Annotated in this window: 44 protein-coding genes (2 of these 44 running past the window's edge); 26 read left to right on the top strand and 18 right to left on the bottom strand. The window is 44.8% G+C overall.

Features of this window, described 5'->3' with window-relative positions; all coding sequences use genetic code 11:
* The 9 genes from T426_RS0103885 to T426_RS0103835 all read left to right on the top strand — a co-directional run.
* A protein-coding gene (locus T426_RS0103885; protein ID WP_025864193.1) for a CocE/NonD family hydrolase crosses the window boundary here: on the top strand, positions 1 to 1,389 show its 3' portion. The gene continues 858 nt to the left of window position 1, outside the view; only the last 1,389 of its 2,247 coding nucleotides appear in the window; its start codon lies off the left edge, out of view; its stop codon occupies positions 1,387 to 1,389.
* Positions 1,390 to 1,407: 18 nt separating this feature from the next.
* Positions 1,408 to 2,034 (top strand): hypothetical protein, encoded by a 627-nt coding sequence (locus tag T426_RS0103880; RefSeq protein WP_051568931.1) that lies wholly within the window; start codon positions 1,408 to 1,410, stop codon positions 2,032 to 2,034.
* A gap of 242 nt (positions 2,035 to 2,276) precedes the next feature.
* Positions 2,277 to 4,166: a serine hydrolase gene (locus T426_RS24910; protein ID WP_051568930.1), complete on the top strand. Its 1,890-nt coding sequence runs from the start codon at positions 2,277 to 2,279 to the stop codon at positions 4,164 to 4,166.
* Positions 4,167 to 4,514: 348 nt separating this feature from the next.
* A complete protein-coding gene (locus T426_RS0103865; protein ID WP_025864189.1) occupies positions 4,515 to 4,970 on the top strand; it encodes a hypothetical protein in 456 nt (151 codons plus the stop codon).
* A 415-nt stretch (positions 4,971 to 5,385) separates the two neighbouring features.
* On the top strand, positions 5,386 to 6,339 hold the full coding sequence (locus T426_RS0103855) for an L-threonylcarbamoyladenylate synthase (RefSeq protein WP_027585307.1): 954 nt from the start codon (positions 5,386 to 5,388) through the stop codon (positions 6,337 to 6,339).
* A gap of 286 nt (positions 6,340 to 6,625) precedes the next feature.
* Complete coding sequence (locus tag T426_RS0103850) at positions 6,626 to 7,129, top strand: RNA polymerase sigma factor (RefSeq protein WP_025864187.1); 504 nt, start codon at positions 6,626 to 6,628, stop codon at positions 7,127 to 7,129.
* Positions 7,130 to 7,133: 4 nt separating this feature from the next.
* Positions 7,134 to 7,793 (top strand): hypothetical protein, encoded by a 660-nt coding sequence (locus T426_RS0103845; protein WP_025864186.1) that lies wholly within the window; start codon positions 7,134 to 7,136, stop codon positions 7,791 to 7,793.
* Between the two features lie 230 nt (positions 7,794 to 8,023).
* Positions 8,024 to 8,860, top strand: a complete 837-nt coding sequence (locus T426_RS0103840; RefSeq protein WP_027585305.1) for a hypothetical protein — start codon at positions 8,024 to 8,026, stop codon at positions 8,858 to 8,860.
* Between the two features lie 15 nt (positions 8,861 to 8,875).
* The gene (locus T426_RS0103835) at positions 8,876 to 11,329 is read left to right on the top strand and encodes a bifunctional YncE family protein/alkaline phosphatase family protein (RefSeq protein WP_025864184.1); all 2,454 of its coding nucleotides are present in this window, start codon (positions 8,876 to 8,878) and stop codon (positions 11,327 to 11,329) included.
* Between the two features lie 137 nt (positions 11,330 to 11,466).
* Here T426_RS0103835 and T426_RS22645 read toward each other — a convergent pair whose 3' ends face one another.
* From T426_RS22645 to T426_RS0103790, 10 genes are all read right to left on the bottom strand, one after another.
* Positions 11,467 to 13,680, bottom strand: a complete 2,214-nt coding sequence (locus T426_RS22645; RefSeq protein ID WP_051568929.1) for a glycoside hydrolase family 3 C-terminal domain-containing protein — start codon at positions 13,678 to 13,680, stop codon at positions 11,467 to 11,469.
* Positions 13,681 to 13,954: 274 nt separating this feature from the next.
* Positions 13,955 to 14,593: an endonuclease III domain-containing protein gene (locus T426_RS0103825; protein WP_036985370.1), complete on the bottom strand. Its 639-nt coding sequence runs from the start codon at positions 14,591 to 14,593 to the stop codon at positions 13,955 to 13,957.
* 328 nt (positions 14,594 to 14,921) lie between these two features.
* Entirely contained in the window at positions 14,922 to 15,752 is an 831-nt protein-coding gene (locus tag T426_RS0103820; RefSeq protein WP_025864183.1) for an FRG domain-containing protein, read from the bottom strand.
* Positions 15,753 to 15,895: 143 nt separating this feature from the next.
* Positions 15,896 to 16,669 carry a hypothetical protein gene (locus tag T426_RS0103810; protein WP_025864182.1) on the bottom strand — a complete coding sequence of 258 codons (774 nt, stop codon included), beginning with the start codon at positions 16,667 to 16,669 and terminating at the stop codon, positions 15,896 to 15,898.
* A 153-nt stretch (positions 16,670 to 16,822) separates the two neighbouring features.
* Positions 16,823 to 17,614 (bottom strand): hypothetical protein, encoded by a 792-nt coding sequence (locus T426_RS24905; protein WP_025864181.1) that lies wholly within the window; start codon positions 17,612 to 17,614, stop codon positions 16,823 to 16,825.
* Positions 17,615 to 17,953: 339 nt separating this feature from the next.
* A complete protein-coding gene (locus tag T426_RS0103800; RefSeq protein WP_027585303.1) occupies positions 17,954 to 18,652 on the bottom strand; it encodes a hypothetical protein in 699 nt (232 codons plus the stop codon).
* 127 nt (positions 18,653 to 18,779) lie between these two features.
* The gene (locus tag T426_RS25690) at positions 18,780 to 19,043 is read right to left on the bottom strand and encodes a hypothetical protein (protein ID WP_153637588.1); all 264 of its coding nucleotides are present in this window, start codon (positions 19,041 to 19,043) and stop codon (positions 18,780 to 18,782) included.
* A 63-nt stretch (positions 19,044 to 19,106) separates the two neighbouring features.
* Positions 19,107 to 19,751 (bottom strand): hypothetical protein, encoded by a 645-nt coding sequence (locus T426_RS0103795; protein WP_025864179.1) that lies wholly within the window; start codon positions 19,749 to 19,751, stop codon positions 19,107 to 19,109.
* Between the two features lie 51 nt (positions 19,752 to 19,802).
* A complete protein-coding gene (locus tag T426_RS26175; RefSeq protein WP_262502846.1) occupies positions 19,803 to 19,925 on the bottom strand; it encodes a hypothetical protein in 123 nt (40 codons plus the stop codon).
* Between the two features lie 347 nt (positions 19,926 to 20,272).
* On the bottom strand, positions 20,273 to 21,904 hold the full coding sequence (locus T426_RS0103790) for a carboxylesterase/lipase family protein (RefSeq protein ID WP_211253552.1): 1,632 nt from the start codon (positions 21,902 to 21,904) through the stop codon (positions 20,273 to 20,275).
* A 321-nt stretch (positions 21,905 to 22,225) separates the two neighbouring features.
* Here T426_RS0103790 and T426_RS0103785 point away from each other — a divergent pair, with 321 nt between their 5' ends.
* Positions 22,226 to 22,915 carry a hypothetical protein gene (locus T426_RS0103785; RefSeq protein ID WP_025864178.1) on the top strand — a complete coding sequence of 230 codons (690 nt, stop codon included), beginning with the start codon at positions 22,226 to 22,228 and terminating at the stop codon, positions 22,913 to 22,915.
* 179 nt (positions 22,916 to 23,094) lie between these two features.
* Here T426_RS0103785 and T426_RS0103780 read toward each other — a convergent pair whose 3' ends face one another.
* The 7 genes from T426_RS0103780 to T426_RS22635 form a co-directional block, all read right to left on the bottom strand.
* A complete protein-coding gene (locus T426_RS0103780) occupies positions 23,095 to 24,993 on the bottom strand; it encodes a glycoside hydrolase family 97 protein (protein ID WP_025864177.1) in 1,899 nt (632 codons plus the stop codon).
* Positions 24,994 to 25,103: 110 nt separating this feature from the next.
* A complete protein-coding gene (locus tag T426_RS0103775; protein WP_027585301.1) occupies positions 25,104 to 26,750 on the bottom strand; it encodes an alpha-L-fucosidase in 1,647 nt (548 codons plus the stop codon).
* A gap of 55 nt (positions 26,751 to 26,805) precedes the next feature.
* Positions 26,806 to 28,110 (bottom strand): L-fucose:H+ symporter permease, encoded by a 1,305-nt coding sequence (fucP, locus tag T426_RS0103770; protein ID WP_025864176.1) that lies wholly within the window; start codon positions 28,108 to 28,110, stop codon positions 26,806 to 26,808.
* A 48-nt stretch (positions 28,111 to 28,158) separates the two neighbouring features.
* Positions 28,159 to 29,175 carry a zinc-binding alcohol dehydrogenase family protein gene (locus T426_RS0103765; protein WP_025864175.1) on the bottom strand — a complete coding sequence of 339 codons (1,017 nt, stop codon included), beginning with the start codon at positions 29,173 to 29,175 and terminating at the stop codon, positions 28,159 to 28,161.
* Between the two features lie 11 nt (positions 29,176 to 29,186).
* On the bottom strand, positions 29,187 to 30,014 hold the full coding sequence (locus T426_RS0103760) for an amidohydrolase family protein (protein WP_027585300.1): 828 nt from the start codon (positions 30,012 to 30,014) through the stop codon (positions 29,187 to 29,189).
* A gap of 13 nt (positions 30,015 to 30,027) precedes the next feature.
* Complete coding sequence (locus T426_RS0103755; protein ID WP_025864174.1) at positions 30,028 to 31,071, bottom strand: aldo/keto reductase; 1,044 nt, start codon at positions 31,069 to 31,071, stop codon at positions 30,028 to 30,030.
* Positions 31,071 to 31,463 (bottom strand): L-rhamnose mutarotase, encoded by a 393-nt coding sequence (locus T426_RS22635; RefSeq protein ID WP_036984431.1) that lies wholly within the window; start codon positions 31,461 to 31,463, stop codon positions 31,071 to 31,073. Before T426_RS22635 ends, T426_RS0103755 begins: the two co-directional genes overlap by 1 nt.
* 265 nt (positions 31,464 to 31,728) lie before the next feature.
* Between T426_RS22635 and T426_RS0103745 the strand changes: the two genes are divergently transcribed.
* A complete protein-coding gene (locus T426_RS0103745) occupies positions 31,729 to 32,745 on the top strand; it encodes a LacI family DNA-binding transcriptional regulator (protein ID WP_025864172.1) in 1,017 nt (338 codons plus the stop codon).
* 201 nt (positions 32,746 to 32,946) lie between these two features.
* Here T426_RS0103745 and T426_RS0103740 read toward each other — a convergent pair whose 3' ends face one another.
* The gene (locus T426_RS0103740) at positions 32,947 to 34,665 is read right to left on the bottom strand and encodes a glycoside hydrolase family 43 protein (RefSeq protein WP_025864171.1); all 1,719 of its coding nucleotides are present in this window, start codon (positions 34,663 to 34,665) and stop codon (positions 32,947 to 32,949) included.
* A 479-nt stretch (positions 34,666 to 35,144) separates the two neighbouring features.
* On the opposite strand from T426_RS0103740, the gene T426_RS22630 reads away from it, so the two are divergent.
* The 15 genes from T426_RS22630 to T426_RS0103655 form a co-directional block, all read left to right on the top strand.
* The gene (locus T426_RS22630) at positions 35,145 to 36,014 is read left to right on the top strand and encodes an alpha/beta hydrolase (protein ID WP_036985358.1); all 870 of its coding nucleotides are present in this window, start codon (positions 35,145 to 35,147) and stop codon (positions 36,012 to 36,014) included.
* A 144-nt stretch (positions 36,015 to 36,158) separates the two neighbouring features.
* The gene (locus T426_RS0103730) at positions 36,159 to 37,085 is read left to right on the top strand and encodes an alpha/beta hydrolase (protein WP_234406637.1); all 927 of its coding nucleotides are present in this window, start codon (positions 36,159 to 36,161) and stop codon (positions 37,083 to 37,085) included.
* 190 nt (positions 37,086 to 37,275) lie between these two features.
* The gene (locus T426_RS0103725) at positions 37,276 to 38,121 is read left to right on the top strand and encodes a sialate O-acetylesterase (protein WP_025864166.1); all 846 of its coding nucleotides are present in this window, start codon (positions 37,276 to 37,278) and stop codon (positions 38,119 to 38,121) included.
* 56 nt (positions 38,122 to 38,177) lie between these two features.
* The gene (locus tag T426_RS25460; RefSeq protein ID WP_199898531.1) at positions 38,178 to 39,956 is read left to right on the top strand and encodes a family 43 glycosylhydrolase; all 1,779 of its coding nucleotides are present in this window, start codon (positions 38,178 to 38,180) and stop codon (positions 39,954 to 39,956) included.
* 45 nt (positions 39,957 to 40,001) lie between these two features.
* A complete protein-coding gene (locus tag T426_RS0103715; RefSeq protein ID WP_025864164.1) occupies positions 40,002 to 41,333 on the top strand; it encodes a glycoside hydrolase family 43 protein in 1,332 nt (443 codons plus the stop codon).
* A 41-nt stretch (positions 41,334 to 41,374) separates the two neighbouring features.
* Positions 41,375 to 43,852 (top strand): glycoside hydrolase family 31 protein, encoded by a 2,478-nt coding sequence (locus tag T426_RS0103710; RefSeq protein ID WP_027585297.1) that lies wholly within the window; start codon positions 41,375 to 41,377, stop codon positions 43,850 to 43,852.
* A gap of 334 nt (positions 43,853 to 44,186) precedes the next feature.
* The gene (gene xyl3A / locus T426_RS0103700) at positions 44,187 to 46,802 is read left to right on the top strand and encodes a xylan 1,4-beta-xylosidase (RefSeq protein WP_174820391.1); all 2,616 of its coding nucleotides are present in this window, start codon (positions 44,187 to 44,189) and stop codon (positions 46,800 to 46,802) included.
* A 46-nt stretch (positions 46,803 to 46,848) separates the two neighbouring features.
* Complete coding sequence (locus tag T426_RS0103695; RefSeq protein ID WP_025864162.1) at positions 46,849 to 47,970, top strand: alpha/beta hydrolase-fold protein; 1,122 nt, start codon at positions 46,849 to 46,851, stop codon at positions 47,968 to 47,970.
* 15 nt (positions 47,971 to 47,985) lie between these two features.
* Positions 47,986 to 49,551: a carboxylesterase/lipase family protein gene (locus T426_RS0103690; RefSeq protein WP_025864161.1), complete on the top strand. Its 1,566-nt coding sequence runs from the start codon at positions 47,986 to 47,988 to the stop codon at positions 49,549 to 49,551.
* A gap of 179 nt (positions 49,552 to 49,730) precedes the next feature.
* A complete protein-coding gene (locus tag T426_RS0103680) occupies positions 49,731 to 50,696 on the top strand; it encodes a glycoside hydrolase family 43 protein (RefSeq protein ID WP_025864160.1) in 966 nt (321 codons plus the stop codon).
* Between the two features lie 56 nt (positions 50,697 to 50,752).
* Positions 50,753 to 52,327: a glycoside hydrolase family 43 protein gene (locus tag T426_RS0103675; RefSeq protein ID WP_025864159.1), complete on the top strand. Its 1,575-nt coding sequence runs from the start codon at positions 50,753 to 50,755 to the stop codon at positions 52,325 to 52,327.
* A 33-nt stretch (positions 52,328 to 52,360) separates the two neighbouring features.
* A complete protein-coding gene (locus T426_RS0103670; RefSeq protein WP_082229520.1) occupies positions 52,361 to 54,046 on the top strand; it encodes an alpha-galactosidase D in 1,686 nt (561 codons plus the stop codon).
* A gap of 53 nt (positions 54,047 to 54,099) precedes the next feature.
* On the top strand, positions 54,100 to 55,461 hold the full coding sequence (locus T426_RS0103665) for a family 43 glycosylhydrolase (protein WP_082229519.1): 1,362 nt from the start codon (positions 54,100 to 54,102) through the stop codon (positions 55,459 to 55,461).
* A 30-nt stretch (positions 55,462 to 55,491) separates the two neighbouring features.
* Entirely contained in the window at positions 55,492 to 57,021 is a 1,530-nt protein-coding gene (locus T426_RS0103660; RefSeq protein ID WP_027585294.1) for an alpha-L-arabinofuranosidase C-terminal domain-containing protein, read from the top strand.
* Positions 57,022 to 57,026: 5 nt separating this feature from the next.
* Positions 57,027 to 57,671, top strand: partial view of a glycoside hydrolase family 95 protein gene (locus tag T426_RS0103655; protein ID WP_027585293.1) — the 5' portion only. Its footprint extends 1,812 nt past the window's final position; the window shows 645 of its 2,457 coding nt (coding positions 1–645); it begins with the start codon at positions 57,027 to 57,029; its stop codon lies beyond the right edge, outside the window.

Below are 57,671 nucleotides of genomic sequence, written 5' to 3'. Positions count from 1 at the left end.
TATGCCGTGATTGACTGGATTAGTAAACAGCCCTGGAATAATGGTAAAGTGGGAATGTTCGGAGGTAGCTACAATGGTTTTGCCCAGTGGGCATCGATGAAAGACAGCGTACCCCCGGCTTTAAAAACCATTGTGCCTTGTGTCTCGGCTGCTCCAGGGATTGACGTACCGATGGAGAACAATATCTTCTACAACTTTCCCTACAAGTGGATCTCCTATGTTACAGCAAATAAATACTTGTATCATACCGATTTTCAAAGGTGGAACAACCTCCAAAACGCTTGGTTTCAATCGGGCGCACCTTACAACAAAATGGATTCTATTGATGGAACACCCAATCCTTTATTTCACGAGTGGATCAGCCACCCCAGCTATGATAGTTACTGGCAAAGCATGATTCCCTATAAAGACGAATTTGCGCATATCAATATTCCCATACTTAATATCACTGGTTATTATGATGACGGGCAACGGGGTGCCATGTATTACTACAATCAGCATTTAAAATACAATCCGGATGCAGAGGACTATCTGGTGATAGGCCCCTGGGATCACTGGGGCGCACAAACAACACCCGGTGCCAATCTGCGCGGCTACCAGCTGGATAAAGCAGCGCAGATAGATATTCAGAATCAACTGATCTTCGACTGGTTCGATTACATCTTAAAGGGAAAGAAAAAGCCAGCTATCTTAAAAGACAAGGTAAACTTTGAAGTGATGGGTGCAAACAAATGGATGCATAAGCCGTCGGTTGCAGCCATGAGTAATGAAACGGATACTTTTTATTTGGGCAGTCATCAATCAAACGGTCACTATACCCTGCTTAGTAAGAAACCCCAAAAAGAATATCTAAACCTTCAGGTTGATTTAGCCGACAGAACAAAACAGAATAATGCGGACTATTATCCCTGGCCCATTGTAGCGGATAGCATCAATTTAAATGATGGTCTTGTTTTTATCAGCAAACCGTTCCAAAAGGATAAAATCATGAATGGTTCGTTTACGGGAGAATTAACCATAGTAAGTAATAAAAAGGATTTTGACTACTCGGTAACGCTGTATGAGTTAACTCCGGAAGGGAAATATTTTCACCTGAGCTATTATATCGGCAGGGCCAGTTATGCCAAAAGCAGGGAAATAAGAGAACTCCTGACTCCTAATAAAGAGACAACCATCACTTTCGACAACACCCGAATAGTTAGTAAAAAGATGTCAAAAGGAAGTCGGCTTGTCGTGATTATCAACGGAAATAAAAATCCATATGCCCAAATTAATTACGGAACAGGCAAGGATGTCAGTACTGAATCGATTGAAGACGCCAATGCCCCCTTGTTATTAAAGATTAGTACCGACAGCAAAATAAACATTCCGATATGGAATGAAGAATAAAGGCAGCAGCAGAAATAAATGGCAATTACAAAATTAAAGATTAACCAAAAAACTACCACGATGACAAATAAAGTAATATTACAACTAACAGCGTTACTATTGCTTCTTTCCGGTTGTTCACCTTCGACAACAAACAAACCAAGTCTAAATGATTATAAAATTGGAGAAAAATGGGTTTGGAATTGGAAACGCACCGTAGAAGGAGAGGTTCGTGCGGAAGGAAAAGATATACAGGAGGTGGTAGACTATCATGGAGAATTAGGCTTTTGGAATGGCAATGATACCGTCCGGATTTCGACTACTTTAGACCAAAAGCAGAGCAGCACACCCTTTCGAAGTTGGCCACTGTATGTAGGAAAAAAATGGAAATACGAATCGGAATGGGAAAATAATGAAGGTACCAAAGGAAAAACCAGCCAGGACGCAGAAGTCGTTTCATTTGGAGAAGTAACTGTTGCAGCCGGAAAATTCATGGCCTACAAAATAGAATACAAGGGAATGGTAACAAATTCCAGAGGCTATAAAGGGAAGATGTCTGATACATGGTGGTATGCCCCTGAATTAAAAACATATATCAAGCATGTCAATAATGACGGCTATGGTGTTTATAAAAATGAATTAATCAGTTATTCAAAAGCGCAGTAGAAAAACGATGCATACAAGTGCCACACAGCAGGCTACTATTCTCATACTCTCCGCTCTGCATTTCTTCCATCAAAAATTTAAAATCAGACTTTTGGGTTCGCAATTATAATCCCGAACTTTTACGCAGAACATCGCTGTTACTTTTGCTTCAACGAAAAACAGAATTATTAAAGGAAGCAAAACCAGAATTAATATCCTTTGCTACGGTTTAGCGAATACTTTTGAATAATAAAACCTGAAAGATGGCATTACAAACAAATGACTTCCCAAAGCATGGCTTCAGAAAAAAAATATACTTCACCCTGTTTTTACTCGGTACTACACTATTCGCTCATTCGCAAAATGTAAACGAAAAAGAAAAAATAACAGCGCATAAAACAAACAGTACAATAAATATTGATGGCATACTAAACGACCCCATCTGGCAAAAAACACCTCTTACCAACCAATTGTGCGATGAAAATGGCCAATACAATAACACAGCGGCCTGGTTTGCCTATGATGCAGATAATCTTTATGCCGGCCTGATATGCAAGGTAAACAACACTTCAAAATTGAATACCAAACTTCTGGATAGGGACAACCAGTTCATGTTACGTAATGATTGGGTTGCATTTTGTGTCGATACGTATCATGATGGAATCAAGGCCTATGCCTTTCTTGTCGATGCTGCCGGCAATGAATTGGATGGTTCTTTAAACCCGCCCACAAGGGATTTGTCATTTTCTTTTTCTTCAAAATGGACTTCTGCTATTAAAAGAAATCAAGATGGATACACGGTAGAAATGAAAATCCCATTGGAGAACCTTCCCGTGAGATGGAACAAGGACAGTGTGACAATGGCCATACAAATTATCAGGTACGATAAACAAAACAACCGGATGGTTCAATGGCCGGCCACCAAGGATATAGGAAAGTTTCAAACCATCGTTCTGCATGGAATCAATCAAACACATCCCCAAAATTTATCGGGAGTAAATCTGGAAGACAGATTGGCCTATAAAAAATCAAAAATTGATGTTACCACCTTGTTGGGCAGGTGCCAGGGAGGAGATGCTTCCGTAATGGACTATCTACTATTCAAGAAGAGGGATATTAGCGGGGCTGAACATCCCCGGATGCTTCATTACCATTTGCAAACAGAAAAGGTTAACCGAATATTTGAAAACACTTCGTATTTCAAAAATCTAAATACAAATATCGATTTCGAAACCATGCTGGAAAGATCGCAGACCACAGCATTTATTGTATTGCGAAATGATACCATTCTTAACGAAAACTATTTTAATGGCTTTCATAAAGATTCAACATTCACCTCATTTTCGGTTGCTAAATCATTTGTCAGCACATTAGTAGGATTGGCTATTTCGGATGGTTTTATTAAAAGCGAAGAGGATAAAATAACCAAGTATCTGCCTGAGTTGATGAAAAAGGATGCCCGTTTTTCAGAAATTACCATCAGGGATTTGTTAAGTATGAGTTCAGGCCTTGCCTATTCGCATGATGGATTTCCTTCTGATGATGAGTTTACATATCAATCTCCGGATTTACGAAGTGCGGTCTTAGAACATGTCAGAATCTCGGACCACCCCGGCAAACATTGGCTTTACAATAACTACAATCCTTTATTACTGGGCATGATACTGGAACGAACCACTGGCAAATCAGTTGCTAAATATGCAGAAGAAAAACTCTGGAAAAAAATGGGAGGAAGCAATGCCAGTTGGAGCCTTGATGAGCATGGTTTTGAGAAAATGGAAAGCGGTATCAACTGTAAAGCTCACGATTATGCACGATTCGCTTTGCTGTTGCTTAATAAAGGCAAATACAATGGTATTCAGGTAATACCTGAAAGCTGGGTACAAAAAGCAACGCAACCACAAGAAAGACCAACGGGTTATTACGATTATCTTTTGAAAAATAATACGTATTACAACTATCTCTGGTGGGGGAAATTTCGTGACGGACAGGAAAATGCCAATGACTTTTTTGCAATGGGAAACAAGGGCGAATATGTTTATATCTGTCCACAGAAAAAACTTACAATAATCAGACTTGGCTTTGAATATGGCTTCACTCCCGCATCAATGTCGTGGCCAGATATGTTTTATCAGTTTGCTACACATTTTTAGATAGTATCAAATAAGTTAGCAATGGTTAAAATATAAAAAACGCAACACAACAATTAAGCGTTCAACCTGTGCGCAGCACGGTGGCTAAATCCCGAAACACGTCGGAATTGACGTAAACTGAGATCAATCGAGGGTGCTGTATTATAAGTTTTACGAGGTAGGAAGTGCCCTGCTGTGGTTCACCCGGAGCGCTCCAACCCCCTCATGGAAAAGTCTTATTGCCTGTTTCAGCCATTTTCTTCGTTCCGGGTAAAGCTCCGTCAAGTCCTATTGGCAGTTTTTTCCACAAATATTCCATTTCCCTGTAAGAATTTTTGTTTTCAGCCACTAACCCGGGAAACAGGAAAAATGAAGACACTGAAAGATGCACTGAACTATTTTGAAAGTTTAAAAGCCAAAACAACGAATCAATCGGAAATCAGGGTTTGCGATCAATTTATATACATACTATCCGCATTGAAGGCAAGAGAGTTTTCTCATGTTGAAATGCAATCCATCGAAGCGGAACTGGAGCGTTTAAATTTAGAATCGAATCCAAACAACAGAAAAAGAGGGTTGAAGAAAGCACTCAATCAATTTGAAAAATATTTAAAGGATACATTCTCCTTAACCCCCAAGGGATATTACATCCGTATGGGGATATCTGCCGGAGCAGCCTTCGGGGTTGTTGCAGGCATTCTCATGGGCGGGCATTTTGAGCGGTCGTTGGGGATATCCTTTGGAGTTGCCTTTGGTATGTTGGCTGGTATGTTGGTAGGCCGTTACATGGATGCTCAGGCTAAGACTCAGGGTAGGGTTCTTTAGCTCAAACCACGAATATATAAACCATAAGCTCCCATAGAAGAAAGTACGAAACACATGGGAATCGCAACCTTCTTCATCGTTCAGTATGCTGACTCCATCCGCAGCTTACACTGGATTTATCCGGTGGCCTTTTTCATCCTGGGGATTGCACACCAGGGCGTCCGGTGGAAGGCGTTGTTTTGTTTCTTTCGTTGTTGGGGCTGCCGGCGCTTACCGAAGCTATAAACTTCCGAATGTAAAGAAGCGGGTGAAGACCGATGTCCAATGAAAACGTTACTCAGCGTTAATACAGAAGCGTAAAGCACCCGAATATTTTTCCGGTACTCTTACTTATGCTATTTTTGCAGCCGAATAATGAACCTTTGCAAAGGAGTGTTGTAGTTATGACAACATTTCGAATTTGGTAAGAAGAAGCATGGATCGACAAAATAACATGGAGCTGGCGGCTCAATTGATTCAGGAAGGGAAACTGGTAGCCTTCCCCACCGAAACCGTTTACGGACTGGGAGCCAATGCGCTTGACCCGATGGCGGTGGCCAAGATTTTTTTACTGAAGGAACGCCCGTCATTCGACCCGCTCATCATCCACATTGCCGACCTGGAAGACATAAAGAAGCTTACCACTGAAGAGGATGAACGGGTTTACCAACTGGCAGAGAGATTCTGGCCCGGCTCGTTAACATTGGTACTGCCCAAAAGCAAACTGGTTCCCGATATCATCACTTCGGGATTACCTACCGTTGGTATTCGCATGCCGGCCAACGAAATAGCCCTTGAACTCATCAGAACGTCAGGTCGCCCGATTGCCGCTCCCAGCGCCAATAAATTTGGCCGTATCAGTCCCACCACAGCCGCCCATGTAAGAAAGCAATTGCCCGACGTCGATTACATTCTGGACGGCGGAAAAACCACGGTTGGTATCGAATCCACCATCATCGAGCTCACCGAAAAAGGGTTCCGGATTTTACGCAACGGTATCATTACGAAGGAGGACATCGAAGAAGTTCTGCCATTTGACGATTCCGAAAAAACGGAGTCGATCGTTGCCCCGGGAATGGTGAAATCGCACTACAGCCCGGTGAAAAAGATGATTGTAGCCGACGAAGATATCCCACTTGATATCGATAAGAGCAAAGCCGGCTTGTTATCGTTTACCGGGAAATATGAAAACGGCTACCGGAAAATTATCAGGGTATCTGAAAACAATGATCTGAAAGAGTATGCCGTAAACATGTTCGATGCGATGCATACCTTTGAAGACGATAATGAGATTGATATCATTGTGGCCGAACCGGTGGCCGAAACCGGTATTGGGAAAGCCATCATGGACCGCCTGCGGAAAGCGGAATACAACTGGAGAAGAGGTTAATCCCCGCCGTCGCATTCGCCACACTCTTTCGTCGTTTATCGCTTTGCTACCCCCACACTTGCCCTTGCGACAATCAACCTAGACATCTTCCTGAACAATCATCGTACATCTGTTTTCATCGCCCCACCGGAACGTGGGGATAAAAAAAATTCACCGGCGTGTGATTTTTTTGAAGGCCGTACGATAAATGGGGTAAACAGAACCGAAAAAGAAAACGAGATGTTTAGATGGAAAACTGCAAGAACCACAAAAGAGAGCGGGATGGAGCCGTTAAAAACCAAATGAGATGAAAAACAGGAAAATGGGAAGTCACACCGAAATAATCCATCTCATTGAGCAACACCGGAGACTCATATACAAGGTCGTCAACAGTTATTGCTCCGATGTTCACGAACAGGAGGATCTAATCCAGGAAATCATTTTTCAAATCATCAAAGGATACGAGAAATTCGATCACCGGGTGAAAGTAACCACCTGGATGTACAAAGTAGCCTTCAACGTTTCTATCTCACACTACCGGAAACTAAAAAGCCGGCAAAAATATGTGGTACCAATGCCGGACAAACTGATCAGCGTGGAAGAAGACGAAGCGCCTGAAATCGATGAAAACCTCAAACGGCTGCGGGAACTCATCGACGAACTCGACCCGTTAAACAAAGCGATTTTAATTATGTATCTGGATGACAACAGCCACTCCGAAATCTCGGAAGCAATGGGAATTTCGGTCAGTAATGTTGGCACCAAAATCAACCGGATCAAAAAACAACTCAAGAAAAAATTTAATCAGTAACATCATGGAAAATGTCAATATACACGAACTCTGGAAACAGAATGAAGCATTGCTCGATAGTACCCGAAAACTCAATTCGACACTCTTGCGGGAAGTCAAACTGGACAAAGCCAAATCATCCTTGAGAAGTTTGCTTTTTCTTCCCATCAGTACCCTGATTTTTTTCCTCTTTGCCGCATCGTATGCCCTCTATTTCGCGGTAGCGAATTGGGGAACCTGGTACTTCATGTTCTCAGCCGCTGTTGTGGCCCTATTCTCCGTGATGCTCGTCGTTTCATCCGTCAAGCAACTGCAGCAGATTCTTTCGGTCGATTACAACGCCCCTATCGTGAAACTTCAGAAAGATATTTCGAAGATTAAATTCTCGGTGGTGACTAATTTGCGAATTGGAGCATGGATTCTTCCGTTCAGCCCATTCATTGGCCTTTTTATCATAAAAGCGTTGTTTCATTTCGATATGGTGAAAGTGATGAATTACGACATGGTCATTTCTTTCGGGATTGCTACCATCATACTGGAAGCACTTTCACTGATAGCGCTCAGAGCCCTCAGGCCCAAAAACATCAATAAAAAATGGCTGAACTGGCTGTTACAGGGAAGCGGTAGCCAGGTAGATGAAGCACTCGGCTTTTTGAAGCAGATTGAAGAATTTGAGCAAGAATAAAAGTGACGAAGCGTTTAAACCTCATTCGATGAAAACATTTCTGACATCTGATTTTAACCTAAATTTTACGGAAGATTGAATGGTTTCCTGTTCCTTTATGTGGAATGAATTTAATTAATGCATCTTTGTTCTCTATAATATGAGAAGGTGTAAACCCTCTTTGCTTTAGAGCGTTTACAATCATGATTCAATAACATGCTTATCTAGTTTCAAGCAAAATGAACAGTCGTATGAACAAAAAATTCCTGCTCCTGGCCCTATCGGGAATGCTGAGTTTCTCAGCCATGGCACAAACCATTGAAGACAACAATCTGTATGTTGAGCCATCCAACCGAACCCCGGAACCTTTTCTCTTCTCAGTTTCAACACTTACTCCGGACGATCATTCCTGGAGTGTTAACTATTCCAGCAGCTACGGCAAACGCTCCGAAGAACTATTTGGTTACGATGGTGTTGGCCAACAATTTGCCTTGAAAGGTTATTTAGGCCATCGGTTCACCTTAAACGTGAATGCCGCACTGGGGTTCCAGGCAAACCAGAACGTTGTCAGTTCACAACAAGTGGAAATCATCCGCGACGTTATCGGGGGTAAAAAAGTCAGTGGATTACGGCTTGGAATCGGTCTGGGACTGCAGCGTGATTTCAGCAGTGTCACATCAGCCTTAAGCCGGATAACTGCTTCCTGGGAGGCGTCCCGCTGGAACATTGGAGGAAATGTATTACTGGGAAAGGCATTTTCCAGCAACCGTGATAAAATTGACATTCTGACAAGTCTGGGAGTCCAATATCAGTTATTAGGCAGTTTGTATGGCGGAGTTGAAGCCGTAGGAGAAGATTTGGAAGGCCTTTGGGATCCGGAAGAAGCCGAAGGTGGTGCCAAAATACTGGTCGGCCCCTCGCTCAATCTGGTCCCCAGTGCATCCCGTTTTTCCTTTTCGCTCTCAGGCGGCCCTGTCATGTTCGCCTCACGCAGCAATGAAACGAATCCGGCAGCCATCCGGGAACTCCCTTCCCAGGCGGGTTTAATGGTACGCGCACGAATTGTCTTTAATCTTTCTGGTAGTTAAAAATAAATTCACTAGATGAATCACTTTTACAAAGCCGGGGTCATCCTGGCTTCCATTATTATTTCGTTATTCCAGGGTAAACCGAGCTCGGCACAAACGCCGGGCCCCACCGGCCAGGCCAAACAGGTTTTATTATCGAACGGCTGGAAACTAAGCCCCGCAGGAACCGCTTTAACACTTGGCGATTTGCCGCTCAACCTGCGAGTCAGCCCTTCAGGGAAATACGCGGCTGTGACCAATAATGGCCAAAGCACACAAACCGTCCAGTTAATCGATCCGAAGAACGAGAAGTTACTCGACACAAAAGTAGTTGGCAAATCGTGGTACGGGTTGGCTTTCAGTCACAATGAGAAGCACCTGTATGCGTCAGGAGGATATGACAATATCATCCTGGATTTTCACATTGCCGACAATCAACTCAGTGTCCCCGATACCATTCGGCTGGCAAACCCCTGGCCCAAAGGTAGAGTTTGTCCGACCGGGATAGCCGTTAGTAAAAACGACCGGGTGCTGTACACGGTGACCAAAGAGGACAGTCGCATCTATACCATCGACCTGAAATCGAAAAAGGTCACCGATAGTGTTTCCTTGCCGGGAATAGCGTACAGCTGCGTCTTGTCGCCCGACCAGAAAAAATTGTATGTTTCGCTGTGGGGCAAGAATCATGTGGTTGTTTTCAACACAACTAAAAAGAAGATGACCAATGAAATCAAAACCGGCAGTCATCCCAATGAGTTGGTGCTAAATAAAAAAGGCACGATTCTGTTTGTTGCTAACGCGAATGACAACACCGTTTCGGTTATCAATACTGCCAAAAACAAGGTCATCGAAACACTTTCGGCGGCACTCTATCCCACCCGTCTAACAGGCTCAACTACCGATGGCGTAGCTTTGTCGAAGGACGAAAAGACCCTGTACATTGCCAATGCCGATAATAATTGCCTGGCCGTTTTTGATGTTTCCGAACCGGGAGAAAGCAAAAGCAAAGGGTTCATCCCGGTAGGCTGGTACCCTACTAACGTGAAGACACTAGGCAACAAAATTCTGGTGACCAACGGGAAGGGCTTCTCTTCGATGGCCAACCCGGACGGACCGCAACCGGTATCGAAAAAAGACGATAGCGGCTATCAGCATGGGGTTTCGGCTAAAAAACATGTACAATACATTGCCGGCTTATTCAAAGGCGCTCTCTCCTTTATCGACGACCCGGATGAAGGACTGCTGAAGAAATACACCCGCGAAGTTTACGCGAATACGCCGTTCAACGAGAAGAAAGTGAAAGATGCGCCGGGCGAAAAGGGAAATCCCATCCCCCGGAAAAAAGGTGACGTCTCTCCCATCAAATATGTTTTCTACATCATCAAGGAAAACCGCACCTACGACCAGGTAATGGGCGATGTGAAGAAAGGGAACGGCGTCGATTCGCTGTGTATTTTCGGAAAAAGGGTAACACCCAACCATCACGCCATTGCCAACGATTTTGTGTTGTTGGATAACTTCTACACCGATGCGGAGGTGAGTGCCGACGGTCACAACTGGAGTACGGCCGCCTACGCCACTGACGTGGTGGAAAAAACCTGGCCTACCTATTACGGTAACCGGGGTGGAACTTACGGCTACGAAGGGCAAATGAAAGCCAGCTACCCGCGCGATGGCTACATTTGGAATTATTGCCAGCGGGCCGGTGTGAGTTACCGCAGTTATGGCGAATTCTGCAACATGGGCAAAACGTCGTTGAAAGCATTGAAAGGACACGTGTGCCCTCAATCGCCCGGCTTCAATCTGGGCATCAAGGATCAGGTACGGGTAGATGCCTGGGAACACGATTTCGATTCATTAGTGGTACGACATGCTGTTCCGCATTTCAACACCATCCGTTTATCGAACGACCATACCAGCGGACAACATCTGGGAAGTATTGCACCACGGTCAGCTGTCGCCGATAACGATTTGGCGCTGGGGCGTTTTCTCGAACATCTCTCGCACAGTCCCATCTGGAAAGAATCGGTGGTTTTTGTGCTGGAAGACGATGCACAGAATGGCCCCGACCATGTGGACGCGCACCGCTCACCGGTATTTGTAGCCGGCCCGTATGTGAAACGCAACGCCGTGATTCACGACATGTATTCCACTTCGGGTGTACTGCGAACCATTGAGCTGATTCTCGGTCTGCCGCCCATGAGCCAGTACGATGCAGCAGCCACTCCGCTCTATAAGTGTTTCACCAATCATCCCAACTTCACGCCCTACGTGCATAAGCCGGCCAACATCGACCTGAACAAACGCAATGTGGCCGTAAATGCCAGCAGCAAGCTATCCGCCACCTTCGACTTTTCGCACGAAGATGCAGCGCCCGATATCGCTTTGAACGAAGTCATCTGGAAAGCGATTAAGGGCGAAAATGCCGTCATGCCGGCACCGCGCCACAGTGCCTTTGTCGTTCCGGTGAAAGACGATGATGACGATTAGGCAAAGAGAAACAAGATATTGATAACAAAAAGAGCCGGAACGTTTGTCCCGGCTCTTTCTATCATATCGAAATCTTACAATTCATTCCGGGTAACTCATCTCCGCCAGGGAAAATTCGCCAACCGGTATATCGCATCTTACCTGAAAAGTTTAGCAACATCAACAGACGTTTCCTGGCATTTCGATGCCCCTAACGCTGTGCTCCGGTTCCCGGGAAGCGATCCGCCAATCCAAAGTTTATATTCGCCTTTCCGAAGCACCCGTTTTCCCGCTTCATTAACCTCCATGAACGCCTTCTCGGGCAGCTCAAACTGAACAACTTTCGACTGGCCTGCAGGCACCGATACACGTTGAAAAGCGACCAGTGAATAAAAGGGATCGCCCTTTCCGGCTAACGGAGAACTGGTATACATCTGAGCCACCTCCTCTGCATCAAATTTACCGGTGTTTGAAATCGTTACGTTGGCGGTTATCTTGCCATCCGGGCCTGCGCCGATATTCATTTTACTATATTCGAATTTGGAATAGGACAGTCCAAAGCCAAACGGGAAAAGAGGTTCCTTCTCCATGTATTTGTAGGTACGCCCCTTCATCGAATAATCCTCGTAAGGAGGAAGATCGTTAACCGATTTGGGCACCGTAAACGGCAAGCGTCCGGAAGGAACGGCATCACCAAAAAGAATATTACCAACGGCGGTTCCGCCTTCTTCACCCGGGTACCAGACATATAAAACGGCATCGGCAATATCATAAATTTCGGGAATGGCGATTGGCGAACCACCTGTAATCACGACAACCAATGGGTTACCTTTCCCCTGCGCTTTAATTTTCTTAAGAAAGTCGATCTGACTTTGCGGAAGCCTGATGTCTTTCCGGTCACCTTTATGCTCTGAAGCAATGGCAGCCCCCTCTTCGCCTTCCACTAATCCATTAAGCCCCATCACAGCAATACAAACATCGGCCGCAGCTGCTCCTCCTGTCACGTAATCTATCGGATTGACATTTTTTCGGTAGGGAAGTTGACCATAACGGTAATTAATGGTCGTTCCCAGGCTCAATTGGCTGACAATTCCGTCCAGGATGTTGACTGTATTGTTGTTTACGCCATAGTAATTCCCCAACAGTACCTCCTCGTTAGCCGCTTGCGGACCGGTAACAAAAACACTTTTCAAATCCTTTTTTAGTGGAAGAACATGGTTTTTATTCTTCACCAGGACGATTGACTTTTCTGCTTCCTCTAGCGCCAGTTTTCGATGTTCATTGGAGCCAATAACATCCGGCGAAATATGCGCATACGGATTATCCCGGTTGTCATCAAAAAATCCAAGGCGAAACTTGGTTCTCAACAAATCGCGCAACGCTTTGTCAATATCTTTTTCTGTCACCAGTTTTTCATCCAATGCTTTTTTCAGGCTTTCAAATGTTCTCCCGCAATTCAAATCCAGGCCGGCTTTAATCGCCATTGATGAAGCTTCCGCTGGTGTTTTCGCCAGATGATGGTCCTTCCAGATATCCTGAATTGCTCCGCAATCGGAAACAATGTGCCCTTTAAAACCCCATTGTTTGGTGAGGATATCCTGCAACAGAAAGGGACTCGCACAGCAGGCTTGTCCATCCGTTCGGTTGTATGCACCCATAACGGCCTCAACCTTTGCCTCCTTCACAAGGGCTTCAAAAGCCGGCAGATAAGTTTCCCATAAGTCTTTGGAAGAAACCACAGCGTCGAACTGATGCCTAAGCGCTTCTGGTCCTGAGTGTACGGCAAAATGCTTCGCACAGGCAGCAGCTTTCAGGTATTTGGGATTGTTTCCCTGCAATCCTTCAACGAATGCCACTCCGATGCGGGAAGTCAGAAAAGGATCTTCGCCATACGTTTCCTGTCCCCGGCCCCAACGTGGGTCACGAAAGATATTCACATTCGGTGTCCAGAAGGTCAGACCGGCATACCGGTGATAATTCCCCATTTTCTGGGCGATGTTGAACTTTGCCCGGGCTTCATCGGAAATGGCTGTTGCTACCTGAAAAGCCAGTTTGGTATCGAAGGTAGCCCCTAAAGCAATGGCCTGCGGAAACACCGTCGCTCTTCCGTTGCGCGCCACGCCGTGGAGGCATTCGTTCCACCAGTCGTATTCCTTTACGCCCAGTCGCGGTATCGGGGCGTTGGCATTCATCAACTGACTAATTTTCTCATCGACGGTCATCGCCGAAATCAGGGCATCGATTCGGTCTTCCATCGGCAACGACATGTCGTACCACTCAAAGCTGGTGTCATTGGGCTTTTTTTCCTGAGCCATTAATCCTGCATGGAAAAAATGAAACAGGACGAGCAAGGCAATTGCTTTTGTCTTCATAGGAGTTATCAGTATAAGTTATTATTCAAATTGGTTTAATTTGCTACCTCCTTTAACCAGCCCTTTCCCGATGTACCGTCCCCTAACGGCTCCCTTCTATCTCATCTCCAGTCCGTAGCAGAACCATACCTGCCATCACCGATAGAGACAGGATTCCGCAACGTTATTTCGTAAAGGTCTGAGAAAACAAATTTGCAGAAAAAGTGTAAAAGAAACACGAATTCCACCATGAAACTTAGCCGACAACTTCCAATAACGCTACGTATCAGTTGGTTTACTGTTTTGCTTCTCTGTAATACCGGCAAACCGGATTCATGACACATGTTTCACATTTGGGATTTGTCGGGCGGCAAATCTCACGCCCCAGGAAAGAGATAGACATACCGGCCTCGTTCCATCGCTCCTGCGGGATGGCTGCCATGAGTTGCTTTTCGATTTTTTCCGGCTTGGGCTTTTCTTCCTGCATAGCAATCCCCAACCGAGGAGCTACACGCACAACATGTAAATCGACGATAATGCCTTCGGCGGTATCTCCCGATTCCCGAATAATTACATTAGCCGATTTTCTTCCGATTCCCGGTAGCTTAACCAGCTCGTCCAGGGTTCGGGGAATATGTTTATCTGTTCCAACCATCCCGGCCATCTTAATCAGCCACTTCGATTTGTTGCCAAAATTCCGGACCGAACCAATGTGTTGCTGTAAATCGGCTGGCTCAGCCCTCGAAAGCGCCTCCATATCCGGGTAAGCGGCAAAAAATCCGGGCGCCACCTCGTTGATGTGTTTATCCGAATCCTGGGCAGACAAAACAACCATCACCACCAGTTGGTAGCGGTTTTTATAATCCAGGGGGTGCTGACGTTTTCCGTATTGCTGAAATAGAGGTTCTAATTCCTTCGTCCAATTTATTTCCATAACCATCATCATTTAGTTACAACAAGAATATCTGTTACAATTAAAAGTAACGAAAATCGGTCGGTTACAAAACTCCGTGAAACGAAGAAGGAGCTAAAGCATTGCTCTAACTCCTTCTTTACCTAGTATGTGATTATCTGCTATTGTTTTTTGGGGAAGAACAACGTGGAAGCCTTCACATAGAACCGCCGCTCAATCACCTCAATCTTATTTTTCAACACATAAAAAAACCTGACAGGGTTCGGAAATCTGTCAGGGTTAAATATGCAGCAGCAAAGGCGCAACACCCCTCCCGCAATACTATTTACAATTTGTTAGGCAATGTAATTTATTCATATTCTTTAAATATTAACGGGTCTGGTTGTCCCCATGCTAAAACACTTTCTTTGTCTTTTAGAGATTTGGCTAAACCAACTAAGTCAGGGAAAATAGTCCGGTGAGTAATTCCCAAATTGTTTAAATTACTTCTGAAAGTCTTTTTCAGATTTTTAGGAATAATATATCTCATCAAATATCTATTACTTGGAATAAGCTCAGGAATGCTATATCCTTTTTGGGGATGGGGATGAATTGTGAAACAACTTTGTTGGGCATTCATTCGAGGATGCATCAGCGGAGGAAGAAAAGCCATTGGTGCTTTGGGAGTGTCCGACAGCCCATATTCTTCCCTCAGTTTTTCAGGATTGTCATGAAATATCTCATGTGATAGAAACTGCAGTGTCTTGTTTTTGCTATTTGAAGGAAGTCCATAAAAGCCATGGCTTTCGTTTAATTGCCATGGTAAAAAAGTCCATAATTCACCATCTTTGTCTAAATCTGAATCAACAACAAAAAAAGTTGCTATTAGAATATTTTCTGTCCAGTCGAGTAATCTTGTCGGCACACCATGATGTTGCATTAAAAATAACCATTCTATGTGATTGTCATTATTAGGTAGATTTGTCGCAATGGAAGGTGCTTTTCTTTTAAAATCCTCTGCAAATTGAAATTCTATATCGGGTCTAAACTCTCTATAGATTCTACTCGAATATGGCTTTCTATATATCCCAGGAGTCAATTCTTTAATAATTCTCGAATGACCTCTGAACCAATTTTCACCTAATGTTGTGCCAATTTTTATGATATTGTCAAACTTTTCTATAATTGAGGTTTGTGTCATGTTGTAGTCTTTATGTTGCCTACCGGTTGATGTATTTTTTTGTAGCGGAGTCTCAGGGCGATTTCTAATTCGGCAGGACGGAAATCGCCCCAAACACCATAGAACCCGGTATAAAATTTACACATTGTTAGCAAGCAAATTTTTTATTTTCTTTTCTGTATCTCATTTTTCACTCCAGTATAGTTCATTAAGAAATCCATACCTGTCCCCCTCGGCAAATGAACAATTGATAAAGTATTATCCTCTTTTAGGCGAAAGAAATTTAGATTCTCGTCAATGGAATTTTCAGATACAAAATAAAGGATTATATATCCATTTAAAATTATTGAATAATATGTTTTCCCATTCTTTCTATGCTTTATTGGTTGTGCGATTACATCAGTTGCTAATTCTGAATCATTTCTCCATGACATTATTACAATTGGAATATCAGAGTCAGACGAAGGCTCCTCTTCAAAAAGTTGTTCTCTTATTTTTTCTTCATAAGGCCCTAATGATACTTCTTTATATGTTTGTCTACTTGAAATTCCTGAACGCCAAAGTATCGTTAGAAGGCTGAGCTTTAAAAGTCGATAATCAATATTCTCAATTTTTAAGAACTCAACTCCTGTTTCATTTACGATTCTTTCACAATGCAACTTCTGTTCTTCAGGCATATCAGAGTTTACTAATATTTTGCCTAAGTAGCTTTCATATTTTCCAAGCCTTTCTCCATCACATTCTCGACATAGCAATCCTCCTTCATATTCTCCTGTAGGCGGTTTTGATACTTTCTCAATGCCTTTAGCCTTTGCTATTGCATCAAACTTTCGCATTCGATGGCTTCTGTCATAAAGTTCTTTGTAAAGAAACTCAGGAATAATATGGGACTTCTTTATTAGATCTGTTTCGTTTTTACATAATTTACAGATTGCCATTTTCTTTTTTTATGCTTGCTAACGTTTCGTGTAAGTTTTGTAGCGGATTCTCGGAGTGATTTCCAGTCCGGCAGGACGGAAATTGATGCGAGAATCTGCCCCCCGCACACCACCGAACCCGCTATAAAATTTACACATTGTTATGCACTGGTTTTATTTATTTTTTAGTTTTTTCTCATTGTCGCTTAATTGGATTACACAAGCTTTTAGCACATACCAATTTATTTTAGATGTACCTTCATCTGGATTAAACAGTGATTTGAGTTGTTCTTTCGGATGAATATAGTTCCTAAAGTCTCTCAATGTGTGGCTATGTTTTTTTACATCTTCATTTAATAGTCCAAGTTGAGACGCAACATTTATGAAATCTGATAATGTCCAGTTATTAAGTGTTTTTACTTTATTAGACTCATCCTTGGGAACAGACGGTGAAGAGTTGAATAGTTTTGGGTATTGCAATGCATAGCCAAGTAAAAGTCCTTCCATTACACTTCCAGTCAAAAAGAGAACTGATAAATAAGCTTTTGATTTTATACATTTTTTTATTTCATCAATCCTTGAAAGCAAAATTTGTTTGAGGTTCGTGTCAATGTTTAAATTGTCAAAGGAGATTTCATCTATATCCTTGTCTTGAAAATTTTCTGTCTCCTTGAGATTGTTGATTTTCAATCTTGCAATCATCGTTTGAATCCAATCTTTTAATTCCGCAGTTATATCAGGCGCTTCACTCGGCAAATTATCTTGGATAATGAATTTTTGATTTAAAAGAGTCTCCAAATAGTAGATTTTTATTTCTGTTGGATAGTCAGATATTTCATTGGCAATTATAGTCGTTTCATAATATAATCTCCCACCTTGATATCGAACCTGCTTCCATGTCGAAAGTTGAGAAACTTTACTTCGTACTTGTTGCTTTATGATTTCTTTAAACTCTTTTTTTATCATCTTTTCAACAGTTTCTATTCATTTCAACTTGTGCATAACTAGTGTGTAAATACAATTGTTCTTATACCCCCGTATAGGTATGTATTGTTAACCTATTATGTTGAGTCTTCAAACTCAGCCATACTAAATTAACAAAATATTTTACCATTCACTCCAATAACCATTGAACCAAAAACCTGACAGGTTTCGCAAACCTGTCAGGTTAGGAAGCTTTTCAGCAGTCCCTAATTACCACCGTCAGGGCTTGCAACAAAAACCCTGACAGGGTTCAGAACCCTGTCAGGGTAATGGTTCTTTCATTTCCCCGCCGGTGGTACCAGGCCGGCGGGGAAAGAAAGTTTAGAGGTCGTCAGACGGCTCGTCTGTGCCGCCCGGAGCGCTGCTCGTGCTGGTCAGGGTATACTTGGCCAGGCGGGCCGGGTCGTCGCGATAGATGATTTGCGCCGCCTCGCTGAGGGGAACCAGCAACTGGTACACCTCGTTCAGGCGTTTCACCCGTTCCTGGGTCAGCACGCCCCGCTCCTTCTTGAACTTCTCCTGCCCAATATTCGAGTCGCGCAGTTCGGTGGCTACCTCAGAGACGGTTGTGATCACATCTTCGCCGCAACCTGCGGCCACCAGCTCATCGTGATGTGCAGTGGCCTGGTCGCCCAGCGTTTCCATGAACAATACCATCCTCGCCTGGCTGTCGCGCGCCTTTTTATAGTCGTTCAAACCAAACTGGTTCTGAACCGCCACATTTCCGTTGAACGCCTTGCGGACAAAGTAGGCCAGGTTGGAGTAGGCATCGCTGCTCTTTTTCATCGCAGCATCCACCTTCTGGGTCCATTCGCTCATCTCGTCGATGACCACATCATCCGGCTTGATTTCCTTCACCCGGCCAACTGCTCCCTGAACCGTTGTTACATAATCAGCCGTCAGGGTGGAATCAAAGGCCGTAAAATCAGCGATATCATCATTCAACGACGCAGCTATCACGTCGGCTGTTTCCAGCATTTCTGCATCCGATGTCGAATACATTCGATTATTAATTCCCATTTTACTTACTTTTAAATTTCTATTTCATTTAACGATGGGGGTAAGCGGATGTAGCAGGTGTTGACCTGTCAAAGTAGCACCATTTCATCCACTTCCCCCGTTTTTATATTCAGCATCCACGCCCACGTCATGGCGGATGCCGACCACCACCCAGCGAACAGTCCCCACTACTCAGCGAAGTCTGCCCACCACATAGCGAAGTCCGCCCACCACTTAGCGAACGATCCCCACCACTCAGCGAAGTCTGCCCACCACTTAGCGAACGATCCCCACCAGTTAGCGAAGTCTGCCCACCACTTAGCGAACGATCCCCACCAGTGGTTACACCCGGGTGTGGGCCGGCCACCAACGCCCTGGTACCTGTTGGCGTTATGGAAGTGGTGTGGTTCATTGTTTTTTTGTATTGGCTTAGTTTTTTTCTATTGCAGTTTTCCTACCCTGTCAGGGTTACGATTCAAATCTTTAACCACTGTTCAATCTTTTCCCGGTCAATGCTTCGTCGGTGCATGGCAATAAAGTTGGCGCGGTCGTCGAACCATTCCAACACTTCTTTACGGTGTAACCGGGTCGGTTTAACCGATACACAAGCCGCGTAGGAACTCCATGGATAACCCAATGGATGGTCGCAGAAACCGTGGTGGATTGGATTGTTGTGAATGTACATCACCGCCTGTCGGAGGTAATCTTTATCAGTAATCAACTTCCGTTTAAAAGGGCGTTCGAAGAGTGCTCCGTGGCGCGCGTGGCGTTTGTTGAAGGCCTTTGTGTATGCGTTGAATAAATTGGAGAAATGTTGAAAGGGTGGTTTTAAACCTGACAGGTTTTGAAAACCTGTCAGGTTAGGTGCTCCGATGCTGTTTGAAGCCCTGTCAGGGTTAGTAAAATCAAACTCCTTCTCCTCTTTTATCCGCACCAACAGATGAAAATGATTGGGCATTAACACCCACGCGTACGTATCAGCAATAGGATGAATGAATTTATCGTACAACCGCAGGAAATGGAAATAGTTATCCTCTCCCGCAAACAGGTTTTCACCGTTGATTCCGCGATTATAAATGTGATAAAAACGGTCGGAGATGATGGGTTCGATTTTTTGCATGGTTTTGTCTTTTTTCTACCCTGACAGGATAAGGAACGACTGTTCGTGGGTTTAGTCTCTCCTGCCCGGAGCGGGCAGAAGATTTTTCTCGTTGATAGGATAAACACGGGAATAGGTTACCCCGGGAGTGAGGTTTACCTGTCGGGTCAAAAGGTTGTTCGTCGTTCGTTTCATCAGTCTCGGTTTGAGGTTATACTTATCTCTTTCAGCCGGGAATCATATCCAAATTCCGGTTGTTTTCTTTTTCCCCCGTAAACTGATGCTATTGTTTTCTGTCTTCTTGTTAACCGGACGATCGTCCGGTTGAACCAAAATGATAGCCTAACTTAATCATTATATGATTAAGAATCAATCTAAAAAAAGTCAATTACCCTACAATATAGCTTCTTACTGCGTGTATTAATGACCGATCACTTATTGCCAGCTGGTGACTCTTCTACCGAAAAACGGAAGATATCACCAATAAAGAAGGAGCTAAAGCATTGCTCTAACTCCTTCTTTACCTAGAATGTTACTATCGGTTATTGCTCGTTGGGAAAGAACAGCTTATCCATGAACCGGTAGCGGGCCTCCAGTTCCAGATCTTTTTTCTGATAGGTATCTACATTGATTTGCATGACCGGGGCTACGGGCTGGTTGCTCACCGCCTCCCATTCGGGGACACCCAGGCCGTTCGGGTTACCGGTTTTCACGAAGTTGGCGTAATACATCTGGAAGATATCCGAAACAATGTAGTCGCCCGGTTGCCAATCGTACACCCGGTTGGTGGGCAGGTTCCCCATCGCGTATTCGATATCGGCCGAATGGACCGCACCGGTTGCTCTCGGTGGCTTGGGTGCGCTCTTATCTTTATTATCCTGAACACCGCCGGCCAGTCCGGCTGTTTTGCCCGCCATCGCCGCTACCATTTCGGGCCGGGGATGACAGAAGCGGTAACGGAATACCTTTTCGCCACCGGTTTTGGCCTGCATCTCACTCCACTTCCAGGTACTGAACGCGATGAACAGGTCGGAAGCCAAATCGATGCCTCCCTGCCCCATCACGGAGGCGTCGTCGGTAATATGATACTTCTGCAGCACTTCGTCGGTTTGATCGCCGAACCGTCCTTTGAGCGCTTCTTTCAGATTTTCCAGTGTCGGTTTTTTCCCGCGCAGCAAAAAGCCCGGCGCCATCTCCTCGGAGTTCCAGCCCACCAACAACGGTACATGAGCCTGTTTCCCTTCGGAAAAGATTTTCACCGGTTGTTCGGGCAGGAAATAGCCGTCGATGACGGTGGCAAAGCGGGGCGCTTTCATGTGCAGCAATTTCTTAGCCGGGATAGCCCTCAGGTCAGCCAGCGATTGGTATCCCTCCTTTTCAGCATATTCTTCACCCGCTTTCTCGGCCTCGTTCAACGGCTCGGGCGACAGGGCTCCCATGAGTGAACCACTGGAACCGATCGCCTGCTCAAACAGGTTCTTCGATAGCGGGGAACACATCAGGGCGCTCACCGAAATCGATCCGGCCGACTCACCGGCAATGGTAATGCGATTGGGATCGCCGCCAAATGCCTTAATATTTTCTTTCACCCATTTCAACGCGGCTACCTGATCGAGAAATCCGTAGTTGCCCGATGCATGATTGGGCGACTCCTTCGTCAGGCCGGGATAGGAAAAGAACCCGAATATGCCGAGCCGGTAATTGGCGGTAATGGTAATCATTCCCCTCCGGGCCATCCGTTCGCCACCGTAACGGGGTTCACTGCCCGCACCGGCAATCAGTCCGCCGCCATAAAAATAAACCAGCACGGGAAGACCTTCTTTCCCGGTTTTGGAAGGCGTCCATACATTTAGGTAGAGGCAATCCTCGCTCATCGAATCGGTGCCAAAATTCATATCGCCAAACACCGGCAATTGCATGGGATTGGGGCCAAAATGGTCCGCTTTGCGAACGCCCTGCCAGTTTTTCGCCGGCTGTGGTTCCCTCCAGCGCAACTTTCCTACCGGTGGAGCAGCAAATGGAATTCCTTTAAAAACGTCGACCCCCGACTCGTTGACACCTTCCAGTACCCCGTTTTTAGTCGTCACGCGGGGATGCTTGCCGGTTAACTGGGCAAAAACACCAACAGCCAGGAAGAGTAGTGCGATGGTTAGAAAACTTCTTTTAGTATGCATATCCATTTGCTTTATATGATTTAATATGGGATTCACTTCCGTGAAAAGAAGCGTTACTGTGCAAAATACATTTTCATTGACATAAAACCAACATTAATAGCGGTCGGAATAAGAATTACGCACGTATCAGAAATATCCGGAAGCAAACCCCAAAACAGAAATAAGTAATTCAATTCAAATGCCTTGTACAGATTACAACAACCTACCACTACATACAAAATATCCACAATGAGAATTCAAATAACCAAAATTGGAACAACATTTATTCCCGGAGTAATAACTTCATCATCGAATTCGTCATCACATTAAACCAATAAATCTATGAAACCAGTTTGGATATTTTTCTTGCTTCTGTCTTTTAGCTACCCGGCGCTTTCGCAGGTTTCTCAAACGACAATCAACTTAGATAATCTTTCTGACAAAATCAGCTATGAGGAGAGTAAAACCAATACACTCGACGGTATTTACGTAAAGGGAACTCCTTATTTAAACAAAGAATTTACTCCGGGAGAGGTAGTCATAGATGATAGCATTACATACCCCAACATTCCGCTGAGATATAATATCTACACAGATAAAATCCAGTTTCTGAATGCTCAAAAACAAATACGGGTACTCGACAATTCGCAACAGACCTACAGATTTGAGTTTGGAAACCACACATTTACGATTCGTGATTACCTGGGCGACCAGGGTAAGGTCAAACACGGCGTTTTGGAAGTACTGGCCGATGGGCACATTCAACTATACAAAAAATATCAGGTTGATTTTGAACAAGCCACAAAGGCCATTGGATACAAAGACGCCGAACCCAACCGATTTGTCAGGCAGGATGACGAATTCCTGATTGCTATGGGAAAAGCTGTTCCTCAAAGAATTCGGCCCAACAAAAAACTGCTAAAAAAACTGGCCCGGTTTAAACCCAATATTGAACAATACGCCAAAAGTCATAAACTGAAACCGAAATCAGAGCAAGATCTCATTCAACTCATACAATACTGCAATAACTAAAAGATACCAGCAAAGCATCTGGTGGGCAAATAGAACAACCATTCAATGAGAACGCCCCTGACGATATTGTTGATTCGAAACCAGAGAGAGTTGCTGTTTTTTGTTTCGTGCAAAATATAATATCTGATACTGGTTAACAGGACCTGTATCAGATATTACGTTCGTTTGTTCTTTATCGTTTATTTTATCACTGCAACAAATCCTCCTCGCGGAAGACACGCCACGCTCATTTTCCGGTTCTTCCTGCTAAGACGAATGTTCTCGTGAATATCAAAACTTTTGTCATTGGCACCATCTTCAATGATGGTCATTCTCTTACCCAAAGAAGAAAGTCCGCTCAGCGAGAACGAAAGTGTTTTCGAATCGTTTGTTCCGTTAATGCCAGCCACATACCAAACCTTTCCTTTTCTACGCGCAATAACCACGTCAACACCCGGATACCCGGCCAACAGTTTTGTGTCATCCCATGCAGTAGGAAGGTTGGAAAGAAAATCTTTGACTGGCTTTGCAAATGAATCGTAAACCGAAGGCCTGTCCGGCATGTGCTGTATCCCGGATTCAAAAAGAAGAGGAAGCGCCAGTTCCTGCCCGTAAGTAGTAATGTGCGGATGTTGTGAATTAGAGAAAGTACCGGGAGTATAATCCATCGATCCAATAACATTCCGGGTAAAGGGCAATGTAGCATTGTGTTCAGCAGCCCGGTTGGTCAGGACACCATTATTGTTATACCATTCGGCACCATACACGGCTTCCATGCTCATCAGATTTGGATAGGTACGCTGCCAGCCCCGGGGAATGGTACATCCATGAAAATTGAGCAGTAGCTTATATGGAATAGCATCTTCTAACAGATCAAGGTAATAATTCATTGTAGAGGCGTTATCGTCAGAGAAAAAATCCACTTTGATACCGGCAACTCCAATTTTGTGCAACCATGCGTATTCTTTCAACCGTTTTTCTTTTTTATTTAACCGGAAAAACGGTCCCCCACCAGCGGGCATCCAGGCCGTACTGGAATTATACCATAACAAGGGTTTGATGCCTTTACTTAAGGCATACTTTACTGCATCTTCTATATTTCCCCCATTGGTCATAACATCCCATTGCCAATCGATTAAAGCGTAGGGCCACTTCATGTTAGCTGCCAAATCGATATATTTTTTTACAATCTCAAAATCCTTTGAGCCGTGATTATTTGCCCAGTAAACCCACGAGGCCAGCCCTGGTTTGACCCAATCGGTGTTACTTATCACTGAAGGATCAGACACGTCGGTGACCAACGTTGACTCAACGATTTTATCTAGCGGACCGATAATAAGAACCCGCCAGGGAGAAGTCCATTCGCCGGAAAAGGCCAGTTTTTTGTCAACCAATTTCACCCGATAAGTATTCGGATCCCTAGTATTGTCCAGAAAAGAACCACAATGGTTACGCTCTATATTAGCTTCGGTAACTAACACGAAAACCGAATCTTGCGGTTCGATAAGAGCCGGATAATTCCATCGGGTGCCGGTCTGCTTCTTACTACCGATACCATTGGTCGCCATTGGATAGAAACCTTCGTAGCCACCGTTATATTTTTGCATCCAACGTTTTTTACCGTTAGCAACAGGATAATCAGTAAATTCATTCGTAATATTTCCCGATGCACCGGAAGCTTTCAGGTTATATCGGAACGCGATGCCGTCATTGTATACGCGGAACGTAACATCGAGCGCCTGCCCTTTACTATTTTTAAAACGGTAAGTGCTTTCGTTAGCCGAATTGACACAATGGCTTCTTTTGCCAGTCAGCATCATATAATCATCCTTGTGTAACCTGGGCTTTGAAGCGGATACCATTTCCAGGCCTCCTGAGAAATCCTGCGACTCAGTCGACATTCCTAATTTTACTTTAGAAAAAACACTTTGCCCGTTATAGTCAACAGAAAAATAAGCTTCACCGCCATTCAAAAGCCTGGAACAGGCTACATCAACCTGCAGTTTACCATCCGGAGAAGACAGAACATCGGAAGCATATAAACATCCATCTCCCAAAAAGAAGACCAGTACTAATGTTAAAACTTTAAATAATCTCATACTGTTAAGCGTTTTACTTGCCTGTTTATGTATCAAGAAACCAGGCATTCCCAATAAAAAAGCGTTCCTTCGATCTTGCCTTCGGATTACTACCTTAACCTGGAAAACATTCACGAACGAATCTTCAAGGCAAATGCTATCTTACCCGGAACTTTTCCCGGCAAGGTTACATGTAAGCCTTCTGTGTCGCGGGTAAATGGTAATGATTGTGATATTCCCAACATCTGAACCGAGCGAATCTGCCCGGGCCAATGCTCCGAATTCCCCGATAAGGAACGAATCGTAACCTTTCCGTCTTTGGGGAAACTCAATACCATCGCATAAAGCGTGCTTTTATCTTTAGATTGTGTAAAGCGGATATCCTGCGCCGTAAACGGTTTCTTCTGTACATCGCTCTGCCCGTCAAATTGTCCTTTCTCGGACGATTTGGTAGATGGTCCCTCACCATATACTTTCCACGGACGAGTGGCATAAATAGCTTCGCCGTTTACTTTCAGCCATTCGCCAATTTCTTTGACAATTTGTATCTCATCGGAATCGGGCATACCACCACGTTGCAGAGGCACACTCAACATCAGGTTCCCATTTTTACTGACGATATCTGCCAACATGGGGATGACGGTAGAGGCCGTTTTATAGGAATGATTCTCGAAAATGGCACGATCGTAATGCCACGACCCGATACAGGTATCTGTCTGCCAGGGCAAGGGCAATATTCCATCCGCCTTTCCTCGTTCAATGTCGTACACGATGGAACGCTTCTGAATATCATTGAGGTGTTTTCCCGTGATAACTGCCTCGAGCTTTCCGTGATTCCATTGCAGGTTCGAGTTGTAAAAATGAGCCGCCAGCTTCAGGCCAATTTCCTTGTCGACCTCATACAAAGGCAGGATATCGTCATCGAAATAAACCATGTCAGGTTTATAATCATCCAGCAACTGTTTGGTCCGCCTGAAGAACTTTTCCATATAGGCTTTATCGGGAACACTACTCCCCTGTTTGGGGTCCCAGTCCCACACCAGTTTCTTTCCCGGCTTATGATTCTGGGCATAAAGCGCCTGAGGATCGAGTCCTTCCCACCATTTACCCCGTCCGTCTTCTTTGGTCATGGTCCCGTCGTAAGGAACACCAGCCAACGGGCCACTTTTGTCAGCTCCCCGTGCTGGTTCATACCACGACCAGGTGTGAGAAGCATGAACACTGACCGCAAAACGAAGTCCGTGTTTCCGGGCTGCCTTTTCCCAGCCCCCGATCAAATCCTTCCCGGGACCTAATTTAACCGAGTTCCACGGTTGATACCGGGAATTAAAATTATCGAAATTATCATGGTGATTGGCCAGTGCCATAAAGTACTGAGCTCCATTTTCCCTGTAAAAGGATAACAATTGATCCGGATTAAAATCGGCTGCCTTCCACTGGTGAATAATGTCTTTAAAACCTTTCACCGAAGGATGGCCATACTCAGCCAGGTGCGATTTATAATCCCTGCTTCCTTCAATGTACATTTCACGTGCATACCAATCGCCATGCTCCGGTTGGCACTGTGGTCCCCAATGTGCCCATATTCCGAATTTAGCATCGCGAAACCATTCCGGCACCTCGTAGCGTTGCAAAGAATCCCATCCAGGTGAAAAAGGCCCCCCGGCTATTTCATCTTCCGATTGTGGGTTAAGCAGTCCGGATGCAACGCTTTGACGCGCCAGCATCACTCCCGGTACCGATAATCCCAGTAGTTTAATCAGTGATCTTCGTTTCATGTCAATGGCTTTATGATATTGGACAATTAATCAAGTATTTATTTCATCGATGCAGCTATGCATTACCCGATGACAAGCTGAACCGTTGGCACCGCCAGCCATACAAAGCGACAATGATAAAACAGAAGAGTGGCAGGATAAATGAAAAATTAACCGCTGGTAAGCCGGCCACCTGCCCCAAATCAATGATGGCTCCCTGCAATGGTGGAAGCAAAGCGCCTCCCACAATCGCCATCACGAGTCCGGATGCGCCCAAAGGCGTGTCATTCGGATCAACTTTCTCCAATGCGATTCCATAAATTGTGGGAAACATCAACGACATAAAAGCCGATGTTGCAATGAGGCTATATAAACCGCCCATACCCTGAATAAAAATCGCCCCTGCCGACGTAACTATTCCACCTAGCGCAAATACGGTCAATAATTTCCGGGAATTAACATATTTCATCAGAAAGGTGCTGATAAAGCGGCTACTCAGAAAAACACCCATTGCTACCATATTATACCGCTCGGCTGCTGAATAAGAAATACCAAGATGATCGGCATATTGAATAATGAAAGTCCAGCACATAATTTGAGCCGCCACATAAAACAACTGGGCGATTACCCCTTCTCTGTATAACTTGTTTTTCAATAAACGCTTTGTCGTTTTTCTGATGTGAATTTGATGTTCCGGATTGGTTACCGGAATTTTAGCCAATGCTATTACCACAAACATCACGCAGACCACAATCCCAAGCAAAACATAGGGGTTTCTGATAATCATGAGATCGTGAGCCCGGATAACTGCTTTTTGCGAAGCTCCCAGTGTATTAAAGATCAAATTCCCGGTCGAATCCTTAGCACTCGATTGCAATGAATTAAGAATATATGTTGAAGCCACAAACATGCCTAAAAGTGAGCCCATAGGGTTGAATGCCTGTGCCAGATTCAGTCGCCGGGTTGCTGTTTCTTTCCTGCCCATGGAAAGAATGAACGGATTGGATGTGGTTTCCAGAAATGCCAGTCCAAAGGTCAAAATGTACAGGGACAACAAAAAGAACCCAAACATTTCGAACCGGGCTGCAGGATAAAACATCAGTGCCCCGATGGCATATAACCCCAACCCCATTAAAATTCCCTTCTTGTAGCTAAAACGCTGGATAAACAACGCTGCAGGAATCGCCATGGTAGCATAGCCTCCGTAAAAAGCAAACTGTACCAATGCTGCCTTGGCATTGGATATCTCCATTACGGTCCGGAAGGCTGCCACCATCGGATTGGTAATATCATTGGCAAATCCCCACAGGGCAAACAAACTGGTGATCAAAACAAAAGGGAAAAGATATTTTCGTTCGACCACAGGTAAAGACTTATTCATTGGATGATGGATTTAATAGCGTTTCATTGAAATTTGACACTGGAATTACTAAAACCGGACCAGTATTTTCATAACTTTTCCCGGGTTCTCAACCCACTTCTGCATTGCCGCTCCTGCCTCTTCCGGTACTACAATATCGGAAATCAAATTTGTTTCATCTAAACTACCTGCCTTAAGAAACCGGATAACCGATTCAAAGTCGGATGGATTAGCATTCCTTGATCCCATTATCTTCAGTTCCTTCTGGACCCACAGCTTCGTTTTAAACTGAATTTCGTCGCTCGCATAGCCGATGCAAACCACCCGTCCGGCAAAACTCACCTCCTGAATGGCTGCCTGATAAGTTTCTGGCCTGCCCACGGCCTCAACTACCACCGAAGGACCGTTGCCCCTGGTTATTTTCATCAATTCTTCATGAAGATCTTGTCGGACCGAATTAATCACATAGTTCGCTCCGGCAGATTTGGCTTTTTCCAGTTTTACATCATCCACATCTGCCGCAATAACAGTTGCTCCACGAAGGTTTGCCCGAACAATCGCTCCATAACCAATCATTCCGCACCCGATGACCAGCACCGTATCCCAGTCGGTCACCATCCCGTTATCCACGGCATGAAACCCAACCGTTAAGGGTTCGACCAGTGCCAGCTGTTTTTCATTCAATGCATCTTCCGACAATACCTTTTGCCATGGTACCGATATGTACCCGGCCATAGCACCATCGCGCTGTACACCCAAAGTCTCATTGTTCTCACAGGCATTGAACCTTTTTTGCCGGCAGGCCATACATTGCCCGCAATGGGTATAAGGCACAACTGTTACCTGCTGTCCTTTCAGAAAACTTTCCGGAACATCAGCTCCCAACTCCTCAATAACGGCCGAAATCTCATGGCCGGGTATTCGGGGATAGCTTACCAACGGATTTTTCCCAAGATATGAGCTTAGGTCGGAACCGCAAAAACCAACATATTTCACTTTCAACAGTATTTCGCCTGCCCCCGGGGCAGGCTTTTCCCGTTCATTAATACGTATTAATCCCGGTTCTACTATCTCGATTGTCTTCATTTGATTTTTCATTACAGATGATATACATATTGTGCATTCCCACCGAAAATCAGCTCCTGTTCATCATGACTCAACGTCGAAAAAAAACGCGAAACCAAATCATACCACTTACCATATTCTGTTGCGACCAAACACACTGGCCAATCGGAACCAAAAAGCAAACGCCCTGGCCCAAAAGCATCCAACACCGTTTCCAGATAAGGTTGAAGCTGCTCCTCCGTCCAGGTCCGGTAATTGGCTTCTGTCACCATCCCGCTTACCTTGCAAAACACATTTTCACATTGCGCCAATTCTTTCAAGTCTTTTCTCCACGCGACTATCTTATCATGTCTGATTTCCGGTTTGCCAATATGATCCAGTACAAAAAGCTGTTCGGGATGTTGTTTTACAAAGCGGATAGCTGCAGGCAATTGATGAGCAAAAATCAATACATCATAAGTAAGCCCGTAATCTTTTAGCAGGGCAATTCCCCTGTTAAATTCGCGGCCCATCAAAAATTCAGGGTCCGGTTCTCCCTGCACAACATGTCGTACGCCTTTCAACGCTGGGAACCCCAAATACTTTTCGAGCAAATCTTTTATATTCTTTTGTCGAAGCGGCAACCAGCCAACAATTCCTTTGATAAATTCGTTTTCTGATGCCAGTTTCAATAACCAGTCAGTTTCCTCAAGCGATTGTCGTGCCTGTACTGAAATAACTCCCTCAACCGGTGTTTCCAATATGTTTTCCTGCAGGTTTACCGGTAAGAAATCTCTTCGAATAACGGACATCTCATCATCAATCCAGTCATATTCCACCGGATCATATTGCCAAAAATGATGATGTGCATCAATGATCATACAAATACAATTGTTACAGGTATGGATAATTCCTACTAATTATTCCCTCATTCTTCAACTCCTTCCAAAAATCCGTCGGCAATGTATTTTCCAATACCCTCCTATTGTCTGCAATACGTTCAGGTTTACTGGGATTCAGTGCCACTCCCTTCACGGCGTGTGGTGAAATACCAAATTTCAGGCAGGCATCTCCCGGCTTTACATTGTGCTTACTGCAGATACGGAAAAAATTATCGCGCCAACGAAACAGCTGACGGTCCTCCGGAAGCTCAGGGTTTAGCTTCCGATAATTAAAATAAGCTCCGCCTGTAAGGAATCCGGCATTAAATACAGCTGAGTTAATCACGCATACACCATCTTGTTCCAACTCATCCATGAAACGAAGTAACTCAGCGGGATGATTATATATGGTAAATGAATTGGCAAACATCACCCAATCGAAGCCAATACGGTGGGATAATTCCCTGATAACGGCCCAGTCTTTGGCACCAATACCTACTGCTCTTACCAATCCTTTATTCTTCAGCTCAAACAGAGCCTGATAAGCTTCAACGATATCTTCCAAACGCTCTTCTCGTTCTTGCTCATTTGAAGCCCCGGCAAGATATTCGTCCGGATCATGCACCGAAACCACCTCACTTTTGTACCTGCCCCCCAATAAATTATTTCCCTGTTTCCAGCACTTTAAAATTCCATTATAACTAATTTTCTGGACCGCATCGAACCGGAGATTCGCCCAAACCCCCCGCTCAAATGAAGGTTCGCTTCCCTCCAGGGGAACACGGTACCACCCAAGTTTATTACTGATTATCACCTTTTCCGGATGAACTCCCAGTTTTTCCAAACCGGCACCAATTACCTCAAGGGCCAAACCGGCACCATATTTACCGGCACTGTCAATCATTACAGGACCTTCGGATTCGTGAAACCAAGCCTTCATAATGGCCATTTTTTCATCCTCCGTCAACTCCCTATAAAGATTTCCCAGAAAACTGGTTCCATAGATGATCGTTGGAAAACAAAGGCCTGTTTTACCAAGTGTTCCTTGCTCGCTCATTAATCGTTCTTTTTTAGCTGCCCTTCACTGGCAGAATAAAACTCTTGCTGGTCCATCTCGAAAATGCGTTCCATCAGCTGCCACTTCTCATCTGCCGAAGCTTTATCAGATCCTTGCTGGTACTGAGATACATGAGCCTCCCATTCAGACTGACGGGGCATCGCTGCTAATCGTTTCATATCCCGCTCATGGTCAAATTCGGGCACAGTATCCATAATCATGAATAGAATATTACCATGTATGTAGATTTCCATATCCAGAATTCCGACTGCTTTCATGCCCTCCGTTATCTCCGGCCACGATGCTCCAGGCGCATGTACCTTTTTATAGGCCTCAATTAACCGCGGATCGTTTTCCAAAGACAAAGTCTTACAATAGCGTTTATATTTCATGTGCTTATATCTTATTTTCTTAATTGCCGCGTAGAACGCGCCAACAACATATGAATGCCGTTATAGATTCCCTATCGCGGCTCGTTTCACGAAAACATTTTTCAACAAGTTCTATAAAATTGAAAATCAAACAACACAATACATATAGATTTCTTCATGCAAAGCTTTGCACAAAGCTTTGCGGTGACTAAAAAATGTTTTATAACATTAATGAAGAAATCATCCGTGATAAATTAATTAGCTTTGAGCAAGAATCGCATAAGCTATGGGGAATCGGTATATTTCATTGAAAGATCTGGCAAACGAACTGAATGTTTCTATATCGACCGTTTCCAGAGCACTGAAAGACCATCCGGATATCAGTGTGGAAATGCGGCAAAAAGTAAAAAAGTTGGCGCAGGAGAGAAACTACTCTCCTAATCCGCTGGCCATGGGATTACTGAAACAAACGACTGGGATGATAGGTGTTATTGTTCCTGATGTAGTCACCCATTTTTATGCTTCTATCATTGCTGGGATTGAAAGCCTTGCACGAAAGAAAGGCTATTTTGTTGTGATTGCCAGTTCGGGCGAATCGTACGAAAAAGAGGTTGAAGCCGTTGAAAATCTGGTAAAGGCAAGAGTAGACGGCCTGATTGTATGCCTAAGTAGGGAAACACAAACCTATCACCATTTCGAAAAAATAATCGAACAAAATATTCCGCTGGTTTTCTTCGACCGGGTGTGCCTGGAAGACAGAGTTTCTTGCGTAACAGCAGACAATATAGATGCTTCCAAACGAATTGTACACCATTTTAAAAATCAAGGTTACAAGCGTATTGCATTCATATCCGGACCTCGTCATTTAAATATTTCAAAGGAACGATTAGCTGGTTACATGGAAGGCTTGAATGAAGCTGGTTATCCTTTTTCTCCAGAGTTGGTTGAACAGTGTAATTTAAGTTTGGAGTCAGCCAAATCAGCAATGAGTCGTCTGTTACAACTACCCAATCCTCCCGATGCTGTTTTTGGTATCAATGATACTGTTGCTTTCGGCGCGATGAAGGGAATAAAGGAACGAAAACTACGAATCCCGGAAGATATTGGTTTAGTAGGGTTTACAGATGAGTTTCACGCAACGGTCGTAGAGCCTCCACTAACCTCCATCACACATCCGACATTTAAAATTGGCCAGGAAGCGGCTAAACAATTTTTTAAAAGGATGAAGCATCAAGACACGCATCATGTTAGCATCCTCAAAACAAATCTAATAGAAAGAGCCTCGTCAGTAAGAAACAGTTAAGTAAGCATAACTTTCACTCAGATACATCATTATTCGAAATACGTTGAATATCTTTATGAATAAAGGGTGGACTCTGTTCTACTAAAAATCAGAGTCCACCAACTGCTACATCTATGAAAAAATGCCAATACTAATAAACGGAGCTATTTTTTGTCTAGCTGAATCCTGTTACTTATCCACCAAATCTTTCTTCATGAATTCCTACTTACTTGTAGCATACATTCCAATGGTTGTTCCCGTAAATCCAAATGAATTGGCGGTGGACAAATAGTACGCATCGATATCCTTGCACAAACTCAGCCAGGGTCCATCGCCTAATGCATAGTAAAAGTCATAAGTCTTCCCTTTTGACACGACTTTTAATCGAATGGGAGAATTGCCCCCGGCAATCTGATTACTTGCTATAGTAGAGTTTCCTGAAGCCGTTAGCTTCTCAAGACTTACTTTTCTGCCTCCATCTAGTTTTCCTACTGAAAGAAAATATTGGTGCTTTTCATCTTTCAGGAGCAAGAGACCTGCTGTTTCCCGTCCATTGGTTGGCTCGAAATACAATTTTGTCGTGCATACAAATTTGTGATGTTGCATTCTTCGACAAATATAGGCAGGAGCCTTTAGCTCTGTAGATGAGACATTCGCACACCTAAGACTTAAATATCCGGGATTGTCAGTTAAAGAGTAAAGTGAATCAATTGGTTCCCTCAGTGTCATCCATTCAATATCCAGCTTCCGGGAGTTAAAATCATCGTTCTTTTCGAAATTCCCAAATGTGCAAAGAGAATCTCTTTTCACACCGTTCATTCGAACGATTCTTGGAACTACCTCATTACCCTTTGTTATGTATGGGAAACCATCATTACTCCATTTTACAGGCAACAAAAATGTCTCACGTCCCAGGTTTTCGAACTTGTTCCCGATGGGACGACACGCCAGAAAAACGGCCCACCATTCCCCGTTTTCTTTCTGTACCAAATCTGCATGACCTGCACATGTAATTGGGACAGGCCGATTCGGGTCCAGATTTTTCTGAGTCAGTATTGGATTTTTGTCCCAGGGAGTGAATTTCCCCATGGGTGTATCGCCTCTGAATATTACCTCCGAATGATTGACCGATGTGCCTCCCTCCGCACACATCAGGTAATACTTACCATTGATCTTATACATGTGTGGACCTTCTATCCATATCGGCTTTTCAGCAAGATTCACCCCACCATTAACCAACATAATCCTTGGACCAAACGTCTTCTCCTTTTCTACATCAAATTGTTGAATACGGATGGCCCGATGTCCTTCGTATTTCGAACCACCAACCGGCTCGTCATTATTGACTATGTATGCTTTACCATCATCATCGAAAAAGAAAGAAGGATCAATTCCATGTACGTCAGGTAACCACACAGGATCGGACCATTCACCAAACGGATCTTTCGTTTTCACGAAGAAATTTCCGCCTCCGATATTGGTGGTTATCATATAGTAAGTCTGATTATGGGGATTATAACTTATAGCCGGAGCAAAAATTCCCTGGCTTACTCGTTGTCCATTAAGCTTTAATTGAGAAGGCCTGTCCAGAACATTCCCAATTTGCTTCCAGTTGACCAAATCCTTACTATGAAAAATCGGTACGCCGGGGAAATACGAGAAAGTAGATGTCACCAAAAAGTAGTCATCGCCATTTTTACAAATGCTGGGGTCGGAATACCATCCGGGCAAAATAGGATTGTAGAAGTAATCGTCACCTGGCAAGGGATTTTTTTTGTAAAAATCATCGTCTCCACGATAATTGAAATAATCGAAATGGGCTACAAAACCATCTTTCGAAAAATGAACTGTTTTTGATTTTGCACCAGAGGAACACCCCGAAAGCGAAAAACAGCACAAAAAGGTCAGTCCCAAATAGAGGTAAGAAAGCAGTCTAGTCATCAGGAATGTAGTTAATATTAGTAACAACGAATCTGCCCGATAATAGAAACAGATTCAACAAATGATTTATCGGTCAAAAATGATTCTCCAACCATTACTGCAATGTAAACATCGCACCACAATCTGCGTTTGAATTTTGAGTATCTGATTTTTGATTTGAGGTATTTTTATGCCTTGGCTTGCTGATACGAAAAACAAAACATTCGCAAAGACCTCAAGATTTCCTCTGACGGTTTCCTTTTTTAACAATAAAGGGAATCTGCATTTGAAGACAATAAGTTTGTGCCAAAGTAGCGCTGGAGAAAACACAGTTTATCTATTTTCTCAAAAAGATTATCCGGATTTGAAACCTTAACAACAGAGCAATTTGTAATTTTTCAACATGAATATTCAACCGTAGTAGTCACATTCCAAGCCGCTGCAACATCAACAACCTGAAGAGACAAATAAAAACACTAAATCAATATTTACGATAACCTATGAAAAGACTAATTTTTGTTCTCTGTGCCATGCTGCTTATCAGTATGACAGCTGTTTCGCAAAATCTTGTGAAAAAGGTACCGCAAGGTTTCGACGTGGTAAAATCCGACATTCCTTACGGAAAAATCGATACCATCGTCTACCATTCGTCAACTGTGGAAACAAACCGCAAAGCCTTGGTTTATACCCCACCAGGATATTCAAAAAAGAAGAAATACCCGGTCCTTTACCTTTTACACGGGATAGGCGGAGATGAATACGCATGGCAGAAGAACGGGCATATGCAGAATATACTTGACAATTTGTATGCTGAGAAAAAGGTGGAACCCATGATTGTGGTGATGCCCAACGGTCGCGCCATGAAAGACGACCGGCCGGTTGGAAACATATTTGACAAGGACAAAGTCGAGGCTTTTGCAACGTTCGAAAAGGATTTACTCAATGACCTGATTCCTTACATTGAAAAGAACTATCCGGCCATGAAAGATCGCAAACATCGTGCACTTGCGGGTCTGTCGATGGGCGGCGGACAATCGTTGAATTTTGGGCTGGGGCATCTCGATAAATTCGCATGGGTAGGTGGTTTTTCTTCCGCCCCGAACACAAAAAAACCGGAAGTACTGGTGCCCAGTCCGGAAAAAGCAAAAGAACAGCTCAAATTGCTATGGATTTCCTGTGGCGACCAGGATAATCTGATCACTTTCAGCAAGCGGACTCATGATTACCTCGCTGCACATCATATTCCCCATATTTATCAAGTCATCCCGGGTGGACATCATGATTTCGAGGTATGGAAGAATAACCTGTACATGTTCTCACAACTGCTTTTTAAGCCGGTTCCTCCCGCCGTTTTTACAGAAAATGATTGACGACATCGGGGAAAACAAAAAATCACCCGAACGAGATACGTTGGCATTTTGACCTGACGCTAAACGGGAAGACGAGCATCATCCTTATGAACCCGGTTCCCACTCAATGGCCAAAGCAACTGATAGCTCGCTATTTCAATGAAGATGAAAAAAATACGAAACAAGCCAATTTATCCGATGAAAGTAGAAATCAGCTGTCTGTTGCTTTTGCTTTCATTTCCCGCATTTGTAAATGCGCAAAAGATCATCAAATTATATCCCGACACCATCCCGAATGCAAAGGTCAACGGCATTAAAGAAGTATATACCTCAGGAATGTACCGGGGAGTAACCCACCCTACTCTGGAAATATATCTTCCGGAAAAAGAAAATGCTTCCGGAACGGCTGTTGTAATTTGTCCGGGAGGTGGTTATAGTGTATTGGTTTACCAGGGAGAAGGTGTGTCGACGGCAAAGAAATTTGCAGCGCACGGAGTTGCTGCTTTTGTGCTTAAATATCGGCTTCCCGATGATTCGACCATGAGGAATAAAACAATTGGCCCTCTGCAGGATGCGCAACAAGCCATTAAAGTAGTCAGAGAAAACGCAGCCAAATGGGGGATTGATCCAAATAAGATTGGAATCATGGGCTTTTCGGCCGGCGGACATCTGGCTTCAACTGAAGCAACCCATTATGAGAAGGCACTCATTGAAAACAATCATCATACAAGCCTTCGTCCCGATTTTCAAATTTTGGCTTACCCGGTCATAAGCATGGAGGATAGTTTGACTCACTTCGGTTCGAGGATCATGCTACTGGGTAAGAATCCGACCCAGGCGACGATTGACGAATTATCAAACGAATTGCATGTCAATGAAAATACTCCACGTGCATATATAACCCATGCAGGCGACGATACATTAGTTGACGTAGACAACAGCATCATCTATTTCGAGAAATTGAGACATCACCACGTTCCCGCTGAATTGCATATTTACCAAAAAGGCGGCCATGGCTTTATTTTCAGACAGGAAGGTTGGATGGTCCCTCTATTTCAATGGATGAAGGATTCGAACTTAATTGATCATTAATCAGCCGCTATCGCATTCACTAAAAGCACAAATAAAAAAAGCAAAAGGGGCGGACGATCGCTTCAATTGCGTCGGCGCTCTTAACGTTCAGACACTTTTAAAATACAACGTTGACTACCGGGCGGCCCCTGACCGCCTTTTCTGAAATGAACCTGATAATAACAAACATAAAATAAGCCAAATAAACATCATGAAAATAAAACTATTCGCAATTGTTGGATTACTTCTGTTCAGTATGAACGCTTTTTCACAGGATCCTAATTTCTATATCTTTTTGTGCTTCGGACAATCGAACATGGAAGGCCATGCCAAATTTGAACCTCAGGACACCACCGTAGACAGTCGGTTCCAGGTTTTGGAAGCAGTAGATTGCCCAAAGCTAGAAAGAGAAATGGGCCATTGGTATACAGCTGTTCCCCCTTTGTGTCGATGCAATACGGGCTTAACTCCCGCTGACTATTTCGGTCGAACTTTGGTTGCCAATCTTCCGAAGAATATTAAAGTCGGCGTAATCAATGTTGCTGTTGGAGGCTGCAAAATCGAACTATTTGAAAAAGATCACTACAAGGCATATATCAAAACGGCGCCGGACTGGATGATCAATATGATCAACCAATACGACGGAAATCCCTACGGCCGTCTTGTGGAAATGGCTAAGATCGCTCAGAAATCCGGCGTAATTAAAGGAATCCTTTTGCACCAGGGAGAGTCAAACACCGGAGACAAGGAATGGCCCGATAAAGTGAAAGGGATTTACGATAACCTGATCAACGATCTAAACCTGAATCCCAAATCGGTTCCATTATTGGCCGGTGAACTTGTGAGCAAGGGAGAAGGTGGCGCTTGCGCAAGTATGAACGCCATTATCGACAAGCTACCCGAAACGATTCCGAACTCGTATATCATTTCGTCCGAAGGATGTCCGGGCATATCTGACCACTTGCACTTTACCGCCGAAGGTTACCGGATTTTAGGAAAACGCTACGGAGAGAAGATGCTTTCGATATTGGGCTATAACGTCAATAATAAAAAATAGCTAAACGTTGTACATCACGAAGTGCGAAAACTGGTTAAAGTGATAAAAACATTGGAATGAAGAATTTTTCGAAGATCATATCTATAATATTACTGTCCTTAGCCATAATGCCTTTTGCAGGACATGCTCAAAACCCAATCGTTCAGACCATTTATACAGCCGATCCGGCACCAATGGTCTATAACGACACGGTATACTTATATACGGGGCATGACGAAGATGGCTCCAACTGGTTCACCATGAAGGACTGGCACGTTTATTCCACCACCGACATGGTTAACTGGACAGACCATGGTTCACCATTGTCTCTCAAAACGTTCAAATGGGCTAAAAAGGATGCCTGGGCCGGACAATGCATCGAACGAAATGGCAAATTTTATTGGTATGTACCCATGAATCAAGCCAATGGTAAAGGCATGGCAATTGGCGTTGCTGTATCCGACAGGCCAACAGGCCCCTTTGTTGATGCACTTGGTAAACTGCTCGTGACCACCGGCTGGGGAGATATTGATCCTACCGTGTATATCGACGATGACGGACAAGCCTATCTGTACTGGGGAAATCCGCAGCTTTACTATGTCAAGCTCAACAAAGACATGATTTCGTATGACAAGAATGTGGGAATTGTGAAAGTTCCACTCACCACAAAAAGCTTTAAACTCAGGATTATCAATGCTAAAAATACTTTTAAGTGGGCAAAATCAATTAACGGGCTGGCATCGCATACCGTTAAAAACACTTCCAGAAACAAGTACTACTGGTACGTAAGTGCAATCGATAAGCGGACAAATAAAAAAGTGATTGGCGTGGCCGTCGGTGACAAAGCCATCGGCCCGTTTACGGATGTGCTTGGTAAGCCCCTGATTTCGGAAGATTGCGGTAACGGGAATATTAACCCGACAGTTGTCTTTAACGACGCCAAACAACCCTATTTAACCTGGGGAAATTCAAAGCTTTGGTATGTAAAGCTTAACAGTGATATGAGTTCGTACGATCAAAAGGCCGGTATCAGGCCAATTCCCTCGGACAAAAAAGATTGGTTTGTTTCCCAAATAAAAAGAACAGTAAACAGCACCGGCAAACGATTTACGACCTATGAGGAAGGACCATGGTTCTACAAACGAAATGGCTTGTATTATCTGATATATCCGGCCGGTGGCGTACCTGAACATTTGGCCTACTCTACCAGTTCAGGCCCGACCGGGCCATGGGTATACCAGGATACAATTATGCCGGTCATTGGCACAGGTGGTGCTTTCACCAATCATCCTGGAATTATTGACTATAAAGGGAAATCGTTCCTCTTTTATCATGACGGAGCCTTACCCGGCGGCGGCGGTTTCGACCGTTCTGTTTGTGTTGAAGAATTTAAATACAACCCGGACGGGACCATTCCCCGAATTGCCGCGACAAAAGCGGGAGTCGTTAAAGGAGTTGCCAACCTGAATCCGTATATCCGCCGGCAAGCCGAAACAATCGCCTGGGAAGAAGGTGTAGAAACAGCCTCAGACAGTATTACCGGCATTTATGTAACCGATATCAACAACGGCGACTACATCAAAGTACGCAGTGTCGATTTTGGCAAGAGGGCTGAGTCATTCGAAGCCAGTGTCGCGTCTGCTTCTGGCGGAGGTAAAATTGAAATTCATCTCGATAGTGTAACCGGTACCTTATTGGGTGTGTGCCCTGTAAAAAACACCGGTGGATGGCAGGATTGGGATGTTCAATCCTGTAAGGTAAAAAAGGTGAAAGGAGTACATGATCTGTTTTTTGTGTTCAAAGGTGCTCAAGGCAATTTATTCAACTTCGACTGGTGGGGATTTATACCCCAATAACTCCTCAATATTCATATGATATGTTAAACAACCTATACCTTAATCATGAAAGCTACATCTAAAGTTCTTGCAACATTATTTCTCTTGCTGACAATCGTTTTTGTCGGTGCTGCTCAGAATCCCATTATTCAAACCAAATATACCGCCGACCCGGCACCAATGGTTTATAACGATACGGTATTCCTTTATACGACCCATGATGAAGACGATGCAACCGGTTTCAAGATGCTCAATTGGTTGCTCTATACCTCTACGGATATGGTCAACTGGACCGACCACGGAATTGTAGCCTCATTGAAGAATTTTAGCTGGGCCAGGCAGGACAATGGCGCCTGGGCTCCGCAATGTGTCGAGCGGAACGGAAAGTTTTACCTCTATTGTCCGATGCATGGCAATGGAATTGGTGTTTTGGTTTCCGACAGTCCGTACGGCCCCTTTAAAGATCCGTTGGGAAAGAGGTTGATCAACGACGATCACATCTGGAATGATATTGATCCGACCGTTTTGATTGATGACGATGGGCAGGCTTATTTATATTGGGGAAATCCTGATCTTTACTATGTGAAACTAAATAAAGATATGATTTCCTACTCTGGCGAAATTGTCAAGGTAGCGTCCAAGCCTCAAAATTATCAGGAAGGCCCATGGGTTTGGAAGCGAAACGGACATTACTACTTGGCCTACGCCTCCACCTGTTGTCCGGAAGCCATTGGTTATGCAATGAGTGATTCGCCCACAGGTCCCTGGGAATATAAAGGGATGATCATGGACGTGACACCGAAGTCAAGGGGAAACCATCCCGGAATTATTGACTACAAAGGAAATTCGTATTGTTTCGGTCTGAATTATGATTTACTCAAACAGACCACCCAAAAACACTTCGAGCGTCGTTCCGTGTCGATCGACCAAATGACCTACAACGATGACGGGACCATTCAAAAACTACCCTATTGGTCAGCAACAGGCCCCAAAAGGTTAGGAACGATAAATCCATATCGACGAGTGGAAGCCGGGACCATTGCCTGGAGTCACGGTCTGAAAACAAGGCAGAACAGCAAGGTGGGAGTTTACGTAACAGACGTCGACAATGGCGATTACATTAAAGTGCAGGGTGTCGATTTTCGGAAGGGTGCTAAATCATTCGAAGCCAGCGTCGCATCGGCATCTGCGGGAGGCAAGATCGAAATCCGTATCGATAGTGAAACCGGTACGTTACTGGGCGTGTGCCCTGTCAAAAATACCGACGGATGGCAGAAATGGTCGCTCCAATCCTGCAAGGTGAAAAAAGTAAAGGGGGTTCATGATCTCTTCTTTGTTTTCAAAGGTACTCCGGGCGATTTGTTCAACTTCGACTGGTGGGAATTCAAAGCCAGATGAATCAACATAGCAGATAATAAACCAACTAAAAAACGAATCGAATGAAACTGCTGCGTATTTATATATTGATGCCGCTGATTTTTGTAGCAGCCATGACGGCCAACGGCCAATCTTATCAACAAACCGCTACCGGGATTCAAACGGTTATTGACTCGGTTCAAATTGAAATCGGGTTTTATTCCCCCTCAACGGTAAGGATATTAAAATGGCCGGCCGGAACAACCTTTACAAAAAAAAGCCTTTCGGTTATTGAAAAGCCACAAAAAACAGCTTTCCGGGTCAGTCAATCCGGTGATAACCTTGTACTCAAAAGTAAAAAGCTGCGTGTCAGTCTGAATTTATCCAGCGGACAGGTTGAATTTTCTACTCCATCAGGGAAGTCTCTGCTAAAGGAAGAAAAGTCGGGCGTTAAATTCACCAACTACAACGATGCCGGGGAAAAAACATACCATGTATACCAGGCATTTGTTCTGGATAAGAACGAAGACATTTATGGTCTCGGGCAGCAACAACAAGGCAGAATGGTCCAGCGAAACCTGAAGCTACACATGATACAGGGAAATACTGACGATTATGTCCCCTTTTTCGTGTCGGACAAAGGCTATGGAATGTTTTGGGATAATTACTCTCCAACCACTTTTTCTGACAACCAGGAAAGAACATTCTTCAAATCAGACGTAGGTAATTGTGTTGACTACTATTTTATGTACGGCAATAATCCCGACGGAGCAATCGCACGTATGCGCGACCTGACCGGGCAAGCTCCTATGTTCCCTTTGTGGACATTCGGCTACTGGCAAAGTAAGGAACGGTACAAAAGTCAGGACGAACTGGTTGGCGTAGTCAGGAAATACCGTGAGTTAGGCGTTCCGTTGGATGGAATTATACAGGACTGGCAGTATTGGGGTAACAATTACCTGTGGAATGCCATGGAGTTCCTGAATACGGAATACTATAGTCCGCAAAAAATGGTTGATGATGTGCACAGTATGAACGCACACATGATTATCTCCATTTGGTCGTCGTTTGGCCCAATGACCAAACCTTACCGGGAGCTGAACAAGATAGGTGCACTTTTAAGCTTTAAAACCTGGCCTGAATCAGGCGTTCAAAAGTGGCCACCCAATATGGACTATCCGTCAGGAGTCAGAGTTTATGATGCCTATAATCCCAAAGCACGCGACATTTACTGGAAGTACTTAAACAAAGGAATTTTCTCCCTGGGAATCGACGGATGGTGGATGGATTCTACCGAGCCGGATCATTTGGAATTCAAACCTTCCGACCTGGATGAAAAAACCTACCTTGGCCCGTTCCGTAAAGTTCGGAATGCCTATCCATTGATGACAGTCGGCGGGGTTTACACCCACCAGCGCGCTGTCACGTCTGCCAAACGCGTGTTCATCCTTACCCGGTCGGCATTTGCCGGTCAGCAGCGTTATGCGGCCAACACCTGGTCAGGTGATGTTAGCTCGTCGTGGCAATCATTGCGCAATCAAATTCCGGCAGGGCTGAACTTCTCCCTAAGTGGTATTCCCTACTGGAATTCCGATATCGGCGGTTTCTTTGCCGGTGCCTATAACCGAAGCTGGAATGGGACTAAGGGAGCAAAAAATCCATTATTCCAGGAACTTTACGTTCGATGGCTGCAGTTTGGAGCCTTCACACCAATGATGCGTTCGCACGGAACCGATATCCCCCGGGAGATTTATCAGTTTGGGAAAAAGGGAGAGCCTGTTTACGATGCAATAGCCAAAGCCATAAATCTGCGTTATTCCCTTCTGCCTTACATATACGCTGATGCATGGCAAGTCACACACAACCAATCGACGATGATGCGGGCTTTGATGATGGATTTTAACGATCCAAAAGTCAGGAATATGAATAATGAGTACATGTTTGGGAAATCAATATTGGTAGCCCCGGTTGTTCATGCACAATATACGCCCGAAAAAATACCGCAAAACAAGCCAGGTTCCGGCCCGGACGAAGCGCCTGCATCAAACAAGACCCAATCCACGATTGATTTCACCCAGTCAAAATCAAAAAAGGTTTATTTACCTGCCGGAACAGTATGGTACGACTTCTGGACAAATGAGAAGCACAAAGGCGGTCAGGAAATTAATCAAAAAACAGAGATTGACGAGATTCCTTTGTACATCAAAGCCGGAAGCATCATCCCATTCGGGCCCAAAGTACAGTATGCCACCCAGAAAAAATGGGACGACCTGGAAATACGCGTTTATCCCGGCGCTAATGGTCAATTCACCTTATATGAGGATGAAAACGACAATTATGATTATGAAAAAGGAATCTATTCGACCATTACCTTCAACTGGAATAATGCACGGAAAATTTTAACCATCAACAGCCGGAAAGGGACTTTCCCGGGAATGCTCGAGCAACGAAAATTCCGAATCATCCTGGTTTCGCCCAACAACGGTGCCGGAATGAGTACAAATGAACGTAATGGTAAAACAGTGACTTATACCGGAAAGAAAATATCAGTAAGATTCTAGGCGATTCAAGCTGAAGAGGCGATGACTAAAGATGCCGCATCTTACGGAAAGCCCGAAGTAACAGATGGTCGACGACAGACCTAAGCCATTCAACGAAAGGAAAAATCAAAACAAATGTTCATCATTGTTCCGGAAGCGTGACTCCGGAACAATGATGAACGAAACGTTTTCGTGAAAAGGATACACCATTTTTTCTATTCGCCGCGTTTTTTCCCGTAGCTGTCATCAACGTCCTTTCCGTCCCTACCTGAAGCACACCATATATCCCAATTTTAAAACAGCGTATCTAAAATTAAAAACGCAACAGAGACTCAATGATTAACTTTAAATCCAAATGAACCTAATTAAAGCAATTGTGAAAAAATACTTGATTTTAGTTGTTTGCCTCTGGGCTTCAACGACCGTCCGGGCACAGCAATATCCATTTCAAAATCCTCAATTAACTTCTAAGGAGAGAGCTGAAGATTTAATTTCAAGACTAACCCTCGATGAAAAGGTGACACTGATGTGCGACCAATCAGATCCGGTACCCCGATTAGGGATCAAACGGTTCAACTGGTGGAGCGAAGCGTTACACGGATATGCGAACAACAACAATGTTACGGTTTTTCCTGAACCAATCGGTATGGCTGCTTCCTTCGACGATGCGTTGCTGTATAAAATTTACAACGCCGTTTCGGATGAAGCTCGTGCCAAATACAACCAATGGATCAAGGCGGGAAACGAAAATAAGCGCTTCCTCAGCCTTTCGGTGTGGACGCCCAATGTAAATATCTTCCGCGACCCTCGCTGGGGACGTGGTCAGGAGACGTATGGCGAAGACCCCTACCTGACTTCCCGGATGGGCATTCAGGTAGTCAAAGGTTTACAGGGCCCGGAGAATGCTAAATACCGTAAATTACTGGCTTGTGCCAAACACTTTGCTGTTCATTCAGGTCCGGAATGGAGCCGCCACGAACTCAACCTGAATAGTGTTAGTCCGCGAGAGCTATACGAAACCTATCTGCCGGCATTCAAAGCACTGGTGCAAAAAGCAGACGTGCGGCAGGTAATGTGTGCTTATCAGCGTTTGGATGACGAACCTTGCTGCGGAAGCACCCGCTTGTTACAACGGATTCTTCGTGATGACTGGGGATATAAATATTTGGTTGTATCAGACTGTGGCGCAATCACCGATTTTTTTACATCACACAAAGTTTCTTCCGACGCAGTTCACGCGGCATCAAAAGCCGTATTAGCCGGGACCGATGTGGAATGTGTCTGGCAAAATTATCCTTTTAAGAAATTGACAGATGCAGTCGAGAGAGGTTTGATCAGGGAAGAAGACATCAACAAAAGTTTGATGCGTGTGCTGGAAGGACGGTTCGACCTCGGAGAAATGGATCCCGATTCAATCGTTCCCTGGGCACAAATCCCGCCATCGGTTTTGAATGAAAAAGAACATCAGGAGCTTGCCCTTGAGATGGCCCGTGAAACCATGACGCTGCTTCAGAACAAAAATCATGTCTTACCACTGTCAAAATCGGGAAAGAAAATAGCCGTGATTGGACCCAATGCCGACGACAAACCCATGTTGTGGGGTAATTACAATGGTACCCCCGTGCGCACCATCTCAATTCTGGACGGGATAAAAACAAAACTTCCGGCTGGAAAGATTCTATACGATAAGGGGTGTGACCTGGTCGAAGATAAAGTGACCCAAAGTTATTTCGATCAATGCTCGTTCGATGGCAAGCCTGGATTTAAAGCAACTTATTGGAATAATCCCGACCGCAAAGGAGATGCTGTAATCACGCAGCAGATTGTCAATCCGATAAAGATGACAACTGCCGGGCAACACGAATTTGCATCGGGTGTGAAACTGGAAGGTTTTTCGGCTATCTACCAAACCGAATTTGTACCTAAAACTACCGAAGAAATCGTGTTTAAAGGAGGCGCAACCGGGCATTTTGAACTATTGGTGAATGGAGAATCCCTGAAAAAATATGATAACTGGAGAACACTTTCATCAAGAGTCCCTTTTAAGGTTGAAGCTGGTAAAAAATATTCTATTGAAATTCGCTACGCACAGCTAAATAACTGGCAGGCAAACATCGAATTCAATTTTGGGAAAGAAGTGGATGTGGATTATACCGACCTGATTAAGAAACTGAAAGGCATTGATGAGGTGGTATTTGTCGGCGGTCTTTCCGGTAAGTTGGAAGGCGAGGAAATGCCGGTTTCCTATCCCGGATTCAAAGGTGGCGACCGCACCAATATTGAGCTTCCGGCCGTACAGCGCAATTGTTTAAAAGCGTTGAAAGAAGCAGGTAAGCAGGTGATTTTTGTGAATTGCTCTGGTTCTGCCATCGCTTTCACTCCTGAAACTGAAAGTTGCGATGCTATTTTGCAGGCATGGTATGGCGGTGAGTCGGGCGGACAAGCCGTTGCCGACGTGCTGTTTGGCGATTACAACCCTTCAGGGAAACTGCCGATCACGTTCTATAAAAGTTCAGATCAACTCAAAGATTTTGAAGACTATTCGATGCAGGGTCGCACGTATCGTTACATGAACGATGCCCTGTTCCCCTTCGGTTATGGATTGAGCTACACGACATTTGATATTGGAACAGCCAAACTTGACAAGACAAAGATAAATCCGGATGAATCCATTCGAATGACGATCCCGGTGACCAACACAGGGGAAAGAGACGGTACCGAAATCGTGCAGGTGTATGTGCATAAGGTCAATGACATTGATGGACCAATAAAAACACTGAAGGGTTTTAATCGAGTCAGTGTTACTGCCGGCAAAACAGAGCAGGCCACCATTATGCTTCCACCTTCATCGTTCGAATTCTATGATTGGAATACACGTCGAATGAAGGTATCTCCTGGTGAATATCAAGTGTTTTATGGAACCAGTTCGGATTCAAATGATTTAAAAAAGCTCAACATTACCGTCCTGTAAGGGTAAAATATCAGTTTAAAGAATCATAACCTATAACAATAAAACAATGAAAACTCATCTGACAATTCTTGCATTCCTACTTCTGTTGGCCGGTTCGCCGTGTGTAGCGCAGACCAGCCAGTCAGCGATCAAAGAAGATTTCAAATCTTCAAGTCTCAATCAACCCGGGAAAAAATATCCGATGGTCAACTCACAAGGCTATGCCCGGTTTCGCATTGAAGCTCCGGACGCGCAAAGTGTTGTCGTAAGTCTGGGCCTCGGTGGTACCAAAGGCGGCACTCCCCTCACAAAAGCCAAAGATGGCTCCTGGATGGGAACCACGGCAGGCCCGATGGACGAAGGTTTCCACTACTATCATGTAACAATTGATGGCGGTGTTTTCAACGACCCCGGAGCATGTAATTTTTATGGTTCAACCCGTTGGGAAAGTGGCATCGAGATACCAGCCCATGACCAGGATTTTTACGCACTGAAAGATGTGCCTCACGGGAATGTTCAGCAAATTCTTTTTCCTTCGAAAAGCACCAATTCGGTTCGTAGAGCTTTTGTCTACACGCCTCCCACTTACGATAAAGATGTGAACCAACGGTATCCTGTTCTGTACCTGCAACACGGCTGGGGCGAAAACGAAACAGCATGGTTCAATCAGGGGCACGCTAATTTGATTATGGACAACCTGATTGCTGAAGGTAAAATCAAACCGTTCATCATTGTAACGACTTATGGAATGACCAACGAAATCAGATTCGGAGGACTCCGGAATTTCGATATCAAACCATTCCAGACCGTTTTGACTGAAGAGTTGATCCCTTACGTTGATAAGCATTTCAGGACAAAAGCCGACCAGGCTCATCGGGCAATGGCCGGACTTTCAATGGGTGGCATGGAAACACACATGATCACGCTAAACAAGCCCGAAGTATTTTCTTATTATGCCTTGTTGAGTGGCGGTTTATACAAGCCGGAGGAAATCAAAGACAAATCAAAGGTTAAACTCATCTTTATAAGTTGCGGCAGCAAAGAAAGACCCGATGCGGTTAAGAATGCGGTTACTGCACTTAAAGAAGCCGGATTCAATGCGGTTTCCTATGTGTCAGAAGGTACAGCGCACGAGTTCCTGACCTGGCGGCGCAGCTTGCATGAATTGGCACCATTATTATTTAAATAAAAGACTAAGAAACCAATGAAACGAATAACTTTTTTACTTGTATCAATCATGATCCTTGCGTGGGGATGCAACACCTCTCTCCCCCCCGGACAAGTTAGAGTGGAACAAGGAATTTTGCAGGGAACAGTCACCGATAGTCTGACAATTTTTAAAGGTATTCCCTTTGCGGCGCCTCCAGTAGGTGACTTGCGCTGGAAAGCACCTCAACCCGCAGCAAAATGGGAAGGTGTGAGAGAGGCAACTAAATTTGCCCCGGCCCCCATGCAGGCAGGAAATCCTCCGTCGGGTAAAAGTGAAGATTGTCTGTATTTGAACGTATGGACTCCGGCAAAATCAGCCAATGACAAGATTCCGGTACTCGTTTGGATTTATGGTGGAGGCTTTAGCTTTGGCTCCACGTCAGAACCGGGATATGACGGAGCGAAACTGGCAAAAAAAGGTGTCGTGTTGGTAAGTATAGCCTATCGGGTCGGTCAGCTTGGATTTTTAGCTCATCCCGAATTGAGTGCTGAAAGCCCCAATCACGTTTCCGGGAATTATGGAATACTTGACCAGATAGCCGGATTAAAATGGATTAGGAAAAATATTGCCGCATTTGGTGGCGACCCGAATAAGGTGACCATTTTCGGCGAGTCCGCAGGCGGAATTTCCGTGAGTATGCTGTGTGCCTCACCGTTGGCCAAAGGATTGTTCGAAGGAGCGATCTCTGAAAGCGGTGGTTCATTTGGGCCAACACGACCGACAACTTACCCCGGTGAAAATATGAAAACGCTCAAACAAGCGGAAGCAGATGGCGAAGCCTACATGCATAAACTTGGTGCGTCATCCATTGCCGAACTTCGTCAGATGGATGCTGAAAAGTTTATCCCTTCAGGCTGGGCAATGGCTAGTGGTTGGCCAATTGTAGATGGCTATGTCATTCCCGGCGACCAGCACAATCTTTACGAAGAAGGAAAATATAATGATGTTCCAGTTCTAATCGGGTATAACTCGGATGAAGGGGCTAGTTTTTCACATTACAAAACACCCGAAGATTATATTGCCAATGTAAAGAAACGCTATGGTAAATTTGCCGATGAATTAATCAAAGCTTATCCGGCCGGAACGAATACAGTACCGAAAACAGCACGCGACCTGATGCGTGACGCCGCATTTGGATGGCAAACATGGAGTTGGGCTCGGCTTCAATCGGAAACCGGCAAATCAAAAGTTTTCTATTATTACTTCGACCAGCACCCTGACTACCCCAAAGATTCTCCATGGGCTGGTCACGGCTCGCCTCACGGGCAGGAAGTGGCTTACGTATTCAATCATATCGACCCCAATAGTCCGCATACCTCTGCGACAGATGTGAAAATCTCAGATGCCATGGCAACCTATTGGACCAACTTTGCCAAATACGGTGATCCGAACGGTGAAGGACTTCCCAAATGGCCTGCTTTTAGCGATGCCAACCCGGAAGTGATGTATTTCAGTCAGACACCACATGTGGGACCAGTGCCCAGCGCAAAATCTTTACAGGTTTTGGATGAGTATTTCAAATGGAGAAGAACACCGGAAGGTGAAGCCTGGGCGAAATAGATTGTGGTTGCGCTGATTTGCCTGATACCTTCCATTGCATTCGGAAAGGCATATCAAACATATACGCTGCAGGATGATCGCCTTTCCATACAACTCGGCAAGGGTGTGCTGGATATCATTCCGCATATACCGGAAAAAGAATTGAAATAAAGATGAACTAAATCAAAATATTGTTCGAGATGAAAAAACAGCTAAAAACGTACATCCTGATTTTAATTGCGATGGTGACAGTTGAAAGCGGGCGAGCACAGAATCCTATCATCACCAAATTGTTTACAGCCGATCCGGCTCCGATGGTATACCACGATACGGTTTTCCTGTATACCGGACACGATACAGCATCTGTAACGGCAACCAATTATCACATGCCAGACTGGCATGTTTTCTCGTCTACGGATATGGTTCACTGGAAAGATTATGGTGCCTGCTTATCCCCGAAAAACTTTTCCTGGGCTACCGGAGATGCCTACGCTGCACAATGTATCTATCGTAATGGCAAATTCTATTGGTATGTGGCGACTTTTCACAAAAAGGACAAAAACAGTAACGGAGGGGCGGCTATTGGCGTGGCTGTTTCCGACAGGCCGACCGGCCCGTTTAAGGATGCTATTGGAAAAGCGCTCATCACGAACGAAATGACAACCGACATGAAATACGGCTGGGATGATATCGACCCAACTGTATTTATCGACGACGACGGGCAGGCCTATCTATTCTGGGGAAACGGGAGTTGCAAGTGGATTAAGTTAAAAGATAATATGATTGAAGCTGACGGTCCCATCCATACGTTTAAGCCCAAACACTACATCGAAGGCCCCTGGGTTTATAAACGAAAAGGCTTGTATTATTTGGTTTATGCCGGTGCCGGAACCAAACCGGAAATGATTGAGTACTGCACGGCGGAAAGTCCGGAAGGGCCGTGGACCTACCGGGGAATCATCGAAGGAAATGTCGAGAACAGCTTCACAACCCATCCCGGCATCATCGACTATCACGGCAAGACCTACTTCTTTTATCACAACGGAGCACTTCCGACGGGAGGAAGTTACCGACGTTCGATATGTGTCGACTATATGTATTACAATCCGGACGGAACGATAAAGAAAGTAATACAGACAAAGAAGGGAGTAAAACCAGTCAAATAATCTTTTGACCAAGGTGTTACAACGATTAAACGCTAAGTAAGTCAAAATACGTTACCATGAAAAAACTACATATCATCTTCATCATCCTGCTTGCGGGGATATCCATAAAAGCAGTTGCTCAGGAAAAATCAGCTCACAACCCCATCATTTACGCCGATGTGCCGGACGAGTCAATGATTCGGGTGGGCGACACCTATTACATGAGTAGCACGACGATGCACATGAGTCCGGGAGTGCCGATCATGAAATCGAAAGACCTTGTCAACTGGCAAATTGTGAGTTATGCCTACGACACCCTTGCCAATGTGGATGCACTGAACCTGGTGAATGGAAAAAGTTCATACGGAAGGGGTTCCTGGGCCAGCAGCCTGCGATACCACAACGGAACGTACTACGTTTCCACCTTCTCTCAAACAACCGGGAAAACCTACATCTATTCTACAAAGGACATAGAGAAAGGTCCGTGGAAGGAATCTTCCTTCCGACCCAGCTTCCACGATAACTCGCTGTTTTTTGATGATGATGGCCGCATTTACATGATTTACGGTGCCGGAAAACTTCACATGGTTGAATTGAAAAAGGACCTTTCAGGTGTGAAAGAAGGCTCGGATCGGGTGCTCATCGAGAATGCAAGCGCGCCGGCAGGTTCCAACATCATGCTTGGTGCCGAAGGCTCCCAGCTGTTCAAAGTGAATGGTAAATACTACTTGTTTAATATTACCTGGCCGCGCGGTGGAATGCGTACCGTTGTGATTCACCGGGCCGATAAAATTGCGGGTCCTTATGAAGGGAAACTGGGACTGCAGGACAAAGGAGTAGCTCAGGGTGGCTTGATAGATACACCGGATGGAAGATGGTTTGCCTATCTGTTCCAGGATCATGGCTCCGTTGGACGTATTCCGTATCTGGTTCCCGTAAAATGGGAAAATGGCTGGCCTGTGTTGGGCGTCGACGGTAAAGTGCCCGAGGTCCTGCCGGGATTGCCGCCCAATAAAAGCTTAATTCCGGGAATTGTTAACTCCGATGATTTTAGCCGGAGCAAAGGTGAAGCGGCGTTGCCTTTGGTTTGGCAATGGAACCACAACCCCGACAATAAATTATGGTCGGTAACCCAACGAAAAGGGTACCTGCGCCTGACAACCGGCCGTGTTGATACCAGTTTCCTGATGGCCCGAAACACCCTGACTCAACGTACAATCGGACCGGTATGCTCCGGGACTACATCAATTGATGTGTCGAACATGAAAGAAGGCGATTTTGCCGGACTGGCCCTTTTGCAGAAAAAGTACGGACTGGTAGGAGTGAAATTCAAGAAAGGCGGGAAATCGATTGTGATGGTAAGTGCCGAATCAGGAAAGCCGGTTGAGATTACAAGTATTCCGTTAAACCAGAAAACAGTTTACCTGAAAGCTGAGTGCGATTTCAGAAACCGTACCGACAAAGCGCATTTTTTCTATAGCCTCGATGGCAAATTGTGGAAATCAATCGGAGCACAACTTCAAATGCAATACACTATTCCGCAGTTCATGGGGTACCGGTTCGGATTATTCAATTATGCTACCCAAACCCCCGGCGGTCATGTCGATTTCGATTATTTCCACATAACTAATCACATTTCGTCAGAAAAGTAAAATAAGTAATACCACAGACAATTATCCAAACCGATGATAACACATAAATCAACACCCGGAAGATATCGGATGACAGCAATGAGAAAAGTGGTGATATCCTCACTGCTTGCTTTCCTTCTTTCCGTTCCGGTTAAAGCTCAGCATAAGTCGGATACCAACCATTCCCAGACACCGCTAATGGGATGGGCCAGTTGGAATCAGTTCGGTCCCCATATCAGCGAAAGCCTGATTGAAAGGCAAGCCGACGCCATGGTATCATCAGGATTATCGGCTGCAGGATTTCAATACATCAACATCGATGATGGTTTCTTCGATGGTCGCTATCCCGACGGAAAGTTAAGAATTGATTCGGTGAAATTCCCTGACGGAATGAAAGCTGTGGCCGATTATATTCACTCCAAAGGATTAAAAGCTGGCTTTTATACAGAAGCCGGAGAAAACACCTGCGGTTCGATATACAGCCATCAGCCCGGTGGTGTTGGTGGCGGACTTTACGGTCACGACCAGCAAGACATCGACCTGATTTTTAAAACATGGGGATTCGATTTCCTGAAGGTAGATTATTGCGGCGGCCTGAAGCAAAAGCTCGACGAAAAAACAAGGTATACCGCAATTCGCAAAGCGATTGACAACACGGGTCGCACAAATATCAACTTTAACGTTTGCCGATGGCAATTCCCCGGTACCTGGGTTACCCGAATAGCCAGTTCATGGCGAATGTCGCATGACATCAACTATGTTCCCGGTTCCAAACCCAAATGGAAGAGTATCATTAGTATTATTAACCTGAGCAAATACCTGGCTCCCTATGCCAGTCCGGGTCATTATAATGATATGGACATGCTGGAAGTTGGCCGGGGAATGACTGCCAGTGAAGACAGAAGTCACTTCTCGATGTGGTGCATCCTTTCGTCGCCTTTGGTACTAGGTCTTGACATGACCAAAATGAGCGATGAAACGAAGGCTATCATTACCAACCCGGAGGTTATCGCCGTCAATCAAGATACAACGGGCTTACAGGCTCATTTGCTGTATGAACAAGACAGTCTGCAGGTTTGGGCAAAGCATCTGAACGGGCGGCAAAGTAAGGAATTTGCCGTGGCGTTATTGAATCAGAGCATCACTCCGGCAACGATTTCGGTTAAATGGAAAGACTTAAATATCGTTGGAAGCGCTAAAGTACGCGACCTCTGGGCTCGTGCAGATTTGGGTTCAAGAGATTCGGTGTATTCAGCAACCGTACCGGGCCACGGTATTTCATTCATTAAGGTAACAGCTCATAAAACGAGGCTGAAAGATGTCTTTGAAGCGGAGTATGCGTGGCTCAACGACTTCAACCTGACACAAAACGGTGAGACAGTTCCGGGTCTGGCAAAACCTGCTGGAGACAGTATTTGCTCCGGTAAGGCAAAAGTCATTCAAATCGGTAACCGGCCCGATAATTATATCGAATTTCAACATGTCTTCGCCCGGAAAGCCGGCCAATACAACCTCTCCCTTTACTACTTATCAGGAGAAGACCGTAACGCAACGCTTTCTGTCAACGGAACCGATATCCCCCTCTCCTGCCTCAACTCGGGCGGATGGGACAAAATTGCCCGGGAAACGCTGCCGGTTAAATTGCTTAAAGGATACAATATCATTCGCATTTCAAATGCTACAGACTGGGCGCCTGACATAGACAGAATTGAAATCGACTTAAATAAAAATCACAGGTAATCGCCGAAATTTTAAATCTGCCAAATCATTTCTTCAATCAAAAGCTTAAACCAATGAAAAAACACCATCGCAAACTATCCGTACTAATTGTACTGACGCTCTTCTTCCTGAACAATACTCACGCTCAGAATCCCATCGTTCGGGATCAGTTTTCTGCCGATCCTTCGGCCCGGGTGTTTAACGGTAAAGTGTATGTGTTTCCGTCGCACGATATTCCTACGCCTCCCGGGAAAGGACTGAGAGAGAAATGGTTCTGCATGGAAGACTATCATGTGTTTTCATCCTCCAACCTGACGGATTGGACGGATCATGGCATCGTGGTGAGCCAATACAATGTCCCCTGGGTCGATTCAACATCCTACAGCATGTGGGCACCCGATTGCATCGAACGGAACGGGAAGTATTACTTCTATTTCCCGGCCAACACTAAGACTGTCGGCCCCAACGGCAGAAAGAACTTCGGCATTGGTGTGGCTATCGCCGACAAACCGGAAGGCCCGTATGTTCCGCAGGCAAAGCCTATTGAAGGAGTCCATGGTATTGATCCGAACGTGTTTATCGACAAAGACGGGCAGGCCTATCTCTATTGGGCAATGGGAAATATTTATGTGGCCAAACTGAAAGACAACATGCTGGAACTGGCCTCAGAACCTCAGAAGATTGAAAACCTTCCTCAAAAAGGATTGAAAGAAGGCCCTTATTTATTCGAACGAAAGGGAATTTACTACCTGACTTATCCGCATGTTGAGCACAGTATTGAGCGGCTTGAATATGCAATAGGAGACAGCCCTGTGGGACCATTCAAAGTTGCCGGAGTCGTCATGGATGAATCGCCAATGCATTGCTGGACGAACCATCAATCAATGATTCAATATAAGAATCAGTGGTATCTTTTCTATCACCAGGATGCTTATTCTCCTCACTTTGATAAAAATCGGTCGATTTGTATTGACAGCCTGTTCTTCAATCCTGACGGTACCATACAAAAAGTAACACCGACGTTACGCGGAGTGGGAATAACCCAGGCAACCCGCGAAATCCAGATTGACAGGTACAGCCACATCAGCGGAAAGGGTGTATCCGTTGCATTCCTCGATTCGCTCGATACCTTCAAAGGCTGGAAGACCCTGTTCAATACCCAGGGCGCCTGGCTCCGGTACAATGCCGTCGACTTCGGGAATAAAAAACTCAAGTCCGTTCAGGTAAGGGCCATGTCACAACAGGGAGGAAAAATACAGATACGGTTGGACAAACCTGACGGTCCTCTGTTGTCTGAAGTAAAAATCCCCAAAGGAAACCAATGGGCAACCACCGATGTGCCCGTTTCGAACTATCAAAGAGGAGTTCACAACCTGGTCGTTGTACAACAATCCAACTCACTGGTCGAAATTGACTGGGTTCAATTTAAACGGTAAGAAAAAACTAAATCAATAAAAATATCTTTCATGAAAAAAGTATTCACACTTTTGGGCCTTGCTCTTCCTCTTTTCCTGAGTGCCCAAACAGCTAAAATTAGAATCGATGTTGACCGGACTATCGGAAAGATTGATCCGAATATTTATGGTGTATTTATGGAGCCTATCCACTTTAACGGAGCAAGGATGGGATTACCCGATACGGTAAGCTTCAATACCCTTTACGGGAATTTGTACGATCCCTCTTCCCCGCTTGCCGATAAAGACGGCTTCCGCAAGGATTACATTGATGCCGGGAAAGAACTCAAGGTAACCAACATGCGCTGGCCGGGCGGAAACTACGTTATGGCCTATAACTGGGAGGATGGTATCGGGCCGAAAAGCCAACGCCCCGTTCGCGTGAATATGGCCTGGGGCGGTACCGACAACAACCACGTAGGAACCGACGAATGGGTGGAATTAAATAAGTCCATCGGAAGTGACAACGTGGTATGTGTCAACCTCGGCCTTGGCGACATCCAAAACGCATGCCATTGGCTGGAATACTGCAACTACCCGAAAGGCACCTACTACTCCGATTTGCGCATTAAATACGGGCATAAAGAACCTTACAACATCAAAATATGGGACCTCGGCAACGAAGTAGACGGCGCCCCGTGGGAACTGGGCCACAAAACGGCCGAAGACTACGTTAAGACAGCAAGGGAAGCCGCCAAGGCAATGAAGTCCATCGACCCGACCATCCGTTTTGTCGCTTCCGGATCGTCGTACTACGAAAGTACCGGCAAATGGATTGACTGGAACCGGAAGGTACTGGAAGGCCTCGGCGATAAGATTAATTACCTCTCCATTCACCGTTACTGGGAAAAGTCGCCCGACTATTACACCTACATGGGGCAAAGTGCGATGGATTTTGACGAGAAGATTCGCATAACCGCCGATGAGATTCAAACCGCCAAAACAAAGAAAGACTTCACCAACCCGATTTATGTTTCGGTAGATGAATATGGCGCTTTCGGGAGTAATTTCCGGTCAGTACTGTCCGTGGCACAATGCCTGAACTCCTTTGTTCGTCATGCCGATGTGGTGAAGATGGCCAACTTTACCATGTTCACTTCATTGCTGGGAAGCGACCGCGAAAAAGGAACTTATAAAACGCCGCTGTTCTATATCTTCAAGTCATTTTCCAACAATTGCCTGGGCAATTCGGTCGATACCTATGTGGCCTGCGATACCTTCAATACCGAAAAATACAAAGGCATTCCATACCTCGACGTTACGTCGGTCTATTCGCCCGAAACCCAAACACTTTACATCAACGTGATTAACCGGAACAAGGACAAGGCAATTACCGCCGACATACTGCCCACCTCCGGCGAAATGACAGGGAAAGCAGTGGCCGGCATCATCGACAGTCAGTCGCTCGAGGCCCCGTTCTCATTCGATAAACAATCACAATATATTCCGGTAACGAAGGAAATTAAAACAAACAAAAACGGGTTGACCTATTCATTTCTTCCCCATTCGTTTACCCAGATAAAAGTGGAAATCAAAAAATAGTAACCGTGAAGAGAATCCTTTTATTCTGGCTCGTGATGGGGGCTATTGCCGGAGCCTACGCTCAAAACGACTCACTTTTGAAGCTTTGGTACCTGCACCCGGCCAAACAATGGGTCGAAGCTCTGCCGGTTGGAAACGGCCGTCTGGGGGCCATGGTTTTTGGCGACCCGTGCCACGAAACCATTCAACTGAACGAGAGCACGGTATGGGCTGGTCAACCCAACAGGAACGATAACCCGAAGGCCAGAGAGGCCTTGCCCGAAGTCCGCAAATTGATTTTCGAAGGGAAATACAAAGAAGTAGAGACGCTGGTTAACCAGGATTTTATCAGCAAAAAGTCCCAGGGCATGCCCTATCAAACGGTGGGAAACCTCCGGCTTTCCTTTCCGGAACATGAAAATTACTCGGGCTACTACCGTGAACTCGACATCGACAAAGCTGTGGCGACCAGTCGTTATAACGTGAACGGCGTACATTATACTACGCATGTACTGTCCTCGTATCCCGACCAGGTAATTGTTGCCCGAATTTCGGCCGATAAGCCGGGTGCCGTAAGCTTTTCTGCCACGATGGACCGTCCGGGAGCGTCGAAAATGCTCAACCTGTCAACACAGGGGAACGACGAACTCGTGCTGTCGGGTACAACAAGC

Origin of the sequence: Prolixibacter bellariivorans ATCC BAA-1284 (assembly GCF_000621705.1) — a bacterium.
Lineage (GTDB): Bacteria > Bacteroidota > Bacteroidia > Bacteroidales > Prolixibacteraceae > Prolixibacter > Prolixibacter bellariivorans.
This window is presented reverse-complemented; position numbering and strand designations above follow the sequence as displayed.

Coding starts and splice junctions, on each gene's coding strand:
- T426_RS0103880 (WP_051568931.1), top strand. CDS start 1,408: ATGGCAATTACAAAATTAAAGATTAACCAAAAAACTACCACGATGACA.
- T426_RS24910 (WP_051568930.1), top strand. CDS start 2,277: ATGGCATTACAAACAAATGACTTCCCAAAGCATGGCTTCAGAAAAAAA.
- T426_RS0103865 (WP_025864189.1), top strand. CDS start 4,515: ATGAAGACACTGAAAGATGCACTGAACTATTTTGAAAGTTTAAAAGCC.
- T426_RS0103855 (WP_027585307.1), top strand. CDS start 5,386: ATGGATCGACAAAATAACATGGAGCTGGCGGCTCAATTGATTCAGGAA.
- T426_RS0103850 (WP_025864187.1), top strand. CDS start 6,626: ATGAAAAACAGGAAAATGGGAAGTCACACCGAAATAATCCATCTCATT.
- T426_RS0103845 (WP_025864186.1), top strand. CDS start 7,134: ATGGAAAATGTCAATATACACGAACTCTGGAAACAGAATGAAGCATTG.
- T426_RS0103840 (WP_027585305.1), top strand. CDS start 8,024: ATGAACAAAAAATTCCTGCTCCTGGCCCTATCGGGAATGCTGAGTTTC.
- T426_RS0103835 (WP_025864184.1), top strand. CDS start 8,876: ATGAATCACTTTTACAAAGCCGGGGTCATCCTGGCTTCCATTATTATT.
- T426_RS22645 (WP_051568929.1), bottom strand. CDS start 13,680: ATGAAGACAAAAGCAATTGCCTTGCTCGTCCTGTTTCATTTTTTCCAT.
- T426_RS0103825 (WP_036985370.1), bottom strand. CDS start 14,593: ATGGAAATAAATTGGACGAAGGAATTAGAACCTCTATTTCAGCAATAC.
- T426_RS0103820 (WP_025864183.1), bottom strand. CDS start 15,752: ATGACACAAACCTCAATTATAGAAAAGTTTGACAATATCATAAAAATT.
- T426_RS0103810 (WP_025864182.1), bottom strand. CDS start 16,669: ATGGCAATCTGTAAATTATGTAAAAACGAAACAGATCTAATAAAGAAG.
- T426_RS24905 (WP_025864181.1), bottom strand. CDS start 17,614: ATGATAAAAAAAGAGTTTAAAGAAATCATAAAGCAACAAGTACGAAGT.
- T426_RS0103800 (WP_027585303.1), bottom strand. CDS start 18,652: ATGGGAATTAATAATCGAATGTATTCGACATCGGATGCAGAAATGCTG.
- T426_RS25690 (WP_153637588.1), bottom strand. CDS start 19,043: ATGAACCACACCACTTCCATAACGCCAACAGGTACCAGGGCGTTGGTG.
- T426_RS0103795 (WP_025864179.1), bottom strand. CDS start 19,751: ATGCAAAAAATCGAACCCATCATCTCCGACCGTTTTTATCACATTTAT.
- T426_RS26175 (WP_262502846.1), bottom strand. CDS start 19,925: ATGAAACGAACGACGAACAACCTTTTGACCCGACAGGTAAACCTCACT.
- T426_RS0103790 (WP_211253552.1), bottom strand. CDS start 21,904: ATGCATACTAAAAGAAGTTTTCTAACCATCGCACTACTCTTCCTGGCT.
- T426_RS0103785 (WP_025864178.1), top strand. CDS start 22,226: ATGAAACCAGTTTGGATATTTTTCTTGCTTCTGTCTTTTAGCTACCCG.
- T426_RS0103780 (WP_025864177.1), bottom strand. CDS start 24,993: ATGAGATTATTTAAAGTTTTAACATTAGTACTGGTCTTCTTTTTGGGA.
- T426_RS0103775 (WP_027585301.1), bottom strand. CDS start 26,750: ATGAAACGAAGATCACTGATTAAACTACTGGGATTATCGGTACCGGGA.
- fucP (WP_025864176.1), bottom strand. CDS start 28,110: ATGAATAAGTCTTTACCTGTGGTCGAACGAAAATATCTTTTCCCTTTT.
- T426_RS0103765 (WP_025864175.1), bottom strand. CDS start 29,175: ATGAAGACAATCGAGATAGTAGAACCGGGATTAATACGTATTAATGAA.
- T426_RS0103760 (WP_027585300.1), bottom strand. CDS start 30,014: ATGATCATTGATGCACATCATCATTTTTGGCAATATGATCCGGTGGAA.
- T426_RS0103755 (WP_025864174.1), bottom strand. CDS start 31,071: ATGAGCGAGCAAGGAACACTTGGTAAAACAGGCCTTTGTTTTCCAACG.
- T426_RS22635 (WP_036984431.1), bottom strand. CDS start 31,463: ATGAAATATAAACGCTATTGTAAGACTTTGTCTTTGGAAAACGATCCG.
- T426_RS0103745 (WP_025864172.1), top strand. CDS start 31,729: ATGGGGAATCGGTATATTTCATTGAAAGATCTGGCAAACGAACTGAAT.
- T426_RS0103740 (WP_025864171.1), bottom strand. CDS start 34,665: ATGACTAGACTGCTTTCTTACCTCTATTTGGGACTGACCTTTTTGTGC.
- T426_RS22630 (WP_036985358.1), top strand. CDS start 35,145: ATGAAAAGACTAATTTTTGTTCTCTGTGCCATGCTGCTTATCAGTATG.
- T426_RS0103730 (WP_234406637.1), top strand. CDS start 36,159: ATGAAAAAAATACGAAACAAGCCAATTTATCCGATGAAAGTAGAAATC.
- T426_RS0103725 (WP_025864166.1), top strand. CDS start 37,276: ATGAAAATAAAACTATTCGCAATTGTTGGATTACTTCTGTTCAGTATG.
- T426_RS25460 (WP_199898531.1), top strand. CDS start 38,178: ATGAAGAATTTTTCGAAGATCATATCTATAATATTACTGTCCTTAGCC.
- T426_RS0103715 (WP_025864164.1), top strand. CDS start 40,002: ATGAAAGCTACATCTAAAGTTCTTGCAACATTATTTCTCTTGCTGACA.
- T426_RS0103710 (WP_027585297.1), top strand. CDS start 41,375: ATGAAACTGCTGCGTATTTATATATTGATGCCGCTGATTTTTGTAGCA.
- xyl3A (WP_174820391.1), top strand. CDS start 44,187: ATGAACCTAATTAAAGCAATTGTGAAAAAATACTTGATTTTAGTTGTT.
- T426_RS0103695 (WP_025864162.1), top strand. CDS start 46,849: ATGAAAACTCATCTGACAATTCTTGCATTCCTACTTCTGTTGGCCGGT.
- T426_RS0103690 (WP_025864161.1), top strand. CDS start 47,986: ATGAAACGAATAACTTTTTTACTTGTATCAATCATGATCCTTGCGTGG.
- T426_RS0103680 (WP_025864160.1), top strand. CDS start 49,731: ATGAAAAAACAGCTAAAAACGTACATCCTGATTTTAATTGCGATGGTG.
- T426_RS0103675 (WP_025864159.1), top strand. CDS start 50,753: ATGAAAAAACTACATATCATCTTCATCATCCTGCTTGCGGGGATATCC.
- T426_RS0103670 (WP_082229520.1), top strand. CDS start 52,361: ATGATAACACATAAATCAACACCCGGAAGATATCGGATGACAGCAATG.
- T426_RS0103665 (WP_082229519.1), top strand. CDS start 54,100: ATGAAAAAACACCATCGCAAACTATCCGTACTAATTGTACTGACGCTC.
- T426_RS0103660 (WP_027585294.1), top strand. CDS start 55,492: ATGAAAAAAGTATTCACACTTTTGGGCCTTGCTCTTCCTCTTTTCCTG.